37 protein-coding genes and 2 pseudogenes are annotated in these 57,671 nt (G+C 43.2%); 17 read left to right on the top strand and 22 right to left on the bottom strand.

Annotation, left to right across the window (positions count from 1 at the left end; genetic code table 11):
• Nucleotides 1-80: 80 nt before the first annotated feature.
• Nucleotides 81-380 carry a DUF6958 family protein gene (locus tag EXU57_RS08240; RefSeq protein ID WP_133267720.1) on the top strand — a complete coding sequence of 100 codons (300 nt, stop codon included), beginning with the start codon at nucleotides 81-83 and terminating at the stop codon, nucleotides 378-380.
• A gap of 373 nt (nucleotides 381-753) precedes the next feature.
• Nucleotides 754-1,233 carry a hypothetical protein gene (locus EXU57_RS08235; protein WP_133267719.1) on the top strand — a complete coding sequence of 160 codons (480 nt, stop codon included), beginning with the start codon at nucleotides 754-756 and terminating at the stop codon, nucleotides 1,231-1,233.
• Between the two features lie 128 nt (nucleotides 1,234-1,361).
• Here EXU57_RS08235 and EXU57_RS08230 read toward each other — a convergent pair whose 3' ends face one another.
• The 7 genes from EXU57_RS08230 to EXU57_RS08200 form a co-directional block, all read right to left on the bottom strand.
• The gene (locus EXU57_RS08230) at nucleotides 1,362-2,648 is read right to left on the bottom strand and encodes an McrC family protein (RefSeq protein WP_133267718.1); all 1,287 of its coding nucleotides are present in this window, start codon (nucleotides 2,646-2,648) and stop codon (nucleotides 1,362-1,364) included.
• Nucleotides 2,649-4,994 carry an AAA family ATPase gene (locus EXU57_RS25350; RefSeq protein WP_133267717.1) on the bottom strand — a complete coding sequence of 782 codons (2,346 nt, stop codon included), beginning with the start codon at nucleotides 4,992-4,994 and terminating at the stop codon, nucleotides 2,649-2,651.
• 67 nt (nucleotides 4,995-5,061) lie between these two features.
• Nucleotides 5,062-8,187, bottom strand: coding sequence for a type I restriction endonuclease subunit R (locus EXU57_RS08220; protein WP_133267716.1), 3,126 nt, complete (start codon nucleotides 8,185-8,187; stop codon nucleotides 5,062-5,064).
• Between the two features lie 224 nt (nucleotides 8,188-8,411).
• Nucleotides 8,412-10,559 (bottom strand): ATP-binding protein, encoded by a 2,148-nt coding sequence (locus tag EXU57_RS08215; RefSeq protein ID WP_133267715.1) that lies wholly within the window; start codon nucleotides 10,557-10,559, stop codon nucleotides 8,412-8,414.
• Nucleotides 10,543-11,856 (bottom strand): SIR2 family protein, encoded by a 1,314-nt coding sequence (locus EXU57_RS08210; RefSeq protein WP_133267714.1) that lies wholly within the window; start codon nucleotides 11,854-11,856, stop codon nucleotides 10,543-10,545. The genes EXU57_RS08215 and EXU57_RS08210 overlap by 17 nt, the downstream gene beginning before the upstream one ends.
• Before the next feature lie 5 nt (nucleotides 11,857-11,861).
• Nucleotides 11,862-13,040: a restriction endonuclease subunit S gene (locus EXU57_RS08205; protein ID WP_133267713.1), complete on the bottom strand. Its 1,179-nt coding sequence runs from the start codon at nucleotides 13,038-13,040 to the stop codon at nucleotides 11,862-11,864.
• 151 nt (nucleotides 13,041-13,191) lie between these two features.
• The gene (locus EXU57_RS08200) at nucleotides 13,192-14,772 is read right to left on the bottom strand and encodes a type I restriction-modification system subunit M (RefSeq protein ID WP_133267712.1); all 1,581 of its coding nucleotides are present in this window, start codon (nucleotides 14,770-14,772) and stop codon (nucleotides 13,192-13,194) included.
• Nucleotides 14,773-15,195: 423 nt separating this feature from the next.
• Here EXU57_RS08200 and EXU57_RS08195 point away from each other — a divergent pair, with 423 nt between their 5' ends.
• The 6 genes from EXU57_RS08195 (at nucleotide 15,196) to EXU57_RS08170 (ending at nucleotide 22,542) form a co-directional block, all read left to right on the top strand.
• Nucleotides 15,196-16,242, top strand: coding sequence for a hypothetical protein (locus EXU57_RS08195; RefSeq protein ID WP_133267711.1), 1,047 nt, complete (start codon nucleotides 15,196-15,198; stop codon nucleotides 16,240-16,242).
• 5 nt (nucleotides 16,243-16,247) lie between these two features.
• On the top strand, nucleotides 16,248-17,723 hold the full coding sequence (locus tag EXU57_RS08190; RefSeq protein ID WP_133267710.1) for a hypothetical protein: 1,476 nt from the start codon (nucleotides 16,248-16,250) through the stop codon (nucleotides 17,721-17,723).
• A complete protein-coding gene (locus EXU57_RS08185; RefSeq protein WP_133267709.1) occupies nucleotides 17,707-18,489 on the top strand; it encodes a hypothetical protein in 783 nt (260 codons plus the stop codon). The genes EXU57_RS08190 and EXU57_RS08185 overlap by 17 nt, the downstream gene beginning before the upstream one ends.
• Before the next feature lie 48 nt (nucleotides 18,490-18,537).
• Nucleotides 18,538-19,011: a thermonuclease family protein gene (locus EXU57_RS08180; RefSeq protein ID WP_165958076.1), complete on the top strand. Its 474-nt coding sequence runs from the start codon at nucleotides 18,538-18,540 to the stop codon at nucleotides 19,009-19,011.
• 205 nt (nucleotides 19,012-19,216) lie between these two features.
• Complete coding sequence (locus tag EXU57_RS08175; RefSeq protein ID WP_133267707.1) at nucleotides 19,217-20,071, top strand: SPL family radical SAM protein; 855 nt, start codon at nucleotides 19,217-19,219, stop codon at nucleotides 20,069-20,071.
• Entirely contained in the window at nucleotides 20,068-22,542 is a 2,475-nt protein-coding gene (locus EXU57_RS08170; RefSeq protein WP_133267706.1) for a UvrD-helicase domain-containing protein, read from the top strand. Before EXU57_RS08175 ends, EXU57_RS08170 begins: the two co-directional genes overlap by 4 nt.
• A gap of 801 nt (nucleotides 22,543-23,343) precedes the next feature.
• Here EXU57_RS08170 and EXU57_RS08165 read toward each other — a convergent pair.
• Complete coding sequence (locus tag EXU57_RS08165) at nucleotides 23,344-23,769, bottom strand: helix-turn-helix domain-containing protein (protein ID WP_133267705.1); 426 nt, start codon at nucleotides 23,767-23,769, stop codon at nucleotides 23,344-23,346.
• Between the two features lie 458 nt (nucleotides 23,770-24,227).
• Here EXU57_RS08165 and EXU57_RS08160 point away from each other — a divergent pair, with 458 nt between their 5' ends.
• Nucleotides 24,228-24,890 carry a hypothetical protein gene (locus tag EXU57_RS08160; protein ID WP_133267704.1) on the top strand — a complete coding sequence of 221 codons (663 nt, stop codon included), beginning with the start codon at nucleotides 24,228-24,230 and terminating at the stop codon, nucleotides 24,888-24,890.
• A 2,905-nt stretch (nucleotides 24,891-27,795) separates the two neighbouring features.
• Here the strand turns inward: EXU57_RS08160 and EXU57_RS08150 are convergent.
• Nucleotides 27,796-29,781 (bottom strand): SusD/RagB family nutrient-binding outer membrane lipoprotein, encoded by a 1,986-nt coding sequence (locus EXU57_RS08150; protein WP_133267703.1) that lies wholly within the window; start codon nucleotides 29,779-29,781, stop codon nucleotides 27,796-27,798.
• A gap of 17 nt (nucleotides 29,782-29,798) precedes the next feature.
• Nucleotides 29,799-32,996 (bottom strand): SusC/RagA family TonB-linked outer membrane protein, encoded by a 3,198-nt coding sequence (locus EXU57_RS08145; RefSeq protein ID WP_133267702.1) that lies wholly within the window; start codon nucleotides 32,994-32,996, stop codon nucleotides 29,799-29,801.
• A gap of 766 nt (nucleotides 32,997-33,762) precedes the next feature.
• On the opposite strand from EXU57_RS08145, the pseudogene EXU57_RS25345 reads away from it, so the two are divergent.
• From EXU57_RS25345 to EXU57_RS25805, 3 genes and pseudogenes are all read left to right on the top strand, one after another.
• A pseudogene (locus EXU57_RS25345) lies at nucleotides 33,763-34,068 on the top strand (GxxExxY protein); the annotation flags it as partial.
• A gap of 33 nt (nucleotides 34,069-34,101) precedes the next feature.
• Nucleotides 34,102-34,341, top strand: coding sequence for an N-6 DNA methylase (locus EXU57_RS25810; protein WP_133267998.1), 240 nt, complete (start codon nucleotides 34,102-34,104; stop codon nucleotides 34,339-34,341).
• On the top strand, nucleotides 34,338-34,562 hold the full coding sequence (locus tag EXU57_RS25805) for an N-6 DNA methylase (protein WP_133267997.1): 225 nt from the start codon (nucleotides 34,338-34,340) through the stop codon (nucleotides 34,560-34,562). The genes EXU57_RS25810 and EXU57_RS25805 overlap by 4 nt, the downstream gene beginning before the upstream one ends.
• 404 nt (nucleotides 34,563-34,966) lie before the next feature.
• Here the strand turns inward: EXU57_RS25805 and EXU57_RS08125 are convergent, their stop codons facing one another.
• The 3 genes from EXU57_RS08125 to EXU57_RS25030 form a co-directional block, all read right to left on the bottom strand.
• Nucleotides 34,967-35,800: a methyltransferase gene (locus EXU57_RS08125; RefSeq protein WP_133267701.1), complete on the bottom strand. Its 834-nt coding sequence runs from the start codon at nucleotides 35,798-35,800 to the stop codon at nucleotides 34,967-34,969.
• Nucleotides 35,801-35,944: 144 nt separating this feature from the next.
• Nucleotides 35,945-37,282 carry an APC family permease gene (locus tag EXU57_RS08120; protein ID WP_133267700.1) on the bottom strand — a complete coding sequence of 446 codons (1,338 nt, stop codon included), beginning with the start codon at nucleotides 37,280-37,282 and terminating at the stop codon, nucleotides 35,945-35,947.
• Nucleotides 37,283-37,573: 291 nt separating this feature from the next.
• Nucleotides 37,574-37,930, bottom strand: a complete 357-nt coding sequence (locus tag EXU57_RS25030; protein WP_165958075.1) for a hypothetical protein — start codon at nucleotides 37,928-37,930, stop codon at nucleotides 37,574-37,576.
• A gap of 198 nt (nucleotides 37,931-38,128) precedes the next feature.
• Between EXU57_RS25030 and EXU57_RS08110 the strand changes: the two genes are divergently transcribed.
• From EXU57_RS08110 to EXU57_RS25870, 3 genes and pseudogenes are all read left to right on the top strand, one after another.
• Nucleotides 38,129-38,680 (top strand): hypothetical protein, encoded by a 552-nt coding sequence (locus EXU57_RS08110; protein WP_133267699.1) that lies wholly within the window; start codon nucleotides 38,129-38,131, stop codon nucleotides 38,678-38,680.
• 1,152 nt (nucleotides 38,681-39,832) lie between these two features.
• Nucleotides 39,833-40,270, top strand: coding sequence for a methylglyoxal synthase (locus EXU57_RS08105; protein ID WP_133267698.1), 438 nt, complete (start codon nucleotides 39,833-39,835; stop codon nucleotides 40,268-40,270).
• Nucleotides 40,271-40,618: 348 nt separating this feature from the next.
• A pseudogene (locus EXU57_RS25870) lies at nucleotides 40,619-40,681 on the top strand (hypothetical protein); the annotation flags it as partial.
• A gap of 83 nt (nucleotides 40,682-40,764) precedes the next feature.
• Here the strand turns inward: EXU57_RS25870 and EXU57_RS08095 are convergent.
• Nucleotides 40,765-41,961 carry an endo-1,4-beta-xylanase gene (locus EXU57_RS08095; RefSeq protein WP_133267697.1) on the bottom strand — a complete coding sequence of 399 codons (1,197 nt, stop codon included), beginning with the start codon at nucleotides 41,959-41,961 and terminating at the stop codon, nucleotides 40,765-40,767.
• Nucleotides 41,962-42,416: 455 nt separating this feature from the next.
• Between EXU57_RS08095 and EXU57_RS08090 the strand changes: the two genes are divergently transcribed.
• Nucleotides 42,417-42,791 carry a GxxExxY protein gene (locus tag EXU57_RS08090; protein ID WP_133267696.1) on the top strand — a complete coding sequence of 125 codons (375 nt, stop codon included), beginning with the start codon at nucleotides 42,417-42,419 and terminating at the stop codon, nucleotides 42,789-42,791.
• 373 nt (nucleotides 42,792-43,164) lie between these two features.
• Here the strand turns inward: EXU57_RS08090 and EXU57_RS08085 are convergent, their stop codons facing one another.
• From EXU57_RS08085 to EXU57_RS08060, 6 genes are all read right to left on the bottom strand, one after another.
• The gene (locus EXU57_RS08085; RefSeq protein ID WP_133267695.1) at nucleotides 43,165-45,396 is read right to left on the bottom strand and encodes a xanthine dehydrogenase family protein molybdopterin-binding subunit; all 2,232 of its coding nucleotides are present in this window, start codon (nucleotides 45,394-45,396) and stop codon (nucleotides 43,165-43,167) included.
• Nucleotides 45,397-45,398: 2 nt separating this feature from the next.
• Nucleotides 45,399-45,857 carry a (2Fe-2S)-binding protein gene (locus EXU57_RS08080; protein ID WP_133267694.1) on the bottom strand — a complete coding sequence of 153 codons (459 nt, stop codon included), beginning with the start codon at nucleotides 45,855-45,857 and terminating at the stop codon, nucleotides 45,399-45,401.
• A 100-nt stretch (nucleotides 45,858-45,957) separates the two neighbouring features.
• Nucleotides 45,958-46,356 carry a hypothetical protein gene (locus EXU57_RS08075; RefSeq protein WP_133267693.1) on the bottom strand — a complete coding sequence of 133 codons (399 nt, stop codon included), beginning with the start codon at nucleotides 46,354-46,356 and terminating at the stop codon, nucleotides 45,958-45,960.
• A 1,906-nt stretch (nucleotides 46,357-48,262) separates the two neighbouring features.
• Nucleotides 48,263-51,529 carry a GEVED domain-containing protein gene (locus EXU57_RS08070; RefSeq protein WP_133267692.1) on the bottom strand — a complete coding sequence of 1,089 codons (3,267 nt, stop codon included), beginning with the start codon at nucleotides 51,527-51,529 and terminating at the stop codon, nucleotides 48,263-48,265.
• A complete protein-coding gene (locus tag EXU57_RS08065) occupies nucleotides 51,526-51,942 on the bottom strand; it encodes a hypothetical protein (RefSeq protein ID WP_133267691.1) in 417 nt (138 codons plus the stop codon). Before EXU57_RS08065 ends, EXU57_RS08070 begins: the two co-directional genes overlap by 4 nt.
• A gap of 562 nt (nucleotides 51,943-52,504) precedes the next feature.
• On the bottom strand, nucleotides 52,505-55,387 hold the full coding sequence (locus EXU57_RS08060) for a choice-of-anchor L domain-containing protein (RefSeq protein WP_133267690.1): 2,883 nt from the start codon (nucleotides 55,385-55,387) through the stop codon (nucleotides 52,505-52,507).
• Nucleotides 55,388-56,098: 711 nt separating this feature from the next.
• Here EXU57_RS08060 and EXU57_RS08050 point away from each other — a divergent pair.
• Nucleotides 56,099-56,413, top strand: coding sequence for a transposase (locus EXU57_RS08050; protein WP_133267689.1), 315 nt, complete (start codon nucleotides 56,099-56,101; stop codon nucleotides 56,411-56,413).
• A gap of 219 nt (nucleotides 56,414-56,632) precedes the next feature.
• On the opposite strand, the gene EXU57_RS08045 is transcribed toward EXU57_RS08050, so the two are convergent.
• Nucleotides 56,633-57,247 carry a response regulator gene (locus tag EXU57_RS08045; protein ID WP_165958074.1) on the bottom strand — a complete coding sequence of 205 codons (615 nt, stop codon included), beginning with the start codon at nucleotides 57,245-57,247 and terminating at the stop codon, nucleotides 56,633-56,635.
• Nucleotides 57,219-57,539, bottom strand: coding sequence for a sensor histidine kinase (locus tag EXU57_RS08040; protein WP_133267687.1), 321 nt, complete (start codon nucleotides 57,537-57,539; stop codon nucleotides 57,219-57,221). The genes EXU57_RS08045 and EXU57_RS08040 overlap by 29 nt, the downstream gene beginning before the upstream one ends.
• Nucleotides 57,540-57,671 lie beyond the last annotated feature (132 nt).

Below are 57,671 nucleotides of genomic sequence, written 5' to 3'. Positions count from 1 at the left end.
CCTTTATCCCTTTGGGTCTTCGTAGTTCAGGAAGCAGTCCAGTTCTTTACATTTACTTTTTACGTACAAAAACATCACCCATGAAAGCGGAGAAAATTCTTACCCTACATCCACAAGGCAAAAGCGGGAAAAACATTTCTCTCGAAAAATATGACGTGGTAAAGCAGGCCATGCTGCAGGTGTTACACCAACGGGAACTCACCCATACCGAACTCATGGACGAAATGACAGAGTCACTTACCGGTAAGTTTACAGACAATATTGGCTGGTATTCCGAAACCATAAAGCTCGACCTGGAGGCAAAAGCAATCATCGAAAGGACCACGCATAAGCCACAAAAGTACCGGCTAAAGCAGGGTAACGCCTCCGGCATCTTATAGAACACGGAAAAGGGATACAACGCGTAATCACGGTGTGTGTACGATTGCTGGCGGGCTTCCCTGCTGTCCTTTCTACCCGGGAGGATTTGTTGAAAAGAAAACAGCAACGAAAAATCTACATTCATAAGTAGCGCACTGGCAATTTCCCGGCTTTTCCCGTGTTTTTACCGGTGATGGTATGTGAAATTTCTTTAGGTTTGGAAGGTAAAGGATCAAGGACATTACCACCAGACGAATTCCAGTTGTAAAGCTTAATGACCACCCCCAACCAAAACCCCGAACAGCTTGCCCGCGACCGCATCGATGAGATGCAAGATGGAATTGACACATTTTCACAGCAATTACTTTAATTACAAACAAAACAAGGGAACTAATGATGAATGCCGCCTATGATTATTTCAAAAGTGAAGGCAAAAGTAGATATCAAGAGAAAATGGCTGAATATTCTTTTCTGAAAGATATTCATATGCAAGCAGCTGCAAAGGGAAAAGATCTAATTGTTTCTAGATCGGACTTTGATGCTTTTGGATTTGATGTCATAATAGGGATCGAAAGCAAAATTCTATTCATTCAACTCAAAGCCTTTAGTGGAAAGGCAGCCGTATGGGATGTACACAAATCATTGTTAAGGTCAAATAATGGTCATGTAGTAATAGGACACTTGGTAAATTTAAATGGTGGGATCAACGTAAATTACCACATGCTTAAAAATGAAAACCGGATTAGTGCATACAATAGGCCACCTAAAGTCCCAAAAGCAACCAAGTGTAAGGTGAATAAAGGAGACCTAATATCAATTAATAGTAATCTCCTTTGTTTATTTGATGAAATTCCAGCTAACCTTCTACCTTAAATAATAAACTGAAAGCTCTGGTAGTCGCAACTTGTCTGTTCAATAAACTAAATAGAATACGAGAGTTCATTACTAATTGGCCCCTACTCTTCTTCCGGAAACTTACAATTTAATTTAAATCTGCTTTCCTAGATCATGGCAGCCTTATCAAGAAAATTAAAATGAGTTTTTATAGTTGCCCCAATCTTTTCGATATCTTTCTCCATTACATCAATCTGTATAACGCTAAGAGTTATCCGTCCTGCCGCAGACTCAATGAAGTATTCGGCCAACAGAGACGCTTCATTTTCCACCCCAATGAATTTCGGGTAAAGTAGATACAGTTGCTTGCAATTGTATCGTAATGCATATGCTGTTACCTGATATAGATCGCTCTTGCTTATTGCAACTCCTCCCTTTTTATCAAATGGATATTTGAATTTGGTGTCGAGAATGATGGTGATGCCCTCGTGTGTTTGTATGGTAAAATCCGGCTTCAGAAGAAAGGCACCTTCGTTATTACAGGTAGCCAGATGTAGCTGAGGACCACCGTGAGAAACTACACATCGATTGTTGAAGAATTCACCTAAGACTTTCCCAACAAACGTTTCGAATAGCAAGTGAATAGGGACAAGGAAGCTGAACGTTTTCTCTTTGCCATCCTTTAGGCCTGGCTGTGAGTTGTGGAAAAACAGCTTTGCCATATTGAAGAGCGGTTCAAAGTCGGCATTAAGGCGGTCGAACCTAATCGCTTTATACATCAGTGTACTTAGCGGCTTTAAATCAACTTCTTCGAGATAGTTGATACCCCTTACCAGCATCCGCTTGTTATAACTATCGGTTGTTCGTGTCAGCAACATCACGATAAGAGCTTTGAATAGCCGGTTTAATGGATTATTAATCGTGTACTCATCGTATCGTACAACATGAAGATGTTTAAGGATGGGATTTTTCCTGGCCGTTTCTGAGAACAATATCCTGCCTTTGATGAACTGTTGATTATGCTCCTGCTGGATGTAGTTTCGATTAATTTTTTTACTAAATAAATCGAGGAACTCTGTAATGAAAATGCCAACAAATATTTCAAGTAAGTCCGATGCAGAGGAACTTTGAAGCTGCGGAGGAAGTTTTTTGTGGCTCAAATAACCACTCCAGGATAAAAGTCGATAAACAAAATTTAAAGAGTCATTTAGTTCGGCTCCTGACAATTCAACCCCAACACTTTTCGCGTAAATTTTTGGCAATATTTGTATGCGCGTGTGCCCTCTTTGGAAAAACCCGATATAGTCCATTATCTGCAACGTGCCGTTTGCTTGCAGCGAAAAATTCTCTTTACCAATAATGTCACTTAACGCATAGAGATTATCTAAGTGCTCATTAAATCCCGGCACTTCATTGTTGTAATCCTGAAATACAGTAATGATATCTGAGTTCAACTACTTGATTTTTAATAGGGCTGCCTGAAACTCGTTGTCGGATTCAATCATCTTTACCCGGCCTGTACTCTTGTCAATGAAAGACTCTGTTATAATTCCCGCTATACTTTCTGCATCATTATAGAAGTACTCCATCAGCAATGGGATGATTTGGTAGTACCAAACGATTTTAAATTCGGTGAGCGTTAGTACTTCCAAAAAATATGACTGTCCTATACGGTGATCCCGATCAAGTTTCACGCTGATTTTAGTGTTAATTGCGTCAAGCAGAGTTGACAAGTCGAGATCACCTGCGACCAGCTGGCTTTCATTTTTGATTATGGCCGGATTTGGTTCTATTTCTTTGAAGATGAATCTTCGACGCAAGGCGGTATCAAGAACAGCAATACTCCTATCTGACGTGTTCATAGTTCCAATCAGGTACAAGTTGGCGGGTAACGTGAACTCTTTTTGAGAATACGGTAGACGAACTTTTATTTTATCCCTCTTGTCTTTCTCCACAAGAGTAATAAGCTCACCGAAAATCTTAGATATGTTCCCCCTATTAATCTCATCAATAATTAAAAAATAAGGCTCCGCGGAGTTCTTATCCGGGCTTGCCACGGGATTCTCCGCTCCCAGCAGTTCCTTGATGTCGAGAAACTTCATGTTCGCTAGCTCATAGAGGGTAACCTGGCTCAGCTTTTTTCCGCCGTTGTACTTTACAATATTTACCGGGGTACCAAAAACCTTCAACCACTTTACCTTGCGGCGATGAGCGGATTTTCCAATCAAGTTGTTTTTCCATTCATATGGTCCGTCAACCATGCCGATCGCGCGAATAGAGGTTTGGTTTGCTAAGACAAGCACAAGATCACCCTCACTCATTTCATTTAGAAAGTTGTTAACGCTATTGGCATTATTTGTTGAGTTTTGATTTTCCTTCTTTCTTGTTGAAATCAATTCATTGTAAATCGATTCGTAATCCCATCCAGCTATGCTCCTATCATCAAGCCAACCAATCGCAATAGTATTTGTTTGAATGCAGGACTGGTAAACCGATTCGTCTTTTCCTCTTTCACCCAGTGATATTTTCCAAATCCGATTGTCATCCTTCATTTTTTCGAACTCTCTAACCTTTAGTTCGGTTTTTAACTGACTTCTTGCCGCCTGATTGGCCACATCGAGCAAAATACCAGACTGGACTTTATATTTCAGATTACTTCCTTCGCCATTTTCCGCCTTGTCATTTTCGCTATCTATCATGGGTCGAAGGCCCTCTACGAATTCCTCATACGAAAACGACTGGTGAAAAGTGACGAATGTCGCCCTTCCATTGGCTTGGATCTGTCTGAATGACCTAATAACTTTCGTTCTGTCGAACTCAAAAGCCTCAATGGTTTTCTGTGCAGAATGTGTTTTACCGGTACCTGGAGGTCCGTACAGAATAAGGTTCGGCGAAAACTTTAATAACGCTACTAGGTCGCTATATTCATCAAGTTCGTCTTTTGTTAACTCCGGATCGTCGAAAGTTCCTGAGCCATTATCGTCACCACCATCATCGTCCGGATCACCTGGACCGTCTGGAACGCCCGGTTTAGGTCGAAATGTCCTTTTTCTACCCACGAGAACATTGTCGTACAAACCAATTGGACTTTTAACGGAGAAGAACCCGTTCTTTTCAATTTCCTCAATTACCGCAGTTAGAAACTTTTCCTTTTTTGATGCACCGTCAAAGATTGCAAATTCCAGAAGTTCCTTTAAACTGTAAAACTCATCTGTTTTGTTTTTCTGTTTGTATAAGTTTAACAGGCTTTCATAAGGAACAAAGGCGGCACCTTTAAATATCTCAATCTCTTGAATTTTCAAATTTTCCCTATCTCTGATTAGCACTCGAACATCAAGTTCCCGATAAGTTAAATCACCGTAAGTATCGCCTAAGGCAATATAGATATTACGAGTGTCGGCAAAATCTATTTGTTGGGGAGCCGGGCAGTTTTCATCACAGTGGATTTCGTAAAATCCGGTTCGCTCCGATGCCGTAGATTTAGCAATCTTATTTACTGTAATTAAATCCAGGACGAAGTACTTATACCGGGCGAATATCGATGTAAGGGGTATCGGGTCCTTGAATTCTTTTATCAGTTCAAATTGAACAGAACCTTCCGGATCAATTGAGTTTGGTTCTTCTGAGAAATACCTAACTCTCCATAACTTCTGGATAGAAGAATTGTAAACCGGAAAAACGTAATCACCAACTTCTATTCCTCCGTACCACGAATTGTTTCTTTTCCCTCCAGCGTAAAAGTTCTGTTCGAACTGTTGGGGGTAAGTTTTACTTATTTTACCTATAAAAATTCTATTCATCTGGTGTTCTTTGGAGAATAATGTGTTGAATTGTTGTTTGGTGAAAGAAAAACGTTTTGGAGCCAACTCACGCCGCCTCTCCACTCCAATAATCCGCAAACATCTCTGCCTGGGTCAGTACCTTGTTTACTGAAACAGTGTACTCGCCTGTAGCGGGATTGTCTGGTGGATATTTGTATTTACGGAGTATACGTTTTATGAGTGAGCGGATTTTTGCCTGAACACTTTCTTTTAGCTGCCAGTCGATGGAGGTATTTCGCCTGACGCTCTCGACCAATTCATGTGCGATTGCGCGTAACGTCTTATCCCCTAATATTGTTTCAGCTGTAGGATTCTCAGCAAGCGCATCATAGAACGCTAGTTCATCCTGCCTTAAGTCTAGCTTTTCGCCACGCTCTGCGGCCTCCCGCATTTCCTTAGCAAGTCTTATCATCTCGTCGATTACTTGGGCAGCTTCAATAAGACCGCTTTGGTAACGCTTAACTGCTTCTTCAAGTAACTTAGAGAACTTTTTACCTTGAGAAACATTGCTTTTCGAATTGTTCTTTACTTCATCGTTGAGCAAACGCTTGAGTAATTCTAAGGCCAGGTTCTTTTGGGGCAGGTTTCTCACGCTTGCTAGAAACTTGTCATCGAGAATAGAAATATCGGGCTTTTTGATGCCGGCAGCATCATATACATCCACCACATCTTCCGAAATAATCGCGTCATTCACAATCTGCCGTAATGCAGTTTCTATCTCCTGGTTACTCCGCTTCCGTTTGCTTTCGTCGAACTTTGCTATACGTGCTTTGATGGCCTGGAAGAACGCAAGGTCATCTCTTATTAGCAGCGCATCAGGATGGGTGACCGACAGTGCGAAAGCTTGCGACAGACGTGTAACTGCATCTTTGTATTTTTGTTTTCCATTTCTGATAACATTGCCCGACTCATCCACTTCGGTGAGACCTAAGATGAAGTTCGCAGCCTCGAGAATAAACTGCATTTTTTGCCTGGGTGTCTGGTTGAAGTATGCTTTGTAGTCGAACCCGGCAAACAAGTCGGCGACCAACTCGTATATTTCCAACATCTTCGCTGCAGCTTCATCAATATCATGCGTAAGCTTTCCTTTTCCTTTACTTTCGGTATAGGTAGCCAATGCCTTCTTCAGGTCTTGTGCAATGCCGATGTAATCAACCACCAGCCCACCCTGCTTGTCACCAAATACCCGGTTGATCCTTGCAATAGCCTGCATCAGGTTATGCCCGCTCATGGGCTTGTCTACGTATAACGTGTGCAGCACAGGCGCATCGAAGCCTGTCAACCACATATCACGTACAATCACAATCTTCAGTTCATCTTCCGGATCTTTTAGCCGGTTGCCAATGTCGGTTCGTTTCTTTTTGTTTCGGATGTGTTCAGCCCATTCTGGGCCGTCACTGCTGCTGCCGGTCATGATCACCTTAATTGCGCCTTTATCATCGTCTTTGCTGTACCAGTCTGGTCTGAGATGAACGATCTCATCGTGCAGTTCCACTGCTATCCTGCGACTCATCGCCACAAACATGGCTTTTCCTTTACTTGCGTTGAGCCGCTGGTCGAAGTGCTGAACCATGTCTTTGGCTACCTGCTGCAAACGGGTAGTACTACCTACCACCGCTTCCTTGCTGGCCCATTTGGCAAATCGTTTTTGTTTGTCGGTCAGTTCTTCGTCTTCGGTTATCTCCTCCACCTTCTGATCCATGATCTTCTTCTCTTCTTCGCTCAACTTTACCTTCGCGAGGCGGCTTTCGTAGTAAATGCGCACGGTGGCTCCGTCTTTTACCGCCTGCTCTATATCATACACGTCTATGTAATCGCCAAATACGGCCTGGGTGCTGGCATCCTGCTTTTCAATTGGGGTACCAGTAAAGCCAATGAAAGATGCATTCGGCAAAGCATCGCGCATATTACGTGCAAAGCCATCAATAAAGTCGTACTGGCTGCGGTGTGCTTCATCTGCTACCACAACCACGTTTCTGCGGTCGGTGAGCATGGGAAAGTTGTCGCCCTTTTCCTCGGGCAGAAACTTCTGAATGGTGGTAAACACAATACCGCCGGAAGCAACAGCTAACAAGTCGCGAAGGCTTTTGCGATTGGTTGCCTGCTTTGGCTCCTGTCTTAATAACTGCTGGCAGTCGCAAAAGGTGCCGAAGAGCTGATCGTCGAGGTCGTTGCGGTCGGTTAGTACGACAATCGTAGGATTATTCATTGCAGGCTCCACGACCATTTTACCGGTGTAGAACACCATGCTTAAACTCTTACCCGAACCCTGGGTGTGCCAGATAACACCTGCTCTTTTATCGCCCAGGTTGCCTGAAGCTCTGACTGTTGTAGCAATCGCTTTATTAACCGCGTAATACTGGTGGTAGGCTGCAATCTTCTTTATCGTCTTTTCCTTACTCTTTTCAAAACCAATGAAGTAACGGATGATGTCTAAAAGGCTTTCTTTTCGCAACATGCCTTTCAGCATCGGTTCCATCTCCGCCTCCGTATTGGTGTCTACAATGTTTTCTCCGTCTGAGGTCTTCCACTCCATAAAGCGGCTAAAGTCGCTGCTGATGGTACCTGCTTTTGCAAACCAGCCATCGCTGGCGATCATAAAACAATTGTATTGAAAAAGTAATGGAATGGTGCTTTTATACGTTTGGAGCTGCTGGTACGCAGCGTATACGTCAGCATTTTCGTCGGTAGCGTTTTTGAGCTCTATTACTATCAGGGGCAAACCATTGATAAACAAAACAAGGTCCGCTCTTTTATTAACGTGGTTTTCGATAACTGTAAACTGGTTAACTGCCAAAAAGTTATTTTGGTGTGGATTGTTGTAATCAATCAGCCAAACCTTATCGCTCCTGGTACCGGTAGCGACACGAAATTTTACATCAATGCCATCGGTAAGCATTACATGAAACGCCTCATTGCTTGCAAGTGCGTCGATAGATGCGGCACGCTGTACTTTTTTAAATGCCTCTTCCCTGGCCTCAGCAGGTATATGTGGGTTGATGCGGTCAATCGCGGCTTGCAGACGGGAAGATAGTACCACCTCGGCGTGTGTGCGTTCAGGAGTATCCGAGTCCACCAGGTCAGGACCGAAGACGGTGTCGTATCCCAGATCATCTTTTAAAAGGTCGAGGGCGATTTGTTCTATTTCATCTTCGGTAAGAAAATTACTCATAGCAGCAAGTTTCGATAGGTGTTTTTTATTGCTAGTTTTATGTCAAGGCAGTAAGGAACTTTTTAGGGCGTGTCCCCATCCCGGCTTAATGCCGGGAAAGGGGTCGGGCTTTTCGCTGCTACTCCTCGCCTCCTTCGTCGGCTGTGGGGTATCCGCTGCAATCCCTTACGCGATTTGTTCAAGTTCATCCTCGGTAAGGAGGCTCATTGTTGTAGAAATAGGAATTAAAAGGGTAGATTATCTTCATCAGTAGAAGAACTTGTTTCACTTGATGTAGCTGTTTCTGTCTGAACATTATCTGCACTTTGCGCTTCTCCTGTCCAATCGGTAACGATTTCTGTCCAGTTTGCTGTCCTTTCTTCTTTACCAGTCCATACATCCCAAAAATCAGGATCTTGAGACTTCGGCCTTTGACTTTTAGTGAGTGAGCGAAGTTGAACTAACATAGGAAGAGGTGACGCCCACCCTAACAGTATTGCTTTTTGTGTTGGTAGTACAGGTAACTCTTTCAATAATCCCCCTATATTGTCCGGCACTAGTCGCTTCACCAAATCTTGGTCTCGATCATTAACTATCCTGTGAAGTAAAAAGGTGTTACACTGAGAGAGAACTGTATCAGATAATTCAGAGGGTCGCTGAGAGGAGATAAGTAGACTTAAGCCAAACTTCCTTCCTTCCTTTGCTATCTTTTCGAACGTTTGACTGCACACTTCCGATGTTGACAGTTCTTCAGGAGCTGAAAATGTCTTCTTGATAAAGTTATGAGCTTCCTCTAGCATAAGTACAGTTGGAAGAACCTTCTCGTTTCGTCGCCTATATCTCTGTACAGCTTCGAATATTATGCGAGAAATAACTGAAACAATCAAATGAACTACATCTGATGGAATAAGTGATAAATCAATAATCGTGATACCCGTCAGATAATCATTTAACCAATTTTCAAGGGTGACATCATCATCCCTACCTACAACTTTCTTCATCCTTTTATCAGCTAAAAGGGTCTTGATTCGAAGTATCAAAAAATCGAGATGTTGAAGCACTCCTTGTTCCTCAGACAATGTTTCAACATGTTGCGGAAGTAATTCAGGGTCAAATGGAACCGGAGAATCTTCGTCAATATCAGTCGCTTCTATATTAGGAGTAGTATCGCTAAGTAAAGTTTCGACCGTTTCAATTGTTGAATAAACTTGTGCAACAGTAAAAGGTTCATAATTAATTTGACCATTGTTGAAGGGTGCATATCTTGATTGAGCGATTGCATCTAAATTCGAAGCTGCTTGTTCTATTTGATTTCTAAGTTGTTCATCTACTCTACCGATGAATGCTAATAAACTATCTTTATATGCCCGAAGCTTTTTTCCAAAATCGTTTTTACCGGGCCATTCAGAAAAGGCCCGAGACCCTGTTCTTAAATCACTTTTTAAAGAAATCACACAACTTTTTACATATCGATTGTACTGTAGGGCTGTAGTATCTGTATCTGTCTTTGAGCCATTTCTAAGTTCCCTCAATGCTCGTCTTAAAATTGGCTTTTGTGTCTTAGCAGATGCTTGGGAAAAGGAACTCCATTCAAAGCTATTCCATAACCACCCCGGGACTTTTAAGCTTTTAAAAATTCCAGCTTCCCTTTCAGAAATTTCAATCTTAAATCGCTTAACTGTAATGTTTAAATCGCTGAAACAATCACAGTATTCACCATTAGGATCAAGTATTACAAATCGACCATTTAGGTTTCCTATTCCTGCTTTATGTTTTTCTGCCTCTTCTAATGACCATCTGATTAGGCCAGCAGCCGAACAAGATTTACCACTGCCCGTATTGCCTAGCACGGCTACGTGTCTACCGAATAGTCTATCAGGATTTATGGTCACAGTTGCATCTCCAGCGATTGGTGCTGTTCCGATTCTTACGAAAGCTCCTTTGTCACTATTTTCTACTATTGCTCTAAGTTGTTCATGCTTTGGAAGTATAACGGTATCTCCAACCGATGGAAATGAATAGACCCCTCTTTCAAGTCGATGAAAACTTTCGCTGTCAGACACTATAGTCTTGAGTGTGCCAACTGGATTAATCATCATTTTCCTAGTTGGAAACGGTAAATCTATTAAGTCGTAATCCTTAAACCCCTTTCTTTTAGGATAACTAGAGTGTTCTGTTCCAATCCAACTTATCACTCCGACTACCGCTCCGATTTCATTTGGTATTAGGACATAACCATTGATTCGAGGGAAAAGAGAAGGCACTCCATTATTCAATGCGGTATTTTGTGGTGCATCTGGCTCTAATAATACTCTAATTTCTACTGGTGATACATAGTCCACCATTCCAATAGTTAGGTTTCTAAGCTGGTCAAAATCATGAAGCTGGTTCATCACTGTTTGTTGTTTCGTTGTTCGAACTGGAATTTACTGCCCCAGGTTTATCACGTCGGCTCACGAGGTCACGCATTTTTATTGTTAACCTATCAATGGCAGATTTAGGTAAATAGAAATCAACGAGGGATTTTAGTTCTCCAAAATGTGGTCCCATTAACAAAGTGTATTGTGCTTCATTCTTGTCTGCTAAAAACCTTTGTATTTTATCCCCAGGATCACCATAAGCTATAATCACAAGATGTGTTGAAGGGATTGTGAACATATCAGCAATAATCCTATTAATGTGAGAGTCTCCGAAACCATAGCCGTAGGTAACAATGGCAGAATTCGGTCGGCAAATAGAAGAAGAAAAATCTCTAAAAAGTTCAGAATAGGGATAATATGCAGTTTCTATATCTTTTGCTGAATTGGGATAAATAACAGCTTGCTTAGTCGCCTCTCGGGGTATTTCAGGATGAGTATCAGCCGCGCCGAATGGTAAAAGCATCCGTATAATCTTTCCATAATCTTCGAATTTCCAATCAACGGATCCGTGTAGCTTTGTAATCCTTGCTACACCTTCAACATACCTGGGTTCGCCTCGAATTCCAGGCGGGTTATAATGGTAATCCAGCTCCAATTTGGTGTTTCTAAATATTGGTTGCAGTTTTCCCTTAAAACGATCCATTAAAATTATTCCAGCTTCATCACATCCAAATTCTAAAAATCTGTCATAATTGGTTGTAAAGATGTTCAATCTTTCCCGGGAGGCTGCTCTACTTGAAAAACTTAGTAGAAATGAGTTTAAGTATTTAAATGCAACTAAAGCTTTCGCCTGTTCTTCTCCGGTAGCTAACCCAAGCTTCTCCTTAAAGGAACGTTCTGTAGCAAGAATATTCTTGATGAAAGAATTTAATTTATGATCCAATTCGGCATTCAACTGTTCCCTGTCGTGGTGTTTTTGTATTTGATAACCTCGCAGCAGCTCTAAAGCAACTCGGATATCGTCCTCCAAGTTTGCTTCCCCTCTTTCCATCGCTGATGCTGACTCGTTTGCAGCCTCTGCAATTATTTGGGAATAGACTCCATCTAGTTCAAGTCTTCCCATTGCTTGTGCTTCAACACCTGCCATGTAGCATAATCCTGTTGTCATTCCAGATCCAATCAATACTGAAAAATGCTCACTTTGGAAAATTGCACTAAGCCAGGGTTCAATCTTCGGCCGCCAATCAGATGGTTGCGGTGCATCATTAAAAGATTCGCATTCAGTATTTGTTTTTACCTTATGCACTCTTTGCCAAAATTCTACGTCCATTCTATCTATTTTTGAATGTTCATTTCCCCCTTCATCAACTTAGGTAACAAAGTATCCCGAAGTTCAATCAGCACATTGATTTCCTTCTGCTTCTGGAAGCTAAATTGAAATATAGAAAGTGTAACTTTTTCAAACACTTTCAAAATGCTCTCTGAAGGAATGACAATCTTTATGCCTGACAATATTGCTTGATTTAATAAAGGTTGACCTGATCCAACTCTATAATTGTTCAAATTCAAACTTTTAGCTAAAAGAAAACAAAACATTGAGGTTTTGACCCTGTTTGGTTCTCCGATGATGGCATTATCCGTCACGTATGAATTTTCAAGATTAAAGTACACTGCCCCACAAAAGCTTCCAACTCTTCCGATTATTATACTCTTTTCTTCTGCATTAGAGGTTTCAGCAAAACCTATTATACCATTCGCGCCATAGACCGGGAACTGATAGTTGTCAGATCTTTCAGGCGACGGTTTACCATTTCTAAAATTTAATAAGTCCCCCAATTTGCCTACCTTCCACTCCTTCGGTATCCTCCCCAATTCACTATCCTGGAACTCACCTGGGGCGCCGGGAAAATTAAAGTCGACAAACCATTCTTTGAAAAGTGCTTGTGCAATGGCTTCCAATGTTTGGTTGGTTTGCCGGTTCAATTCTATTTTATTATCTAAGGAAGAAAGAATGGAGGCAATTCGCTTCTGCACTGCCAAGGAAGGAAGTGAAATCGTTAAGTCTCCAATTTCCTGCAAATTTATATTTGGTTGTGCTGACTGGCCCGTGCTGCTGTTCACGTAATGAAAAAAAGAGCTTTGCCTCATGAAATAATCAATAAACCTTGGAAATGCCTCGGCTTTTTTTAACCTAATTAGCGCCAAAGCCTGATTTGTATTTGCTGGCAGTAAATCACTCGTAACCACGGCAGTTTTGCCAAGTACCATTCCGGCCATTGAAAATAATATATCACCTTCCTCAAGCTGGGATCTCTTAAGTTTTTCATGAGTGTCAGGTGTTATATAAACGAATTTTGATTTGTCAATCGTTCCGTCAAACGTTACAGATTCAGCTTTTATAAAGTTAACTCCTTCATCAACAAACCTTTCTCCTAATGTAGTCGGAGTTGTACCTTTAGTGATTTTAGAGGAAATTTCCCCTAATTTCACCTGTCTCCATCCTGAAAAAATCATAAGCAATAATTAAACTTTTTACACTCGAAATACATAAATGCCGGCATATGCTGTTTGCTAATGCTGCCCTATTATATACCGTACAAGAGTGCGACGCAACGGCTGCTAAATAGCCATATTTCCGCCGGGCGCATAAAAAAACTGATGACATCTAAAACTCGTAGCCAATTGATTTCAGGTTCTCTCGTATTTCTGTTTCCAACGAACGGCCTTTACTCAGTTGTTCGGCCAGTTTACTTGTTAGTGCAGCTATTTTGTCACTAAACAAAATGCCATCATCTTCTTCAGCTTCTGTGCCCACATAACGCCCGGGCATGAGCACGTAATTATTGTTTCGTACTTCGTCGAGGGTAGCTGCCTTGCAAAAGCCGGGGATGTCGTGGTAGGTTTGAGATCCCTCCTTCGTCGGGCTGAGAGGTTTGTTGCGCCAGGAGTGGTAAGCTTCGGTTATCTGTTTTATATCGGCATCTGCCAGTTCTTTGTTCCGGCGGTTGGTCATAAAACCAAGCTTACGCGCATCGATGAACAAAACTTCGCTACTGCGGTTTCGGAACTTACCATTGGTTTTGTTGCGTGCCAAAAACCACAGGCAGGCAGGTATCATGGTATTATAGAACAACTGAGCAGGCAAGGCCACCATACAATCAATAAGGCCGGCCTCAATCATGGCCTTTCGTATGTCACCTTCGCCACCGGTGTTGCTGTTCATACTGCCATTGGCGAGTACAATGCCGGCGGTACCGTTGGGGCTAAGCTTGTGTATAAAATGCTGCAGCCAGGCATAGTTGGCATTGCCTACCGGTGGTACCCCGTATTTCCACCGGATATCTTCCCGTAGTTGTTCACCGCTCCAGTCGCTGATATTAAAAGGGGGATTAGCCATGATAAAGTCGGCCTTCAGGTCTTTGTGACGGTCGTGCAAAAAGGTGTCGCCAAGCTCGATTTTGGTGTCAATACCGCGAATAGCAAGGTTCATTTTGGCGAGGCGCAATGTCGTAGGATTGCTCTCCTGTCCGAATACAGAGATATCGCCGAGGCGGCCACCATGTTCTTCGATGAACTTTTCGCTTTGTACAAACATACCACCGCTGCCGCAGCAGCCATCGTATACGCGCCCCTTGTAAGGTTCCAGCATCTCTACCAGCAGCTTTACAATAGAACCAGGCGTATAGAACTGCCCGCCGCTTTTGCCTTCAGCATCGGCAAACTGTCCGAGGAAATACTCATACACCCGGCCCAGCAGATCCTTTGACTTGTGGCCAGGTTGATTGAAGCCGATGGTACCAATCAGGTCGATCAGCTCGCCAAGCCGCTGTTTGTTCAGATCAGGATCGGCATAGATCTTAGGTAAGACACCTTTGAGCGGTGCGTTTACCTTTTCAATTTCGTCCATGGCATCGTCGACCAACTTGCCGATCTCCGGCAGTTTGGCCCTCGATTGCAGGTATGCCCAACGGGCCTTTTCCGGAACATAAAAAATGTTGTTGCTGGTGTATTCGTCTTTGTCGTTGAGGGTTTGGTAACGTTCCTGGTCTTCTTCGACGTACCAATCGCTGTTGGGGTCTTCTAGTTCGAGCTTCAGCTGGTCGTAACGACCGTTGAAAGCATCGGAAATGTATTTTAGAAAAATCAGCCCCAGGACGACGTGTTTGTATTCGGCTGCGTCCATATTACTGCGCAATTTGTCAGCCGCAGCCCAGAGGGTTTTCTCCAGGTTCTTGAAATCACTCATAGTGTTTTGTAGCAATTAGATTAGAAAAAGCAATGTAGGGAAAAGTTGGAGATGGTCAAAAATGGCTGCCAAAAAAGAATTTATCAGTTGAAGAAGGGTCTAAGCAATGTTTTGAAGCATATCTACATTGGCGGTTTACCGATTATTTACGCGTTTTCAGAGATAATTGCTTCTCTTTCCCAATTGTTCGATGTGAACATCGGAAAAATTGACAAGGGAATAGTACAACTTAGTGCTTTAGACTATGCTTAGAAGAGAATTGCGGGCATGTAAAATGCCGACTTTATGGTATGATACTAAAAATTTCAACAGACAAAGGTTTTGTTATATAAATTAAGTAAAATTGCTACGGGTCAATTCCTGCCAAGCTTACCGCTAACATCAAAGTATCAGGAGATTTAATATTTTGCTAACCAAAAAGACATGACTTTACAAGAATTAAAGCAGACAAGACCACTTGCACGACTTTTTGGAGGCAAAAAGTTCATTGAACCCCTTGCCGACGCCAGCAATAAATTGCAAGAGTCTAAGTCGAAAGCGGATAACCCAAATACGATTTACCTCGACGCAAAAAATATTTGGATTACCAACGATGGGTTGCTTAGGGATGAAGGAGTACTTTTTGGATTAAGCGGTGCCTCAACAGAAGAAAAACTGCTGGCAATAAAGAACTTTTATGCTGACCTAAAAGCAAGCGCTGATGCGAAAAGATTAGCTGCCAGCAGCTCGTTAGAAAACCTTTTAGAAGAAAGAAAACAGCTCGACACAAAAAGCCGGTTTCTGGAAAACTTGACTAACTTAAAAAATGAAGCGGAAGTCCTTAGACCAGATACACAATTTCTTCGAAACCTTTTAGGTTTGATTTTTATCTCAGCAGCCGCTGTTGGCAATTTCTATCTGATCCACTACTTTATCTCACCTCGGTTTGGAATTGCAGCATCGATCGGTATTTTCCTTTTTGGGTTATTTTCTCTAATTGCTCCTTTATCATCATGGCTAGATCCGGAGGAGCAGAAAACCAACACTTTCTTTGGCAAGTTGAAGATCGCCCTTTTAGAAATAGGTTCACCTTTAGCGACAACCATCCTTGTATCATACATAGTGTTTGAGGAAACACTTAAGATTGGTTTTACAATAGCTTTTGGGCTCTTTCTTCTTTTCGTATTCTTTTTTTGCGGCAAGCTGTTATTAGGGGTGTTTCACAAGATTGTAAAAGATTTTGGGCTGATAACTACTAATTTAAAAGCGGCCAGGCAAGTACGCAAACAGAAGGCAGACATCGAGAAGGATGCTAAAGACACACAGGAAAATCTCCTTCAAACCCTACAAAATATCGAAAAGCTGCAAACTGAAGTATTGGAGCTTCAAGCTCAGTGCACAAGTTATGACCAACAGTGCGAACTGAAAATAAACCTCTTTTTGAGTGAGTACAATCTTGCAAAGAATTATTACGCTAACCCAAATATATAACTCTGGTGGAAGAACAAAAAAGCAGACCTGAACCTACTGAGGCCGATGCAGCCAATATACCATCGATCATTACAGAAGTAAAATCCACAGCAGACGAACCCGTTGAGCAAGACAAAAGCCTTCAAACATTTAAATTATACGAACATGGGATAACGAATGGTCTTATGTCAATTCCTCCTGAGATGTTCGAAAGGTTTATATCCTATTATTATGAGGAGATAAACAAGGACCACAGAATTAATGAAACAAAGGACGAAATAGCAAGCTTATCAGATACATACACTAAAGCACGAGCAAAACGGCTTGACCTTGTTTCGAAAGAATTAGAGCAAAGAGCAGAACATGGGATATTGATTCTTGAGTCGAACGATATTGAGAATAAGATTAAGTTCTGGCAGGATAAGCTCAGCCGGGCGAAAGAAACGATCAACGAATTGAAGGAAAACGTAAAAACTGATTATTCGCTTTTGGCTGCAATTATCTTTTTTGTCTTCGCAATATTATTTATCGGGGCAGATTATGGCATCGCCCTTAATATAGTTGCAACAAATTTGCAGATCGGTACCAGCACAGATGGCCAAGGCACTGTTCATATAACTTACATCGCTTACATGTTCGCCATTGCGATTGCAGGTCTTTCGGTAGTGCTCAAGCCTGCTTACGACCGACTGATCGAGAAGCCGTATCATAATAGTAAAGCAAAGAAAAGATTTGCCATTTTCATCATTACGTCATCGATACTTGTCCTGGCAATGCTCGTTGCCTTTGGCATTTTTAGAGAAGAAATGATAAGCAAGGATCTGGGCTTAAATGATGCAAGCACATCTATTGATGCTAACTCCAATTCAACGCAACCAAATGCTGAAAGCAGCTCATCATCATCACCAGCGGCGGCTTTCGCCATCATTTCATCTACATTTCTCTTTGCTATTGCCGGAGCGGTTTCACTCGGCATTTCTATTCCGGTGATTTATAAAAGTTACCGCATTACCTGGAATAACCTTCGTCAAAAACTATGGAATAACAAAATATTCAATTTGGCTCGAAGAAAAGTAGCGATTGAGTCAAAACGACTGAGGGCGGAGCAGGCGATTAAATTGGTTGAAGAGGAGCTTTCAGACCTTCAGGAAGAATTGGGGCATAAAGAGCTCATTAAAGATAAAAAGGAGCTGTTGCAGGTGTTTGTTGGAAGCAAAATGCATAAGCTAATTGAAAAGAGCAAAGCGATTTATCAGGATGGATACTATCGGGGAGCGAAGCTTTCCGGGAAAGTTACGGACGAATGGTTGAATGATAGTGTGATGTCTAGCACTCAGTATAGCAACGCCGTGTCTTCCTCGGCATTACCGGCCTCCACGAGCAATATTCATTCAAGAACGAGACCCTTTGTGGCACTACGGAGAATGATATCACAAAACTTCAGGAATAAGGCAAATAAGGACGGAAATGTAAACTTTGAATACTATGATTTTGACAAATAGATTTGGTTACACGCTTTGGTTAAGCCTACTTACCTTGAATTTGATCTTTCAAAGCTGTAAAACCATCCCCGACGAGGATCCGGAAGCCACCGGAAACATACCCCAGAGCATTTTGATATTCGTAGATAAAAGCGCGAGCGTAAGTTTTCAGCAGCCCGGTGTTCAACAGAAGTCTCAATCAATTCTTAAACATGGAATTGATCAAATTAGTAGTGCCGATGATGCACTTAAACTTTTGGTCATTCATGATAAAACCAGAGCTGCGAGTCCGGTCGCTAATTACGAAGTCCCGCAATTTAGTTGCAAACCGAACCTCCCTCCTTTGGCGATTAAAGCAGCCAGAAACGCTTACAAAAAAGAGATTGGAAAACAGAAGCTCATGTTTTTTTCAGAATGTACCGAATTCTTGAGCAAACCATTAGATAACGAAAACAAGCGAGGTACTGATATAGTTGGTGTGTTAGAGGTAATATCCAGGATGGAAAGAAAAGACGTGCAAAAAGAAATTTATCTATTCACAGACGGGAAGCAATCGTCAAAAGAATTCATTGTGAACCCAAAAAACAAGCAGGAAGCGGAAAGGTTGGCAATACAGCATGTGCAAAAGATTAACAGAGAGCTAGCTATTAAGCCTGAAGTTCTTAGGGACTCTTTCATTCACTTTGTACTGCCATATGAAGCTAATTCTACGAAGTATGATCCAAACTTAACCTACTATTGGGAAAAGCTCTTTAATGAGTATAAAATTTCAGTGAATTTCATGTAAAAAGCTTCCATATTCACTCGGCCTTTAATGCTCTGTTTAAATTGCTTTATGCGCTACATAATTCTTATTTGGTTTTTTGCCTTTCTTAGCTGCAAAGAAGCAAAGAACCATGAGCTTGCCACTACGATCACAGGTAAGGTGATCAAAGTGAAAGACGGGGATACAATAGACATTTTGTTTGAAAATAAGCCCTTGACTATACGATTTGCAGATATTGATTGTCCTGAAAAAAGCCAGCCGTTTGGAAAAGCAGCAAGACAGTTTGTTTCGGCAAAATGTTTCGGCCAGGTTGTGACGATTAAACATCTGAATAAATACGACAGGTGGCACCGACTTGTGGGAACCGTGCTTGCAACCTCAGGGGAAAACATCAACATCAGCCTGTTGCAGGCCGGTTTAGCCTGGCATTATAAAAAGTATTCGAACAATCCAGGTTATTCGGTACTGGAACAAGAAGCTAAACAACGACAATTAGGTGTTTGGTCAGAGGTGAATGCTGTGGCGCCGTGGGACTGGAGGTAACTGCATCTCTGGAAAAAGTACGATTTGACAGATGTTCTATTTAATTTGATTAGATTGTTACTGAAAATCCAAAACAAGTGTTGCATTAAACGACGATGAACCGTGCAGCAACTTTCCCGTCGTTCGATAACAAGCAGTGCCAGAATTTGATTTTTACTGCTAGAACTATCCTTACGATACATAGATTTACTCAAAGAATATTATTGTGAGCCAAATAGATTTATTTAGCAGTGAGCAGGATTCGCGGCCCAGCAAACTGGGACATGCGAATATTGCGTATAAAACTGTCGGGACCATACTTAATATTACCTCGGGGTTTATGGCGGATTATGATTACTCACTAAATCCGTATTCAGGATGTGCTTTTGGGTGTACCTATTGTTATGCAGCTTTCTTTGCCAGAGATAACGAGCAAAAGGATACCTGGGGTTACTGGGTAAACGTGAAAGAAAATGCACTCCTGCTGTTAAAAAAGTTTCGCTCGAAGCCAATCACAGGTAAAACTGTTTATATGAGCAGTGTTACCGATCCCTATCAACCTATTGAAAGAAAGATCGAACTAACAAGAGATATCGTAAAAGAACTGTTGAATTACCATCAGCCAAGACTTGTTGTTCAAACAAGAAGTCCGCTAGTTACACGGGACATAGATTTGTTCAGAAGATTCAACGCTGTCCAAATCAACATGACTATTACCACGGATAGTGAAAAGGTAAGGAAGGTTTTTGAGCCAATGTGTCCGGGTAACAGATCTCGATTGGATGCAATTAAAGAAGTTAACGGGGCGGGAATTGACTCCTGTATTACGATGACGCCTTTATTACCTATCGAGGATGCTCATGTATTTGCTAAATCATTATTGGAGACGGGAATCTCAAAATTCATTATTCAGCCATTCCATGCCGAAAGGGGAAAGTTTACTGCAGGCACAAGGAATGAAGCAAAGAAGTTGTTCAATGAGTTCAATTGGACCAAAGAACGGTATATGGAGGTTGAAAATATTATCCGACAGTATATTCCAGATATTGGAATAGGTAAAGAAGGATTTAAGCCAATATGAATAAACAGCAGCTAACGGATTTCTTCTGCAAAGAGCAGTTAACCCTTGAAGTGATCATCCTTGAAGCAGCAAAGAAATTCCTTGCTGATCACGAAAGTCTCCCCAATTTTTTTTACGATTTAAGGTGTGCACAAGAGGAAGCTTACAACCTAGTGAAAAATGAAGACTTGTGTTATGACCGATACACAACACCATTCGCCTACACGTTATGGTACCAGGCAAGAAGGATCAACATTTTCCTCTCGAACTTTATTGATAAAGTTGTCGAGGCTTGTCAGTCGAATGTTCCCATTACGATATTTGACCTTGGGGCGGGCACCGGATGTATACAGTTTTGTTTTGCAATTGCTGCCGCAGCATGCGAGAGGATGGGCTACATATTACCAATGTTCCGAATCGTAAATGTGGATCTCAGCCCATTTATGCTTAACTACTTGCAGAAGTACTTGTGGCCCGAAGTGATAAAAAAATACCCCGAGGTCAAAGGTGTGGCAGTTGAATATCATGTTTACTCCTGGTCGAATAAGGCTGAGTTGAGCATTATCAATCCTTGGGTTTGCGCCAGTTACCTGTTTGACTCTTCAGATAACGAGGATTATTTACAGACAAACTTTAGCGAACTCATTACTGCCTTTAATCCGTCAAAAGTTCTTTTACTCACATCGTCACAGTTGCACAAGGAGCAATTAATGCAAAAGCTAAGTACAAATATGAAAGGGGTAGGCTATCGTATTTTAGCAAGACCTTCCTCCTCTCTTCTCTTTCAGGGCAACTTACAATCTGTTTCTGACTTTAGGAATACGCTCGTTAACAAATATGGGTTAAAAGCAAGTTTATACCCGGTCAGTTGGCAGGATAGAAGTTTTACGACTATTGGCCTTGAAAAATTTCAAACAGGACTCAGCTTCAATCTTCAGCGATACCCTGATCATTTCAACCTCTTCAACCCTCCGCTGAAGATAAGAAGACAAGTGGCTTTGAACGAAGATCAGAGAAAAGCCTCCTTATTTGAAGTACGACCGTCAATGATTACAGGGCCTGCAGGTTGTGGTAAAAGTGTGGTCATCACTGAGAAAATCATCAATCTTCTGGAAGAAAGAAAGTGGACGGGACCTATCGCGATATTGGTTACGACCTTCAACAAATCACTATTGCGCCAACTAAGAGCATGGATCTCAGATCTCTTAAACCAAAAGGACAAGAACTATAAACAGGTTTACTACTCGGTAAGCAATAACATGGATGACGGAACGGGAAAAATTATTATTAATAACCAGCAGGACTTTTTTATTGAGTTCCTCCATTTCGAAATGCTTGCTAAGCATATCGGCAATATTAAATATCTGCCATTTGAGGAGGCTACTCACGTTCGAAAGTTGGAAGAGATTATTAAAGAAGTGAGGATTGAAATGAGCATTCCTGAGAGCAAGATGAAAAATATTCTTACGCCTGAGTTTCTTTTAGAAGAGTACCACAGAGTAATTTATGGATTGCAATGCAGAATCAATTTAGGTGAAGGTGCTTACCTGGCAGTAAGTCGGGAAGGCCGTGGCAAAGGTTTAAGAGGTTCTACTCAAAGGCCTGCAGTTTGGCAAGCTTTAAAGAAGTACGCCGTATGGATGGCCAGAGATCCAAAAGCGGGGCAATCCTATTCGGCTAGAAGGCAGTTGCTATACAATTTCCTTGAAAAGGGTGAAATCGTTAAAAAACATGATTACCTGTTTGTAGATGAATTTCAAGACTGCACACGTACTGACTTCGAAATAATGAACATGCTACTGTCAGAAGCCAAGAACATAGTCTTAGCTGGTGATTTGGCCCAATCAGTTCATATTGGTAAATCTGGTTTTATCCCTAAAGATGCAGAACGGGGCAACTGGAAGAGACACCAACTCAGAGGATCTTATCGTTTACCGTTCCGAATTTGCGAAGCTATCTATCCATTATCCAGTCAAATAAATAAAGCCTCTATACACAAAGAAGCAACCGCGGAAATTACACCGTATAAGGGTGCTCCACCCGGAGCGCGGCCTCTTTTTGTTTACGCAGGCGACAATATTCAACTGGCTAAAAAGCTCAGCCAGATTCGGGCTCAATACAGCGTATTTGATTTGAACAGGATAACCATCATGGAAAAGGACGATAACCTGTGCAAAGAAATCAGAGGTCTGGGTATCATAGGCGAAACAACAACCATTTTACGATTAAAAGGCCTCGAGAAGGAGTTCATCGTATGGTCGTTGCAAGCCGATATAGAATACGAAGACGAAGTAATGGAATTTGCCTATACCATCATGACAAGGACAAACTGCCTGCTTGTTATTGCGAGCACTCCCGAAGCCAAAGACGTTCACTTTCCGGTACTTAAATACCTTAGGCGAGATCGCCTCATTATGTGGGACATTGAGTCGGAGCGTAATTTCGGAATGCTGCTTGATAAACAAGTAGTTGCGGAAGGAATAGACGATTGAGGAGTTTTTAGTCTTTCAAACGTAAGTTTACCAGGAACCTTGTTTGTCCTGATATTTGGTTAAAGAGTATTTATCACAACTAAAGAATGCGCAGTGAACCTTTTATTGGGGAATTTTGCTACGCCAGAGTTTAGCGGTCCTGATTCTCGAAACTAGGAACGGGATTAAGGATGTTTGTGGCCATGAATTCTATACTTTGCTATAGAATTCGGAAGTGAAGACCCGAGCTTTCGAGCCGAAAGAACGTAGGGACGAATAGGATGGCATAGTGTATATACGAAGTGTGCTTATTGTTATGTCAGTACTATTATGCAGATTGCACTTCAACAAAAGTAGTCAACCATAAAAGACATCCGCAATGGAAGAACGGATCCGAAGGAACCCAGATCTCTTGATGAACATGGGCTTCGAAAAGGAAGAAGAGGCAACCTCAAATAGTGAGCGCTGGGTATGGTATAGAAAGGACGTTTCTATTGGGAACACTGATATGTTTTTTCAGATAGTAGTTACGTTCAGCTTGACGATCGATGATGACCCTGACGCAAGTTTTACAGAAAATCACAGTTACGCCTACGAGCGCACCGAGTGTTTGCTTATAGATGATAATGGGGAAACAATAATGACAAGCAGTTTTAATTTTAAGACAAAGAACGACATTAAAAGATTGGAGTCTCTGTTTGGTTGATGCCGTCGATCGTCCCATTTACTTTTCATTTAACCACAATGTTGGCAGGTAAAATCAAGTTCCTCCAGCCGGTCCTAAAAATATTCTTTCTTGTATTCTGTTGATTACACTACTGCTCATTTTCTGTCAGCAAGTATCCGCTCCAACATCTCCCTCTTCTCCTTTTCAGATTGCAACAATCGTTCGTAAAGCTTTTTGTTTTCTTCCAGGGCTTCCATCCATTTTTCAATTGGATTGATATTGAATGTACAATGCGAATTGAATACTGATGCGTAATCGTTGAATGTGCTCGAGATAACATTAACAACCTTTTCTTCATCGAAATTCTTTATCGCTTCCGGGCTTACGTGCAAGGCCTTCCCTACTTCCTGCAGTATTTCGTCTTCAATCACTTCTTTGTCTTCGAGGCGGGAGACTTTGTGCTGCGACCAATCTTCTCCTAACGTGTATGCAAGCGCTTCCTGCTTGATGCCGAGCATTTCGCGCAACCTTTTGATGTTGCGGCCATGGTGAACTTTGCCGGGGGTTGGAGTGGTTGTCATGCAACAAATATAGATAGTTTGAGGGTGTTTTTATACTGCCTTTTACCCGTGTTCTGACGTGGTAAAATATGGTCTCCGTTTGCATTTTTTAGTTCTCGTAGAAATATAATATGCAGGGTGGCGGCGGTTATTTCGTTGCAAATAATTGCACATGCATCTACCCTTCTTTCATTCCAGCATTCCGCCATAAGGTAATGGCACACGGATAACACGGGTAGAACGGATAGTTGGAACACGGATAACGCGGATGGAATGGATCACAGAGGATTTTTTAGTGAGCTCATTCTCAAAGTTTGGACCTCGCCATGGTATACCAAAAACATTGTGATAAATGGTAGCGCGCCTGCCCCTACTTCACAGACAATATCCACAACCATCCCTCCAACCCGTGTCATCCGTGTTCCATAGTTACCTATTGTTCTGCTTAATCATAACATTCACTACAAACAAATAACAACATGTACAAACCACAATCCCTTTCCCGCATATTATCATTTGGCTGGTTGCCTTTTATTATTGCCTTTATAGTTGCCATTGCCTGCAACCGGCAAAAGGATGTACCCATAGTTAAACCTGCTTTACCGTATGGCATGTTAGCCGGTGTGGCTAACCTAAACCTGATGCAATCCGGGGCGAAAAACAGCCCCATGTATGCCAGGCTTGCATCGTCGCTTGATCATAGCCAGGTGCAGGTATTTCGTTCGCGCACTGAAGACGTACAGGTGTATGTCGTTAAACTAAAAGACCGGGATCAATACTACGGTGTAAAGCTCCACGGTGGCATCGCCACCACCGAAGTGCTGTTCAGCAGAAAGATGAAAGACAACCAGAATGGTTCGATTGGGCTATGGAAAGATAATGAAGCGATCATCATCGATTATGAAGATGGCAAACGCACCATCCGGGCAATGACCGGACCTGAGTACAAGATATATTTTGCTAAGGAATACCACGGCGGCTCGGGGTTTTGCCAACGGGAAGCCGGAGAAACCTTCGCCCAGTGCTACAATGCGGAAAGCGACGAATTCTGCGACTCCTTTGTTTCCTGTATCGCGATTGCTACTAATCCACACATTCCTGTTTTGATTTCTATTGCGTGTAGTTGTCGCGCAGCGGACTGAAGAATTATGTTGAGTGGCTGGAGAAGTTAAGAGTTATGAGCGACAACAGTTATGAGTTATGAATTGAGAGTTATGCGTAAGTGTTGTCGCATCATCGCGTTTGTCAATTGTTTAAAATAAAACTCGTCAAATTTTAAGTCAGTAAACTCCGGGCTCGGGTTCCGGAGTTTACATTTTAAAAAGAAAGTATTCATTATGCAAAGTAACATAGGGATGAAATTATTATTTATATCCATTGCCTTAACCATTGTCGGCTCACTATTGAAATTAGTGCATTGGCAGACGGCATCAAACGTTCTTGTTGGTATAGGGTCAGCTTTGTTTATTGCGGCGATTGGACGGATGGTGTATGAGGTGGTGCGAAGGCCAAGAAACTGACCTTGCATCGCAAAGTGTTTTTCGTGTCCTCTTGATCAACACGAACATCCGCAAGGAACGACTGCTTCAGCACAGTAGTATTATGAACTAAGTAAACCCTGTCGCGATGCAGCGGACAAACTGAGAAAAACGTGTAGCAGAGACATCGTTGATAGTTTCAGCTTTCAACAAATCTGGTCGTGTCACTTTCTTTGCCTTGATGCAAAGAAAGTAACCAAAGAAAAATCAAGGCTGTATAAAAATGCGCTAAAAATTGTTCCATGTCTCTACAGCGAAAAAGCTAAAGCCAAGCTCCTTGTTATCCTTCGATGAAGACTTGTGAATATCAGAGAATAGTTATTGATCATTTTCGCTGCTTAACGAAACATTGAACAATTTTCTTAACGCCATTTTTATAAGGCCTTTTGAGCGAAGATCGAAGCGTAATCTCCGACGTAAGGTGTCAAGATTATTTTACTTAAGGAATAAGGGAGCCGCAATGCCCCTCCACTACATAACTGCAAAAGTCAACCAGAGCAGCCATGCAGCGATAAACCGACGCACACTTGAAAGAGATAAGCAAAAAGCAAGAGAAGGCATATTGGTCCAACAAACGTTATACTTGTCGTGAACCCATCAAGGAACCGCTGCCCTTCACCACAGTAGTGCAAAAGCTAAATCAGGGATCTTGCCACAACGCCCGTCCGACTGGCGCAGCCGGGCGGAGGCTGTTATCGTTGTGGCTGCCCTTTTTGTTCCTGTTGCCTGCCCCGCTATAAGGGTCGAGGTTGGCTGGCGGGGGGCAAGCAAAAAAGGATGAAGAATTGCCTGGCGGGCACAGCCGTAATCCTGTATCGAATATGAAAATGCTCAGATAAGTTAAGGTGCACGAACCTTCATAAGGATGTCTTGCCACGGAATCCTGAACTGAATTCAGGATGACTTACGAATTGCTTAAGATGTGTACACTTGCAAATTGGGATGTTGTGCCAAGGGATCCTGAACCGAGTTCAGGATGACGTCCGATACAATAGCCATTGATGTTTTGCTTTTCTTTTTGCCTTGATGCAAAAAGAAACAAAAAGATCAAGGCTGTAGGGAAGCCTGGCTAAAAATGGATCTGCCCCGGCTAAAATGAATAAGCTACAACGGAAGAATACTTCCGAGCACTGTGCGACTTACAGGCGGTGAATAAATCCCGGCTGATGTATCAACTATTCATTTTTACGCCTGCACTGATCCATTTTCTTAACGCCGCTTCCCTAAGGCCGGTCCACCGCATCACGCTTCCGACATGAAGCAAAAACATCGTAGCGAGTACTGGATGTCATGCCAGGCATCCTGACCTAATTTCGATTGATGCAGGAGATAGTTAACGTGCATGAATTGTATGTTAGTCGGGAACTCATCAAGGAACAACTGCTCTTAACCACAGTAGTACAAAAGCTAAATCAGGGAACTCGCCACAACGCCCGTCCGACTAGCACAGCCGGGCGGAGGCTGTTATCGTTGTGGCGGCCCTTTTTGATTCCTGTTGCCTGCCCCGCTACAAGGCTTGCGTGTTAGCTGGCGGGGGGCAAGCAAAAAGGAACGAAGAAATTCCATCAAGGAACAACTGCTCTTAACCACAGTAGTACAAAAGCTAAATCGAAGAACCCCTGCCGGGAACACCCGCCCGGATGACTCCAGTCGGACGGGGGCTGTTGTTGTTCCTCCCCAACGTTGTTGGGGATCTTTCTTGCCTTCCAATTGCATGCCCCGCAATGAGGCTTACGGGTCAGCTGGCGGGGGTCAAGCCCCCGTCCGAACCCGGGTACATCCGGGCGGGCGTCGGACTGGCGCAGCTGGGCAAGCAAAAAGTAAGAGAGAATTGCTTTTGGCGAACAGCCGTAATCCCACACAGGATCGGAAAGGGTCGCAAGGGTTCACATGCACGAACCTTTAGTTGAATGTTTTGCCAGGGGATACTTAATCGAGTTCAATATGACGTAAGACGAAATTTCCATGCACGATGTCATTACAGTCGTGAACCCATCAAGGCTCAACTGCCCTTCACCACAGTAGTACTAAAGCCAAATCAGGGAACCCCGCCGGCGATAGGCCGTTTTTATCGCCGGCTGTCTTTTTTGCCTTCCTTTTTGGACAAGCAAAAAGGAAGAGAAAATATCATTAGTGCAGAATTGTAATCCCGAGTTCAAATAAAAAAAGTTGCAATAACTCATATTCACGAACCTGGATGGGAATGTTATGCCAGGGGATCCTGAACTGAATTCAGGATGACGCACGACATTGTTGTCGCTCGCAAACCATTGTTAGGATGTTTTGCGCTGCTATGGCCTGAACTGCGGGGAATAGATATTATGCTGTACAAGTGTGCGACGCAACGATGTCGATAGCAGTAATTCCGCCCGGCCCAAAAAAGAAAATATCTTATGCAGCACGATGTGCAGTATAAAAGTCGCATTTGCCTTTCTAACGGGTAAATAAAAGGCTGCTTAAACAATTTCGAGCAGCCTTTGCAATAACGCCGGTCTAATACGGCGCACTATTATTTGAGGTATCCATAGTATTCCTCATCTGTTGCGCAGTCCCACCAGACAGGCATACTCCAGATACCAGGTTCACCAGCGTGGGGATTCATGGCAAGCGCATTTGCTCCATTGTAATTTTGTTCAAGCGTTGTCGGTAGTGCCCAACGGCGTTGCCAGTACCTGACATCCGTTTTGGAACCACCAATATACAGGGACGTACCAGCAAACAGGGGTCCCCGATCATACCCGGGATAAACGACTCCAAAGCCGCCAACATTACCAGCACTAAAATTGAACCGGCGCATATCGTTCCAGTTTTCGATACTGCAACCCATGGCCACCCATTTTTGCAACATGATGTCTGACATGGTTAAACCTCCCTGGGCAACAGCATTACTTTGAAGATAGGCATTAATGTCGGCCTGGTCCATGGGTGCCATATCGGGATTTGTAGCCGCATAACCGCTACCTTTCCACTGGTTGAGCTTGGCCTGCATCATATCCATGTGCGCCTGGATAGCCCCCTTGTATGCGATAAGCGCAGTTGCGTTGTCGCCTTTTCTCAGCGACACTTCAGCCTTGATAAACAGCATCTCATGATAGGTTAATATTTCCTGGTCGGAGACAGGACGAACCTGGAAGGAGCCGGTAGAACCAACGACGCCAGCAGCATAGGCTGCAGCTGAAGGGTACCAGTTAACGTCTGTGGCAGGTTGTGCTGCTATGCCTGATGTAGCCAAAGCACTGCTACGCAGGTTTACATAAACAGTGTCTCCGGCATAGAGATAGTTGGTACTATTTATAAAGATGGAACCAGCCCTATAGGTTACCGTTACGTTGTTGCCGCTGGTCGTGTACGTACGACCTGAAGCAACCTGGGCCGCAATGAAGTTTGCACGTTCTGTTGCATCAGCGATAGCATAAGTTACATTGGTATTGGCAGCAGCATAAGCTGGGGTTACAATAGAAGTGGCGCCACCTTTGACCAGGCGGACTGACGGACCATAAGTATCAACCCCTATTGAACGGTTCCAGGTGTATGATATAACCTTACCGCTGGCATCAAGTCGCACATTCGCCATAGAAGCAGGCACAATTTTGCTCATACGGGGATCAACCACTCCGGAGCCACGCATGTTGGTGAGCAAGTTGTAATAGTACTGGGAAATGCGTTGGTTACTGCCATAAGCCGCATAGTCGAAGTTGCCATTGGTTACAACAGGGTCACCGAGTAAATAGTCGGTCACCGTACTGTTGTTGAAGCCCGGTCCTACGGTGTTCTCGGCATTAGATTGCGGGGCTCTAGACAAACAATACAAAATAGAATCAGCATTATACAGGTCCGTTTTTTTGGATAGTTTCAGCATGTAGCGGGCTTTCAATCCCCAGCATAGTTTTATCCACTTGTTTACGTCACCCCCATTCCACAAATCCCCGGTTCCGAGCGACGGAGCTGAAGCCTCCTGGGTTCTGCCAAATAAGCTGATGGCTTCATTCAATTTGGCCATGCAGCCGTAATAGATTGTTTTGCCATCATCATAACTAGGGCTGGGGTTCCCGGCTAATGCCTGTGTGTAAGGCATTTCTCCATATATATCCAGCATTTGCATAAAGCCCAATGCATGAAACACGTCGGCCGCAGCCATATAGTGGTATGCACCATTTTTCTGCGCAGTATTATACATATCGTTCAGGTTAGACGCTACCTCCACAAACCACGTCTGGTACGGGGTAGTATTACCTGTGTGTGCGATCCATGTTGTGCTCAATGCGTTGCCGGTGGCACTGTTGCTATAATATACGCCGGCTGCGGCAGCAGTTCGAAAATTAGCCACGCCGGATGTGTACTGGTAAAAATGCTCGATCCAGGGCAACCTGTTTTGAACCGCTATCGTTGCATTGTTTGGATTATCCGGATCGGTATTGACATCGAGAAATTTTTTGCATGAGGCCAAACTTAGCAGGAGTACCGAGCCCAGTATAATGTATTGTAACTTTTTCATAATGTAATTTTCACTAATTAAAAGGTGAGGTTTAATCCGAACGTTAAACTTGCTACAGCAGGCACTCCCAGGTAGTCAATGCCTGTAGAGCCAGAGCCGCCTGTTCCACCTGCTGCACTTACTTCAGGATCCATCCCCTTGTAATTTGTCCATGTAAACAAGTTGGTGCCCATTGCTGTTGCTGATATTCCTTTAAACACTTTTTGATTTCCTAAAATACTACTGAAATCATACGTTAACGTTACAGAACGCAGTTTCAGCCAGTTCACCGAGGTAATGAAATTAGAAGAATTAGCAGCATAGTTTTGCCAGTACTGTTGAATGAGATAAGTACCGGTTTGCGTTGTTGTTCCGATGGGGTACGACTGATTTGCATTGTAGGTTTGCGTAAATTCGGCTCCTGTCTGGCTGTTGACCCCGGTAACGGTTACTGATTGGCGGTCGTTGAGCAGCGTTTTTTTGCTTAACCCGTTTGTGACCAAAGCATATTCAGTACCGTTAAAGATGTCTCCTCCTTTTCGAATGTCGAGAAGGAATGACAACGTAGCCCTTTTATAACGAAAAGTATTATTAAAACCGGCGATGAAATCAGGTTCGCGGTTACCGACAATCACAGGGTTAGGATTAACCTTATATAACCCGGTTGTTGGATCTACCTGGTAGCGCCCGTCAGGAATTTCGTTCCCTTTTGCATCTTTTTCACGTAAGAACACGCCGTTAGGGGCCGTGATCAGGCCAAGAAAATAACCACCATTAGGAATCGATGCTGCCCTTATTAATCCGAATTGGGCATCGGTAGGATAGAAATAGCTTACTCCAGGTAGAAAGGCGCCTAATCTGCCCTTGTTATAGGAGAAATTCAACGTTGCATCCCATCCAAAATCCTTTCCGACGACCGGTTTACCGCTAAGCGCGATTTCCATACCCTTGTTGATTACCGAGCCCGAGTTGATAGACGTCAGGATATATCCGCTTGCGTTAGATAAACGGGGCTGCGCAATCTGGTTTGCTGTTTCAGTATGGTAGTAAGTATAATCCAAACCAATACGACCCTTCAGAAACCTGAACTCTCCTCCAACTTCCCAGGATCTCTGGATCTCCGGTTTTAAAGCAGCATTACCGCTCGTATACTGGTTACCGATTGCCGTCATGTTCCCTATGGTATACGGACTATTAACATAGGTAAGCGTGGCGTAAGCATTTGCATCTTTACCAACCTGGGCCCAGCTAGCCCGTACTTTTCCAAAGGAAAGGATACTGTTCCTTGGCAGCAATTGAGAAAAAATAAAAGAACCACTGATAGAAGGATAGAAATAGGATCTGTTCTCGATTGGCAATGTAGATGACCAGTCGTTTCGCCCTGTTGCAGTAAGGTAAATGAGGTCTTTGTAAGATACACCCACTTCTCCATAGGCTCCTACCAGGCGCTTCCTCGTTGTGCCATCCTTAAAGAATTGGTTTGTTGACGCCATATTACTCAGGCTGATTGTACCCGGAGTAGTAAAGTTGTACCCCCAATGATTTTGACTGATGATCTCCGTATTTTCAGAAGTTGTTCCTATCATGACCCGCGTATCGAAATCGCCAAAGCTCTTATGAAAGTTACTCATCACCGTGGTGTTGATGAAGGTGTAGCTAAGCAAATCTTTACTTAAACGCCCGTTCTGGTATAAGGGGCTGACTGCAGACCCCGGGGCAATATAAGTATAGTCGTTGGTGGAGTACTGGTCATAACCCAGGCGTGAAGTAATGTCCCACCAACTGGTGATTTTAAAATTGCCATTTATAGCTCCCGTGAAACGGCTGGTTTTCGACGTTAATTTATCTTCATTGATGATCCAGTAAGGATTGTCTATATCGTTTTCCAGGGGAATGGAGCCGGCAAATCTGCGGTATTGTGTCCCATTCGGATTTTTATAATTCTGGATATTCAACGTTTGCGGCCAACTATAAACAGCCCCCATTGCTCCGTTGCCACCACCACTGTATAAGCCGGCTGTGGTTAACGTTCTTTCCGTATTGGCAATCGAATAGGCGGCGTTTGCATTCAGTGTCAGCCGCCCGTATTTCTGTTCGGCATTAAATCGAAAGGTGGTTTTGTCGAAACCTGTGTTTGGAACGATACCGGTTTGCTTAAAGTTAGATCCGGATAAATAAAAAGAGCCGTTTTTTGAACCACCGGAAACGTTTACGTTATTATCATACACAATGCCGTGCTGAAAGAAATTGCCAATATTGTCGTACAGCGTATCTGCTGGTGTAAGTTTTTGTCCCCAGGAATTGAATTGAGGTACATTCAAAGCATTTTGAGTAGGAGTGATATTATTGAAAACCCCATTACTTGCATAGAGACCGGGTCCGAAACTGGTTTGAACCTCGGGCAACTTGTTCGCCCAGGAATTGCTTATCTTACTATTAACACTAACAGTTACTTGACCTTCTACACCTCGCTTGGTAGTAATAATGACAACACCGTCTGCTGCTCTTGATCCATACAGTGCGGCTGCCGCAGCACCTTTCAAAACCGACAAACTTTCTATATCTTCCGGGTTGATGTCCATAACCCGGTTGGAGTAGGTTGTATTACTGCGGGTTAGTCCATCGGTACCGGAGTTCCCGGTAACTGAAGTTGAGTTATCATATATTATCCCATCAACGACAAATAAGGGCTGGTTCTGCCTGCCATCGGAGGTAGAATTACCGCCACGAATAGTTATAGATGCTCCGGCCCCTGGTGCACCGCTAAATTGCGTAACGTTTACACCGGGAACTTTACCGGCTAAAGAGTTAACGACATTGGTATTTTTATTTTTCATCAATTCCTGGGCACTCAATTCAGAAACTGAATAGCCCAGCGCCTTTCGCTCCCTCTTGATACCTAAGGCAGTTACTACCACTTCACCCAAAGCGTTGCCTGAGCTCCTTAAGGTAGCGGAAACAACAGAACTGTTGTTTACTGTCAATTCTTGTGGTTCGTAGCCAGTATAGGTGAGCACTAAAATTTCGCCTGTAGCAGCCTGGATGCTGAAATGACCGCTAGCATCGGTTTGTGTAACCCGGTTAGTGTTTTTAACAGTAATCGTGACTCCTTCCAAAGGATTTTGGTTCTCCGCACTTACTGTGCCGCTGATGCTTCTCTGCTGGGCCATCACTCCGCATGGCAGCAAAACTATCAGCAGCAATAAGGTGGTCAGTAGCTGTAGCAATTTTTTCATAATAGGTAGTTTAGATATTTGAAAGTGTTATTGAAAATTACGCTTTAAGAATTATTTTACCAGTACAGATATTTAGACGGTTGAACTAGCCTGGATACCGTAATTCCACCTCACAAGAGTTGGCAGCTTCCGGAGAAAGTTGATCCGGCGATGAAGGGTAGTTGAGCCAACAGGGCAAAGCATTCGATCCAGATTACAGGATTTGGGAATTAACAGGATAGGAACGCGACTTGAAATTGGTAGAAGTAAGAGTAGTTTTTTATATTACAATGTATAATCCTGTAAATCCTTCCATCCTGCTACTTAATAGCATTTTTTGGTGACCTGCCGAAGGAATGCTATTGGCCATCGTTGTGTCACTCCCTTGTACCGCATTACTATATTACCCAATTTCTGAAAAAAAACTTAAGTAAACGACATTGAATTATAATGAAAGGACACGGCAATAGAAAGAAATGCTGCAATTGTTGTTGTTGGTAAGTCAAAAAAACCACGGAAAGAATGTCTGAATCAGGATCCGCAGGATTTGTGAATTGACAGTATAAAAGGTGGGTTGAAAACTGGCCTCAGTCGAAAGGGATTTTTATATTACCGGTTCTTGAATTGCAAATTCTTCCATCCTGTAAACTCTGGTCCCGATGAATGATGATTTGACTTATAAGGTGATTGGTTGTGCGATGAAGGTGCACAATACTTTAGATAATGGTTTTACTCACGGGATTTTTAGTTTTTTATTTGAGTTCGTGAATGCTTCGCATTTCAGGAGGTAATCTATCAGCGATGTCTTGTTATTGAGTTGAAAAGGGCTCCCGTGGCATTTATGCGGGAAGTTGAACAGAGAATTTTCTATCATGGAATTGATGTGGGTACAAGAAGAGCGGATTTTGTTGTGGAAGAAAAAATAATGGTGGAATTAAAAGCCTTGATTAATTTGGAAGATGTGCATCTTGCACAAGCGAAGAACTACGTCGTAGCTTATAATTTTCCTGTTGGATTACTTATCAATTTTGGAGCTATAAGTTTGCAGTATAAGAAAGTATTCAATCCAAAATATCGTCTGAATCAGGATTAAAGGATTTTAGGATGAACAGGATTTCCTAAAGGGCTGTTATTCAAAAATCCTGAAAATTTTTCATCCTGCAAATCCAGATTCAGACAACTTTACAAGCAACTGAACTTCGTTCAGCACAATCGCTCAATACTAGAGTTAAGCGGCATGGCAGCAGTAGTTGTTCCGGACAATGTATTCTTTGAAGGCGGTGCAGGTGAGACAATGTCTGAAGCAGGATTAAAGGATTTTAGGATGAACAGGATTTCCTATAGTGCTGTTATGCAAGAAACCTGAAAAACTTTCCATCCTGCAAATCCAGATTCAGACAACTTTACAAGCAACTGAACTTCGTTCAGCACAATCGCTCAATACTAGAGTTAAGCGGCATGGCAGCAGTAGTTGTTCCGGACAATGTATTCTTTGAAGGCGGTGCAGGTGAGACAATGTCTGAAGCAGGATTAAAGGATTTTAGGATGAACAGGATTTCCTATAGTGCTGTTATGCAAAAATCCTGAAAAACTTTCCATCCTGCAAATCTTGTTCAGACAACTCTTTGTCCTGCTGGGGGTCTCCTTTTAAGAGCCTTGTGCGATAGCAAGGGACCCCGGTATGGAGCGCAGAGGCTCATCCATTGTACAAATCCATGATATGAAGACTTCGCTTTGACCATGTCCTTATTGCATGAATACAAAGCTGGAAGAAAAGCCCAATAACTGCGTTGCCGATGAACGGAATGCGACGCCCCCCCGTCCGAATGGCTTCATCCGGGCGGACGTCCGAATGGCTTCAGCCGGGCGGACGTCCGACTGGGCCTCCGGGCGGGCAACGATGATTAATCGGGTTACTTCAGCTTGTACCAAACATTGTCTGTGCAACACCCACATTCACATGAAGAAACTGCAAGCCCGGAGCCCTTTCACTATGATGTGCGACGTGGTTTAAGAATTGTTCCAATCACAATTTGGTTCTCTCGCCCGGGAGCATCTTCGAAAACGATTAAGCCTTTCGCGCGCAATTCATGAAGATGGGTGTTAATGACTGGCAAGGTGGTGTAGTTTCCAAAATGGACCTTCACGGCATGCACGTGGAGAATTTCGAACCTCTCCTCCATTATGGGAATGACCAGGGATGGATTACACAGCGAACCCCAGAATAAAGCGAGCATAGTATCCCTGGGATATTCACATTGAAGTATATCCTGAACATATCTCGTTCCATCCTCGCCCCCGTCAACAGGTATGAGGTGGTAATCTTCGACCCCTTGAGGAGTGGGAATGTAGGGAGGATTTGAAACGATTAAGTTACCGGGGCTTTTGAAAATCTCTGAATCCAGAAGGGTCTGCATTGACCCAAGCTTAAAGCTATAATGATCAGCTAACCCAACCGCTTCAGCATTCTGTTTGCTTATTGCTAAAGCTTTGGGATCGATATCAACTGCGATGACCCGGGGCCGCTGATCTTTTAAATTATTTAGTGCTATTAAAGTGGGAATACTACTACCGGCACCCAGGTCTATAATAGTCTGCAACTGTGGAAAAAGTTCAATAGCCCGGGAAATCAGACGAGAGTACAGGAGGGTATCGTACATGTCATCAAAATGGGTCATATTAAATGGATGTTCTTCCATTCCATCCAATAGCCCCGTTTCGGGTAATGGAACGTTTGAAAAGTCTGGAATAGACGTAACATACTTTTTTAAAAATTCCGATAAGGCTTTCCCCGAAGGTGTTGAGTTATCTAAAAGCGCATTCATTTGTTTCTCCCGCTTGAGTTAAGAATAAAATTATTTTAGTTTCCAGATCAAATATGCATGCTGCTCTTTACCACTTTCCTTTTGATGTCACCAGGAATTGAAAGACCGCTAGCATAAAATCACTTATCAATTACTTACCTGGGTTTACTTCAAAACCGAAAAGGGTGCATCCGCTTTTGCGGAATTGTGTTTGGGTTTTAAGAGCGTCCGCACGTAATACACAGCACTTAATACGACCAAAAAAACAGACATGCCTACGACTTCTTTGCCGGTCAGGTTGGTCAAAAACCAGATGATAATCAGCACCGACAATACAGGCACAATAAGACCGCCCCATATTTTGAATGTTGCTCTTCCGGGGTCATTGTTTGCTCTTAATTTAATTACCGCGAGCGCTACGCCTAAATAAATGAGTAATACTGAAGCAGTAGAAAGTACGGCCAGTTGCCTGAACCCACCGGCTATAGAGAGCACACAGCCCAATAGGGTAAATGCAATGATCGAAATGTAGGGGGTCGCAAAACGAGGATGGGTCTTAGCTAGTGGTTTTATTGGTATAACCCCATCTATTGCTGAACGGAATATCACCCTGGGCATGTTCAAAATATCGCTGCTCAGGTAACCGAACATTGATATCGCTGCACCTAAAATCATTATCGTTACGCCAAAAGGACCCATGATGTTTTTAGCTGTTTCAGCTAACGGCGCTTTTTTAAAGCCCGAAAGTGCATCCCCCATAACGCCCTGCGCCACCATCTGCACACCCAGGTAAATCAGCAGAATTACAACGATACTTAGCAGTATACTTTTCGGAATTGTTTTCTCAGGGGTCTTTACCTCACCACTCACACTCAAACTATTTTCCGCTCCCTGGAATGCGAAGAACAGTATCAGCGATATCTTTCCAAAGTCGGCCAGTGGAGGTGTAGTGCTCCAGGTGAGATTGTCGGTGTTTACTTTGCCAATTCCCCAAAATATCAACAGCAATAGGGGCGCGAGTTTAAGTACTGTTGTTAACTTCACAAGCGTAATACCCTCCTTTACACCCCTGACGTTGATGATGGTTAAACCCGTAAACAAAACAAGAAAAAAGCTAGCCCTGAAAATCCAGTTTGCAAATATGGGGAACAGGTAAGAGAGTGTATCTGCAACCGCGTTAGCCACGGCGGCCGTTGCCATCAGCGCAGCGCCAAAAATAAAAAGGTTAGTGGTGATAAAGCCAAAATACTTTCCAAATGCGGCTTCTATATACGCATAAGCACCCCCCGTAATCGTTATTTTACTACCGGCTTCTGCAAAACATAACATTACCATTGCTATTAAAAAACCACAAAACAGGTAGGCAAGGATGCCGGATGCTCCAAGCCCTTCACTAACCAAAGCCGGCAACACAAATATGCCTGCGCCAATAACGGTATTAATGATGTTGGAGGTTAAGCCGAGCGTTCCGATTTCGCGTTTTAGACCCTCGTCTGTATGCATTTTATTGAGTTAAAGCAGCGGGAGAATTGGTGAACTACCAACCTTATCTCGTGCTTTTACAGTTCAGAAGACTAAAACTATGCCTGCACAAACCCAGCGACAATGAAGTTGTCACGCTGAACTTGTTTTAGAGACATTCAACAGGACTATGGGATAGTGAAGGACAGCGGAGCTTCGATCCTTTAGCTATTGTGAGTACGGATAAACCACGCAAAAGTGGAAAAAGAATGCTACACCTTACGCAGCATGAATATGTGCAATGTTTTTTTGGGCCAGCCAGTATTGCTACTATTAATTATCGTTGCCCACCCCGGATGGCCTGGTCGGACGGGCGTCGCACTCCCGTCCGAACGGCTTCAACCGGGCGGGCTTGTACGGCTTTTTCTTTATGGAGTAATGCGCAATATTACCCCCCTTGTACACTAAAGCCACAGTAGTACTCACGCTTAGCCAGGAAACAAAGGAAGGAACGCCCGCCGGTGCCGGTACGGACGGGGCCATCATCGTTCCTTTCTCGAAATAGCATTCATTAGCACCCGTAAAAACAATATTGTAGCTAATAACTTTTCGCCGCCTGTCTGCATTCGCAACGGAAGTTAGGTTGAGCTTACGACTTTCCTGTTGGCTTATTGATAAACTTCGGCGCAACTAGTTTGGAGTATAAGAAAGTCTGCAATCCAAAAACCCGTCTGAAGCACGATGAAATAATTCTTGGCTTTACAACATCAGGCACCGTAGAGGACCATTCTGAACATCCTGTTATCCTGAAATCCTGATCCAGACTACGAAACTCAACTTTAAAGTAGTAATTTACTACACTATAAATCATCACCAAAAGCAACTCGTATGATAGAAAATTTGAACAGCCTCGTAAAGCAAAATGCAGATGATGTCATTATCAACAATGCAGCCATACCAAATGAGCGCAACGACGAAGCGGTGCAGGAAGCCAGTACAGCCATAGAGAATTCATTAAAGACATCGTTGGCTGGTGGAGACGTAAAGGAAGTTGCGGGCCTTTTTAATGGTACCAGCGAAACCGTTGCAACAAGTCCGGTTACACAAAAAGCCACTGGTAATTTCATTGATAGACTTCAAAGCCGTTTTGGTTTAAATGTGCAGCAGTCTGCTAACATAGCCAACAACCTAATTCCTACAGTGTTGAAGCGGCTGGTTCAAAAAACAGCGGATCCAAACGATCAGAGTTTTGATCTTCAAAAAATCTTTAATGAGGTAAGTGAGGGAAAAACAAATGGACTTAACGTAAAAGAAATGCTCAATAAGTTTAAAGGAAAGATGGACAAGGATGGCGATGGCGATGTGGATCTGCAAGATTTCAAAGCCTTCTTTACCGGTGGCGGAGGTGTAGTTGACAAAATAAAAGGTCTGTTTAAGTAGTATGACGGCATTGTGCGACTTACAGTTTGTGAAGCAATCCCGGCTGTTGTAACAACTATTCCTCTTTACGCCTGCACTGATCCATTTTCTTAACGCCACTTCCCTAATGCCGGCCCAAAACATCGCTTCCGAGATGAAGCAAAGCATTGAAGCGAATTACTGAGAAATCTGCGCGCTCGTCTCCCATCGGAACACCTGAAAGGACTACTGAACTGTTCAGCCAATGGGTACGCTAATGTCAACTTTATCGAAATCACATCAGGGAACCGCTTTCGTTCACCACAGTACCGCAAAAGCCAAATCAGCGAACCCCGCCGAGAACATCCGCCCGGATGACTCCATTCGGACGGGCCCGTCCGACTGCGCAGCGGGCGGAGGCTGTTTTTGTTCTTCCCCAACGTTGTTGGGGACCTTTTTTGGTACTTGTTGCCTGCCCCGCCTCAAGGGTGCGGGTTAGCTGGCAGGGGCAAGCAAAAAGGAAGAGAAAATATCATTGGTGCACTCAATGTGACTTCGGGCCCAGTTGATGATACCCGCACTCGAGTTAGGTTTTGCAGAGCATACGCGCAGTTAAGTTCTGTGCTTTCCAGCGTTTATTTCCTGAACGCTATCCGGTTTATGCAAGAAATTTGATCCAGAGTATGGTTCCTGTTGCAAGCAAAAACCTATCAAGGAACCGCTGCCCTTCACCACAGTAGAACTAATGCTAAATCAGGGAACCCCGCCGAGAACAGGCTGTTTTTGTTCTCGGCTGTCTTTTTTGCCTTCCTTTTTGGACAAGCAAAAAGGAAGAAAGATCATTATCCGAGCACATAGTGCGATGCAGCGTCGAACACCTTTTCAAAGCACCTGGCCAATATCCTCGGTAGGGAGTGCTAACCATTTGCAGCATTATGCGCAAATCGAATAAGCATGTCCGAACTTCTATATAGATGTAATGTCAGGAAGCCCTAAACTGAATTCAGGACTACGTTGTTCTTCATGATTACTGCTGCAACCCGGGCAACACACCTTTCAAAAAAAGATACCCTTGAAATGTAAAAATCTTGTTTGTTCATTTTTTTGTCCAATTCTCCTGGGTAAGCCCAGTTTCACTCCCACAAAGGCATGGCCATTTATTTGTAATCACCATTACAACTTATATTTTAGAAGATGTCTGAAACAAGAAATTTACCTGTACAAAAAAGTATTGCACTAGTAGCGCACGATAAAAAAAAGGATGAGCTCCTGGAGTGGGCACTTGAAAATAAGGAAATTCTTAAAGCGCATAACCTGATCGCCACCGGTACTACCGGAAAATTAATAAAAGAAAAACTGGGACTGCCGGTAACGAAATTTTTAAGCGGACCTTTGGGTGGTGATCAACAGATTGGTTCAATGGTTGCGGAAAGTAAGCTTGACTTCCTGGTTTTCTTTTGGGACCCGTTAGAAGCGCAACCGCATGACAGTGATGTAAAAGCATTGCAAAGACTTGCTGTAGCCTGGAATATATTATTAGCCCCAAACAAAACTACTGCCGACTTCATTTTGCACTCTACATTTATGAGTAAACCCCATCAAATAGCTATTCCCGATTATTCCAAATATTAGTTGTAACAGGCTTGATAAATATCAGTTTCCTAAAATGGATGATTACCTATTGGGAAATTGGTCCTTGGGGAAAAGAATCAGAAGCTGTGCACCGAATCGAAATTGATTGATGAAGCTATAAAGGTAGTTCTGGTTGATGTAACAGATTCACGCAGGTTTTTTTGATAAAAAGGTGAACAGGAAAGGAAGACCTCACCTACAACCGCCAGGCTTTTCCGGGCAACCACAAGCATGAAGCAACTGAACTTTGTTAAGCACATCGCGCGATGCTAAAGTGGAGCGGCAGGGCAACATGTTGTTCCAGACCATGTATTATTTGAAACCGCGGCAGATGAGACCGTTCGAAAGAAGCTGATGGAAACAACAGGTGTTCATACCATCCTTCGTTCACCCACCGGCATGTTCAATTGACAGCCCTCATGCCTGTTTCATCAGTTCAAATTTTTCGGTCCCTTTTTCAAACAGGTATTGCCCGTTTGAGTCGTACAAGCACCTTAGTTTTTTACCCTATTTGGCACAGCCAATACCGCGTTTAAAGCAGGCTTAGGTTTATATTGCCTGTCCCATAGTAGTGGATAATTTGTACGGTTAGGAATCGGTGAGCCATTCTTCCAACTTGCTCCATCGTGTATACCCCAAAGTGTTACCCTTGTGATTTTTTCCCTCCTTTTATAAAAAATGGAAAATAGTTCTGCATATCGGCTAGCCAGCTGCCGTTGCACGCTGTCGGGAAAGCGATCTTTATAGGGATCTAAAAAAATTTCGAACTCTTCCGACTGCAACTGTTTGTCTGCATTTGCAGCCCAGCCAGCGATCTGACCTTCCTTGCTTAAAGGAAGTACATCTACATCCAGCTCTGTTATCATTACCTTCACCCCGCAGGCAGCGTAAGCGTCTATGGCATCTTCAATGTATTTGTTCTTAGGATAATTTAAGCCCCAGTGGCCCTGCAAACCTACACCATCAATGCGTATATTTTCCCGTTGCAGCATTTTTACCATCCGAACAATCGCATCCCGTTTGCTGGGCCGCCATGCATTAAACTCGTTATAGTATAACTCGGTGTTGGGAGCATACTTTGCAGCAAACATAAATGCATATTTTACCAGGGTATCCCCACTGCCAAAGGCATTCACCCAATTTGAAGTACGATAACTGCCGTCGTTTTCAAAAACTTCATTGACCACATCCCAGCCATGTATACGGCCGGCATACCTGCCTGCCACAGCTTCGATATGGCTTCTTAATCGTTCAATCTGCTCTTCTTTTGTATTAGGCTTTCCGGAGGCATTCGTAAAAAACCAGGCGGGAACCTGGTTATGCCAGACCAGGGTATGGCCGACAATAAACATTTTATTTCTTTCACCAAAGGCAACATAATCATCCGCAGGACCGAAATTGAAAACCCCGGGTTGTGGATTGACCGAGGACGCCTTCAGCACATTCTCGGCGGTAATAGCATTAAAATGTTGGAGAACAATATCGTTTGATGCCTTGTCTCTTCCCGAGGTAATCGAGGGATTAACTGCCGCGCCTATTAAAAAGGCATCTTTATAAACGTCTTTTAATTTCTTATTACCCGTTCCTGTTTGTGCAGAAATACTTAACGGAATAAAGCTTATGAAACCAATTGAGTAATATGCCCATTTCTTCAATAAATAAGTCTGTATACTATTTTTTTGCTGTTTCATTATGCTGATTAAAGTATAAAATTGATACTAAAAATAATGTACAACCTTGGCATGTCAAACCCTTTACTGCCTCAAGTATTGGTTCAGACTCATAATGCAGCTTATACCGTCAATTTCGCTGCTTAACGCATCTCTGCAGTAAAGTTCTTAATGCCCGTCCGAGCCGGCATCCGGACGGGCCTTTTCTATAAGGCCATGCCTCTCCGAAATAGCCTTTCGAATTTTCAAAGACATAGTTGAGGTGGAGAAATTTCGTGTTGGTCGTTAATTCATCGAGGCTCAACTGCTCTTCACCACCGTAGTACAAAAAGCTAATCAGGAAGGAATGTCTGAATGAGGATTTACAGGATTTGTAGATGAACAGGATAGAAAAGATTGCTGCAATAAGCAACAATTTGTCTATTTTATGTCCTTAATACTGTAAATTTTTCCAATCCCATACTTGCCTCAATTAGATGCATGATGAGTTAACATACAAGGTAATTGGATGTGCGATGAAGGTGCACAATACCTTGGGTAACGGATTTCAGGAAGTGATTTATCAACGGTGCCTTGCTATTGAATTGGAGAAAGCTAAAGTGGCATTTAAGCGCGAGGTTGAACAAACTATTTATTATGATCAAAAGAATGTAGGCACAAGAAGAGCAGACTTTGTTGTTGAACAAAAAATAATCGTTGAGTTGAAAGCGCTGATTAATCTTGAAGACGTGCATCTTGCACAAGCAAAGAACTACGTTGTAGCTTACGACTTTCCTGTTGGCTTGCTGATCAACTTTGGTGCGGTTAGTTTGCAGTATAAAAAGGTGTTTAATCCTAAATACCGTGTTTGAAGCAGGATTTGCAGGGTCTTAGAATTTACAGGATAGAGGTTTTATGATCCAAACTTTTTCATTATGCGAGACTGGTTGGGTAGAATTGATGTAAGTATTTAAAAGTTCCAGAACGACGTTTGAAAATTCTGAAAACTTTTTCATCTCCCAATGCGCATCAACAATCCTGTAAATCTTTCAATCCTTAAATCCTGCTTCTGACGTTTTTTGCCGCTTGAAAAGATACAGTACAAGGGAGTGACACAACCGGAGTTCCATAGCAATCCCTCTGCCGGTCTCATAAAAAACCTTTTTGGAAAACTACATCGATTACCTACCGAACACAAAAAGTGCAGGCTCTTCACCTGCACTTCAATATAAACTCGTATCAACCTTATTGAACTTTTGACTTCTTCAGGCTGCTTGGGGGCAACTTGGTCTTTTTTGGTGGAACCACTTTTTTGGGTGCGGCTCTTAACGGAGCAGCTTTGGCAGTAAAGACCGGGTCGTCGAGGAAGGGCTGGCTTTTTACCCGCTTGCCAGTGGCTTTGTAAATCGCGTTGGCGATTGCGCCGCCGGTTGGCGGAAGCGCGGGCTCACCCAGTCCGGTGGGGTCGATGCCGTTGTCGACGAAATAGGTTTCGACTTCAGGTATCTCCCGCATGCGGATGAGCCGGTAAGTATCGAAATTCTTTTCCTGTGGTTCGCCCTCTTTAAACGTGAGCTTGCTAAACATCGCATGGCCCATACCATCTACAATACCGCCCATAACCTGTTGACGGGCGCCACTTAAATTTACGACCTCCCCGCAATCGCAGGCAGCCCATACTTTTGTAACCGAAGGCTTGTTGTTTTTCATCACCACTTCTGCAACCTGGGCGACATAGCTCCGGTGGGAAAAGTAAACACTGAAGCCCTGGGAAACCCCGGGCTTCTTTACCCCCCATTTGGATTTTTCGACGGCAAGGTTTGTTACAGCGATCATGCGATCGGGACTATAACCAACAGTGCCTACCGGGGTCGTTTTTACTTTCTGCAACAGGTCGAGCCTGAACTGAATAGGATCCTTACCCGAAGCTTCGGCGACTTCGTCGAGGAAGGACTGCTCGGCAAAAGCCAGGAAATTCGTGATGGGTGCACGCCATGCACCGGTTGTAATCGGGCTACGGTGTTCAACGCTTTCGATAAGGAGATTTTCAACCGCAGCAGCAGGGAAATTGTTTTCGCGTGTAGGGTTGCCGGAGTTGATGCCCACTCCCCTGCACTTATAGCCAATCATGTTTCCACTGGCATCCAAAGCTGCCTCAAAGCGGTAACGTACAGCCGGGCGATAGCTACCGCCGGTCATATCATCCTCGCGGGTCCAGCTTACTTTCACCGGCGCTTTCAGGATGCTGGATAATTCAACCGCTTCGTTGGAGTAATCGGTTTTCAGGCGCCGCCCAAAACCTCCGCCTAAACGGGTGATCTGCACGGTGATCTTATCTTCAGGAATACCCAGCAGTTTGGCGGCGTCGGAACGTGCCGCACCAGGCACCTGGGTTGGACCAATCAATTCGGCACCGTCCTCTCGAACATGCGCAAAGAAGTTCTGGGGCTCCATTGGTGAATGCGATAAGAAGGGACATTGGTATTCGCTCCGGATTACTTTAGCGGCGTTTTTAAACGCCGTTTCCACGTCGCCATCTTTACGGCGTACGGTGGGTGTGCCGGTATCGAGTAAGGATTTGAATAAGGTGTTGTGGTCGTCGGTGCTTTCGATGTTGCCGTCTTTCTCATATTCCACTTTTAACACCCGGCGGGCCTTTATAATTTCCCATGTGGACTTACCCACTACCGCAACATTGTTTTTGAACGTAACAACGTTGATGATCCCGGGCATTGCTTTGGCTGCTTCGGCATCTACCGATTTGATCTTCATACCAAAGGCGGGCGGACGTTGTATCATAGCCTGCAACATGCCTTCACGGTAGAAGTCTAAACCAAAGAGGGGTGCTCCGGTTACGATATCGTGGTTGGCGACATTTTTAATTTCTTTACCGATCAGCTTAAAGTCCTTCCGGTCTTTCCACTTGACTTCTTTAGGAACCGGCAGTTTGGAAGCCTCTTCGGCAAGCTCGCCGTAACCTGCTTTTTTACTGGTCTTTGCATGAATAACAAAACCATCTGATGTGGTCAGTTCTTCAACTGGAACCGTCCACCTTGCGGCTGCGGCCCCCATTAACATGGCCCTGGCGGTAGCGCCGGCATTCCGTAACAGTTTCCAGGAGTGCGGAACAGCCCCGCTTCCCCCGGTTACTTGCCGCTCGAAAGCTTTGGTATCCAATGGCGCCTGCAACACCTTAACTTTTGTCCAGTCCGCGTCTAACTCCTCTGCTACAATCATCGGGAACGACGTCATGATGTTCTGGCCGAGTTCGGGGTTTGGCGAAAGAATAGTAATCAGTCCATCGGGCGCAATCGACAGATAGCTATTGAATCCCAGGGTTGCCGCCGCTTCAGGTGCTGCTGCTACAATGGGCGCCTTTGCTTCGGCACTAAACCAGCTGAACCCAAGCAACAAGCCTCCCCCGGTTAAAGAGGTGAGCTTTAAGAAGTCACGTCTGCTCTTATTTACAGTTGACATAATTAGATTTTTGTGCTTGCTAATTTTACCGCCTCACGTATGCGATGGTAGGCACCGCAGCGGCAGATATTACCATGCATGGTATCAACGATCTGGTTCATTGTCGGTTTTGGATTTTCTGCGAGTAGTGCAGCGGCGGTCATGATCTGGCCGGACTGGCAATAGCCGCATTGTGGTACGTCCACTTCGTTCCAGGCTACCTGCAAGGGATGGTCGCCTTTTTCGGACAGACCCTCGATCGTGGTAATTTTTCCGGTGCCGATGGCTGAAACCGGGAACATGCAGGAGCGTACGGCAGCGCCATCAAGGTGGACCGTGCACGCGCCGCATTGGGCGATGCCGCAGCCGTATTTCGTGCCTACCAGGTGCAGGCTATCCCTAAGCACCCATAACAGGGGGGTATCCTCCGCAACATCCACTTCCTGGTTTTTTCCATTTACCTGAATATTGTATTTGGGCATATCATTAAGATTACGTGTAAGCAATAAAAATAAGACAGTTTTCCGGCTCTGTCACCTGTTCCGTCAATTCTTCTATCGATCTTTTAAGACGGTCGACCGATTAGTGGCCTAAGTCGATTTTCGCCACCCGGTTCATTGGTATGGTATGGGGCTCATCTAGGGTATAGCTCGTAGAGTCGCGCATATACATCTGCAACAGTTTCGCTGTCGTATTTCCCGGGTTCCGCAAACTTGTGGCATGCAGCGAGTCAACTTTCGTAAGGTGCACCGTGAACTGTTGTTTCGATTTTTCCACCTGGACCGACTTCACGTGGTAAGTGTCGACACCTGAGTACATGATCAGGTAGCGCTTATCGCCATCTGCACGTTTTAGTATCCGGGGATAGGCCGAAGCATTTGACACGGACTTAGCGGTAGCGGTACTACTTGAGCAACCGGTTTGGGATGCCAAAAAGAACAAGGAGAAAATGAGGGTGGTCCAAAGAGTATAGATTTTCATAGCAAAGGGCGGAAGTTAGTTATGAGTTTAGAATTATGGGTTATGAGTTTGGTCCCGTTATAAGAGTTGCTTGTGCGAAAGCAATTGAGTTTAGAAGTTTTTGCGGACCCGGCAGAAGGACTTCTGATTTTACATCGTTGCGTCGCACTCTTGTACTGAATAGCATTTTTCGGCAAATTAAATTACACATGGCTTAACTAAATGACAGTGAGGGTTAGTTGATTGAAGCTGTGAGTTGAAGTTGATGTGTTCATTCCGTTAAGTTAGCTGTTTAAAGTTGAATGCAGCGTTTCGCTAAGAATTAAGTGTTCTGCAGGGGGACGAACCCAAGCGGATGCACGGACTTGTGCTGTTCATCAAATTACCACCTCGTAGAAGTGTACACATATTTCAGAATTGATTCTGTTTTGCTTTTCTTTTTGCTCCCGATTTCAGTGGGACACGCTTGATGCCCGCCCGGCTGGTTTATCAAAGTGACTCATGACTAATTGCCGGACGGACGGGCAAAAAGATGCAGAGAATATCTTAGTGGAAGAATGTAGTCCGGAGCGGTATTCATGCTGGAAGCAAGATTACCTCATGGAACCGCTGCACTTGACCACAGTAGTACAAAAGCCCGATCGAAGAACCCCGCCGGGAACATTCGCCCGGATGAGCCCGTCCGACTGCGCAGCGGGCGGAGGCTGTTTTTGTTCTTCCCCAACGATGATGGAGATCTTTTTGCGTTCCCCCAGCAAAGGGTAGAGGGTCTGGAGGGGGACAAGCCCGTCCGACTGGCGCAGCCGGGCGGGCAAAAAGGAAGAGAGAATATCTTTAGTGCACTAGATATGACTGGAACTCCAGTTCATGTTAGGATCAGGCAAATTGGGCATTGGAGTGCAAAACGCGCGGTCAAGTACTGGAGCTCCAGCGTGCACTCCCAAACCCTCTCCGGTTCTAAAACCTGCTTCATCCCGGTTCAGGGTGCCCTCCGGAACACCCGAACAACGACGGGACCAGCCTGCGATGTCAGGTGGGTGTTGCAGTTCAGTAGCAATCAAGTACTGAGCGTTCGAGCGTGTAACTCCCGATCACTTCCCGGTTGTAAGAACCTACCTTATCCCGGTTCGGGGTGCACTTCGGAACACCCCGGACAACCGACGTAGTTTAATAAGTAACCATCCGGTCACTTTCAACCGATAAACAAACCAGTACATTAAGCAAGGCAAAATTCGACGGGCTACCTTTTATGTCGCTACCGGTTTCCCCCCTTGCTTTGCTTGAGTTGCGGGAGAGTTAGAAGCGACCATTACCTTTTCCAATCGCCTGATGGCGCTCACGGAGATTTCCGTTTCTATGCCGGCCAAGTGTTTAGTACAGAATCTTGTAATAATTTAACTGCATAAACAGCCAGGAAGAGTGTCACTGTTTTGGCCTTCATCAATGGCTGTTTTAGCTACTAACAACCCAGTGCTGCCGGTGTAGGAATTTCATCCCCTGAGTACTGTGCGCTAAGCTTTTAACCTTTTTGCAGTAGATGGATTATCCATTTTTTACTTGTTGCGATGTTAATAAATGTAAGTTAGAATAAGAAAGTAAAGAATGACCTCATTGTTCTCATAAGCTTGGAAGAGGTTAATGATGAATAGAAAAGATCAGCACCTGATCTTGAATATTAAATTAAAGCTATGAAAGCTAAGCCGAGCCTTCTTACTGCCGTATTCCCTTCTAATAAGAGCCTTGTACTTTCTTAAAAGAAATTCGGATCCTGCACTATGTGTTGTATTTGCCGCTAGTGCTACTTCAGATTCAAATATAAATTTCCACAGGCTGCCGTGCATTTAAGATTTCAGACTAAATATAATACCTTTAATTAAAAGGCAGTCACTCCGGCCTGCCTTTTAATTAGATATGCATGTATGAAAATCTAATCTGCGCCTTTGATCAGCTTCAGTATCACTCGTTCACTGCCTTGAACGATTTCTACATAGTAAATACCAGGACGATATTTGTCACCTATTGTTAAAGAGCTATTAGATGCTACCTTCGACCTCATTTCTATTAATCTTCCTACTGCATCGATTACTTTCACGTCCATGGATTCCACTTTATCGCTTTGAAGAATAAGAGTAAAGCAGGCTATAGTGGGATTCGGCAGAGCTTTTATTCTAAGTACTGGCCCAACTGCATCATCGGTTTTGGGAGCCATATTTATGATAGCGGGTGAGGTATTGTTCACGGTTGGAGCAGAAGCGCTTGTGCTACTTATTGCAATGGTATAATCTTCTGCTTCTCCCCAACTCATGGAAGTGCAAGGTTCAGCGCTGGTAATTGTGCTATTGTACTTACATCTTACGCGCAATCGTGTTGCACCTAGGGTTGCCGTAGCAGGAATAGTGATAGTAGTTGTAAAAAGACTTTTTGCAACAATAGGTGATGCATACACAAATTCACCAGCATCGTCAAAATCCTTGTCACCATTATAGTCTATCCATACACCAAAACCTTGTGAACGTTTTTTCCCTGACTGCATACTCATGCTATAGCTTTGGCCTCTGTTAACGGAAGTAGTAAATGTGCCCGCAGGTGCATAATTGGTGTATCCCTTTGCAGTACCATTGCTGCAACCTGAGTTATTAGCGAGAGTGTTAAAGCTGAAAGTATTGATGAAATCATCAGCAGAGCAACCGCTGGTATATGCAGGCACACAGTAATTGACCATAATTAAAACAGCAGCCGAGGTAGTGCTAAGACCTGCATTGTCCGAAGCCTTGGCCGTAATAGAATAGTTTCCAGCAGCCACTCCACTCCAGCTATATTCATAAGGAGCCGTCAAGTCTTCACCCAGCTTAGTGGTGCCCTGGAAGAACTCGACTTTAGCTATGGAACCATCTTGATCAGCAGCGGCGGCAGTAATGCTGATGGTAGTCGGAGCAGTGAACGTAGTTCCATTAGGCGGTGAGGTGATAGAAACGGTTGGAGCGCTATTGTTGCTGACCATAACTGAGACCGGAGCTGAAGTAGTGGCGCTGCCAAGATTATCCGTAGCCTTTGCTGTAAGAGTATAGCTTCCGGCAGCCGCTCCAATCCAGCTGTACTCATAAGGAGCCGTGAGGTCTTCACCCAGCTTAGTCGTGCCTTGGAAGAACTCCACTTTTGCTATTGAACCACCTTGATCAACAGCCGTGACAGTAATGCTGATGGTAGTCGGAGCAGTGAACGTAGCTCCACTAGCGGGTGAGGTGATGCTCACGGTTGGTGGTTGATTAGCACCTATTGTAATGGTGTAATCTTCTGCTTCTCCCCAACTCATCAAAGTGCAGGGTTCAGCGCTGGTAATTGTGCTATTGTATTTACATCTAACACGCAATCGTGTTGCACCGAGGGTTGCTGTAGGAGGAATGGTGATAGTAGTTGTAAAAATACTCTTTGCAACGGAAGGTGATGCATACACAAATTCACCAGCATCGTCAAAATCCTTGTCACCATTATAGTCTATCCATACACCAAAACCTTGTGGATAACTTGAGCCGGATTGCATACTAATACTATAGCTTTCGCCTCTGTTAACAGAAGTAGTAAATGTGCCGGCAGGTGCATAATTCGTGTATCCCTTTGCAGTACCATTGTTGCAGCCTGAGTTATCGTTAACAAGAGCATTAAAGGTGAAACTATTGATGAAATCATCAGCAGAGCAACCCGTGGTATACACAGGCACACAGTAAGGTATAGTAGATATAGAATAAGCACCAAGAGAAGCAAAATCAGAATCTGCTCCTAAATCTCCTTTAACTCCATTAACAGCCAAGTAATAAGTCCCAGCTGCGAGTTTTGCGTTTAAAGACGCTGCTTGATTAGACTGATCAGATATTGCGACTATGGCATTAGACTCATTACGAAGAGTAAGCCCAATATCCAGATTAGGATAATCTGAATTCGGATTAACGGCAAGAGCTATTGTGCCGCCATTAGTGGTAAAGTAGAAAATATCTATATCAGTTTGAGTTGAAATAATACCTTTATTGATATCGGCCGACACATTGCCATTAGCATCTACAACTAGCGGGGTTGCTGTGGCAATTTCATCTCCATGGTCATCGGGGCGGTAGCCGAAACCATTCATGTTTGTGATTTTAAACAAATCATCCTCTAAGTTATTTGCGTATTGGTATTCGCCTTTGCTCCATTGCACAACGGGCTTGTAATAACCTATGCCCATGATCGGCGCCCAGGAGCCTTGGCCTTGAAAATATTCTTCATAGGGAGAGGTTCGTCCATCGTGTACCAAATGTAACGTATGTCCCACCTCATGTGAACCGCCATCACCTGCACCTTTAATATCAGTGTCAAAGACCCAACAAGGATGCTCACCGTTTGAGGTGCTCCCCCAAGCAAAGGAGCCAATGTAAGCTACACCACCGGCATTAGGATACCAATAGTTGGTTGGGGTAAAAATGACTCTCATCCGACGATCTATTGGAGCACTGTTAAAAACGGCTTCGCTGGTCGTAACATTTAGAGCAAAGGGCTTGTAGTCTTCACTTATTAACTTCCATATCTCAACCATATTACTTCCAGAAATGTTAGCTGGATCAGCTACAATGGGATTTCCGCTGTTGAAGGTTGAATTCCACTGGGTACCTGTTACTGTCTGACCATCAAAGTCGAGGTAAACCACAGCAGAAGCACCTGGCAAACTCTCCAGGACAGGAATAGTTGTAGCTGTAGTATTCGTTTGGCTTGTAAAGCTTGAAATTGTGTTCTGCTCTTGAAAGCCTACACATAACACTTTATCAATATCTTCTTCAGTCAAGTATACCAAACTGTCAGGACTCGAAGAATATCGATAAAACTTTTTCCGTTCCCTCATAAAAATTGAACCCGAAGCTTGCTGCCCCACTATCTTTAGGTAAAAGCTACTGTATGGACTATTGTATACCTCACCAAAAAAAAGATTGCCATTCCCTTCCTGTTTACTTGAGTTTAGCTTAAGTTTCAAGAGTATTCCTGGTAATGAATGACTTAACTGTGCCTCTATATCCGCCGTATTGTTTGCTGCGGCTTGGGCCTTCTTTTTATAAGTTGCAGCAACATCATCTATCTTTCCAATGTAGATAGGGCCCTGAGCGTAGGAAGGTGCAATAAGCCCTCCAAACAATACCATATGTAACAACAGATGATAAGCTTTTTTCATTTAAATGAGTTTTTTGATTGTTTTTTCATTAGTGTTACCACAACTTCCTGCATTGTTGCAGATGTATCTGGATTATTAACAATAAAAAAATCAGTAGATTTTAATTTTAAGATGCTTCCAGTTAATTCATAGAAACATAACCAGACCATATCCTCTTTAATAAAGCTTATTGTGTTTTTTGTAGATTTAAAATGGAAAACATCACAAGGGATCCATGCGGTATCAAGATAAACTTCAAATCTATCTTGGATGAATTTAAAGGTTGTTCCCTTCTCGATAGGTTTACATTTAGGTTTTATGGTAAGCGGTAAAACTAACTGAGCAGCTACCCTCCACTCACCTGATAATGATGGTACATTAATATTTCTTAATGTTAAGTTTTTATAATTAGAGCACCCTATTAAGAGCAGCAAAAAAAGAAATATCCATGATCTAAATAGTCTAAAGCAATGTTTCATATTTGTATCAAAGTATTATAACTATTTACGATTGACTAATTAAATTACTATACTGAGGTTGTCTGAATTGTAAGTCAGGTAGTCAACTTTTTGCAATAGTTGTATTTCGGGCGAATTAAAAGGTGCAGCCAATCTATAATCCTCATTCAGGCTGTCATAGGTGTTCCATGAATTTGTATAGATCTTTGAATTAAGCTTATAACACTTCACAGCTTCATCAATTAACTCAAATAGTTTAAACCTGAGTTTTTATCGACGGTTTCCATAGCTTGGGATCATTCCCGTTATAGCTCTGCAGATTAGTGCAGCGCATTGGAAAAACTTACATTAATTATTTTCTATAAATCATTTATTCTGAAACCCGCGATTGAACCATTTAACCTTTAGCTTAAAAGAGGGGACAAAAGTTGTTTGTTAGCTTGCACATATATGTAATTGTATAATGAATAAAAAGACATGAAAGTAGAAAAGGTGGCACTACTGAGTGCCACCCTTAGACTTAAATAATTAGTGAAGCTTATTTAGATGCTTTCAGCAGGTTCATTGTTACTTTATTTACTCCTTGCTGTAGCTCAACAAGGTATGTTCCTGGTCCGAAACCCTCACCAATTGTTAAAGTGCCATTAGGAGCTATGTTCCGTTTCATTTCCACAACTCTGCCCATAATATCCAGCACTCTTATATTCAGTGGCTTACTATCTCCACTCTGCATCACCAACCTGAAGGAGGTGCTGCTTGGATTTGGCATGACCGCTACTTTCAGCTTACCAGTATATTCTGCTTGTAGTTGAGCCGGCTCTCTTACACTTTGCGAAATACTTGAGTTTTTGTTGTCGTTGGCATGAATTACGATGGATCCACATGTTAAGGCTGTTGTTGCCGGATCGGTATCTGCACCATCTTGATTGTCATATACAATATTACTACTAGCTAAGTCCCAAATTTTAATGCGAATCTTATCTATACCGCCGCCACCATTAACCTGACCATCATTTGCCGTTAGCAAGAAGCCATAACCTGGAACGCCATTGATTTTTCCTTTGCCTTTATATTGTGCTTTTGGACCGGAGATGACTAACCAGTCATAACTAGTGCTATTAAAATTCATACCTTCAACATGGTACTGGAACTCTGTATGACCTGAGGGTACTGATGCGCCCTTCTGGTACTTTGATACAAAGCCGAAGGTTGCTTTGCCTGTCGATGTTGGTTTGTCTTTATAGGCTCCTGCTGGTGAAATGAAGCATCCACCACCTGTTACAAAGCCTCCATTAGGATCATAGACTACCACGTATTGTTCGTATGGTTTACTTACTGTTCCACCGCAATCTGTCAAGTATACTGTCACCGTATAAACGCCAGGTGTATTGTACGTATTGGTAGCACTAAATTGTTTGGGTGGGTTCGTTGCAATATAGTCAGTACCAATCTCCCATTTGACTACGGCACTAGTTACATTGTTGTCGGTATAATCAACGTTTATAGTAATAGGTGTACCAACAGCAACAGGAGAAGTAGGCCCAGTAATGGAATTAAAGACAGGTGCAGTATTTATAACTGTAACATCAAAGCTGCAACTCACACTATGTCCAGCCAGATCTTGTGCTTTCCATGTTACAGTAGTTGTTCCTTGATTAAATGTAACACCATTCAGGGTATTACCCGCTCCGCTTGTAGCTCCGGCAAGTGAATAGGTCATTGGTTTATAGGAGCAATTGTCTTTTGCTTTTGCATCCAAGTCATTGTTCAAAGAAGTCCATGTGCATACGCCGCCGTCGTTATCCCTATTAATATTTCCTTTAAATGGACATGTGATTACCGGGTCCTCAATATCCTTCACTATTACCAACTGTATAGCACTTGCTGTTTTACCCGTTTTATCCGTTGCTGTCCATGTTACCGTTGTAGTACCTACCGGGAAAGAAGTGGATGGGTAGTCATTGGTTACTGATTGCAATCCGCAGTCATCAGCAGCTTTAGGTGTGCCTAAACTTGCTATGGTTGCGCTACAAACGCCTGCATCGTTGCCTACAGTAATGTCTGCCGGTGCTGTAATAGTCGGTGGAGCATTATCTACACTACCTTTTACTTCCACATTTTCTAAACTTTTGACGCAACCTAGATCATCCGTTACTTTTACTGTGTAAAAACCTGCTGATAACCCCTTGATATCATCTGTTGTTTCTCCATTTGACCACTCAACTTTATAGGGTGCTGTTCCGCCGCTGATCGTTAAATCAATAGCACCATCATTACCTGCGCAGCTTGCAGGCATTGGTATGGCACTTATGTCTAACGTACAGCTTTGTATGCTACCTCCTTCAATGAAAACACCCGAGTCATATACGGGATCCCCAGCATCCTGTATGGCGAATTTTAGAGAGTAAGTAGCACCAGGAGTAACCGTTACAGTAGCTGTTAATACAACAGTCAAACCATCATACTCCAGATTTTGATAAATTACAGGGTTCGGAGGTTGTACTATAAGTGGCAAAGTTCTATTATCGTTATTTATGAAATATTGCGGATTGGATGCGGGTGTACTAGGCGCTCTTCCCTTATTTACATTATTTATGGCAACCGGAATAGTGCTTGAAGGCAACACAGCTAAATTCTTCTTACCAACAATACCAGGGCCGCTGATAAAAAAGCCAAAAACATCATTAAAAGATGAATTGACATAATCGTTATACTCTTCTGATGAAAATACATATCTAAACGTTAGCGTATTGGTATTGGGTACTATATCGAACGATACCCAACTTGCATCATGGCCCGATGTTGTGATGAGAGCATTCAAATCAGCATCGCCGGGCCGGCCATTATTCCTGCCAGCGTTTGTTGTAGTGTTTGGCCCTTTTGCATTTGATAGACCCCCTGTAGTTAGTACCAATCCTCTATCTATTCCCAATACGGTGGAACCACATGAAAAGGAACCATATATGTCTGAGCTAGCAGGTAGGGTAGTCTGTATATTGGATATGGTGACTCCCACACCAGCTAAGGATTGAATAATCTGGCTTAAAGAATTGGTAGATGCGTTGGCAGGAGTTAAGGAAAGTGGACACGGTGAAAGGTTGGAACTAATAGCCGAGCTGCTGGTAGCACCTTTATCAACGCTATTTGCCTGCCTGGCAACGAGTTCTTCCTGGGTTTGAGCAAATACATATTTTGATTGCAGGAGTGATAAAAAGGTACATAAAATAAAAGTAACATAGCGCGAGAAGTGTACTTTCCTTTTTCCTGTATAATTGCCACCCGTGTTTGTCCATGAAATACTTCCAGAGCGGAAGTGAGAAGCAAATAAAAGAAGTCTAGAAATGAATACTCTGGGAAATAAGCCAATTGCTTCATTTGAACTACCTTCAAACGAAGAGTTTAGCGAGTGCTGATGATTCATGATTTAGGATTTAAATGGTTAAATATCAAACGGTTGAAAGAAATATTTAAGTTGACCTTCTACGCTTGAAGTTTGTCTACGTCGATAAGGACGTACATTGGGAGTTAAATAAAAATGAACCCTTAACAGCTCTTCCTTTATGCGGGCATTCCCGTTAGAGGAGCACTTAGCCGAACTCAGACAAGCAATTGAAGCATTTTTCATACAAATTGTTTTGAAGAGTTAAGGGTGTTGGTTGAAGGCCAACGATAATTTGCGCAAGAGGGATTTTAGGGGTTGAAAGAGAAAGGATATTGCTACATATGACTTCAAATATTTAACTATCCATCTTACCTATCAATACCCATTTCGGGGTATTACTAAATTATTTTGATCTTATTCAATGCTTCAATTTTGTTGTGGACTTTCAGTTTCGCGTAAATATTTTTTAAATCCTTTTTCACGGCTTCGTAGCTGATTTCAAACGCGGTGCTATGTCTCTATTTAGTCGACCCTCGGAAGTCCGTAAACTAATAATGACGGGCATTTTCAGAGTTCTATTCCTTAAAAGTTACACGGAGAATTGAAAAACCCTCAAAAGGGCCTGCATTTTACTGTATGCTTTCTACGCAAAAGCGAACTCCGCAACTCGGTTGTTTCACGGCCTGGTTGACCAGGTAGATCAGAAACAGCCATTATACTTCCTGGCAAATAAGATAAACTGGAGATTGTTTGACACCAGTCTCAGGAGGCATTACAGCGATAAAATGGGGCAAACCTTCCAAGCCAATCCGCTTGTTGGTTTCTTTGTTGACCTTGAAGTACCTGCAGAATCTAAGCGATGGAAACCTTGTTGAACAATGGGCTGAAAACATCTATTTTCAATACTTCAGTGGAGAGCAGCATTTTCAGCCAAATATCTCTTGGGTGCCAACAGAGCTTATAGCGTTTAGGCAACGCATCGGCGAACCAGGAGTGGAGTTGACATACTACATCATAGGTGCTTATTGGGATTTTATTTGCTCAAATCTAAACCCGACTTCTTGAGAGTCGGCTAATCACATTGGCCTTTGCTACCACTTTTTAGTACCTCTTGTTCACGTTCAGTCAGCAAATGAGTAGGCTTTTCTAATCCCCTGGTTTCCAGAACAGTAGTTTTAAAGTTGGATAATATACAAATATGATCGAAGGAAATAAAACAAACAATCCCCCATTCGGGGGATTTGTGATTTCAACAATGAAGGTGAATTGCGATCAATCAGCCACTTATCGGGCACGAAACTTATTGATCGCTTCAACTTTATTTTGTACATGCAGTTTTTCGTAGATATGTTTGAGATGCTTTTTAACCGTCTCGTAGCTGACATTAAGCTCATTGCCAATTTCTTTATACTGCAATCCTGTTGATAATAGCTTCAACACTTCGGTTTCTCTATCAGTTAGTACATCTCTTTGCCGTTCTTGTTTGTTTTGAAATGATTTAATAACACGTTTTGCTATATAAGGGCTCATCGGCGCACCTCCGTGAAAGACATCATTCAAAGCATTAACGATCTGATCGCTGCTACTCTCTTTTAAGATATAACCAGAGGCGCCGTTTTTAAGGGCGTCGAAAACACTTTCGTCATCATCGTTTATGCTGCACACTAAGAAGCTCGTACTGACACTTTTTTCCGTTAAGCGTTTGATTAATTCAATCCCGCTAATTCCCGGAAGTTGAATATCAACAATTGCAATATCAGCCGGATTATTCAGCATATTCATAGCATCTTCAGCATTATCGTATACATCAGCAACAACAAACCCTTCTGCATTTTCTATCAGTGACAGTAGAGCGTTTTGATACTCCCGGCTATCTTCTACTATTGCTACTGTTTTCATGTTTTTCATGTAAAGGAATTATTAATCTAATGACTGTTCCTTCCCGGCAAGCAGCGTCGAAGGATCCACCGATCTTTTTCATCCTCATTTTCATATTGCCGATCCCATCTCCGGATCTCTCACCTGTATAACACAACCCTTTTCCATCATCCTGAATACTAATAAGTAATTCAAGTTTCGCTATAGCAAAAGAGACAATGACAGTAGTACAGTCTGCATGTTTTATTGTGTTATGGAGAGCTTCTTTTACTGCAAGGTAAATTTGCCTTCTTTTTTCACCGTTGATGGTCATATCAGGAATTACGTGTAAATTCCGCTGATATTGACCCCCCTATTCCGGTGATGTTGACCCCCTTTGTAAAAGTGGATGATCAGTAAGCAAAGAGCGGTTATGAACTGGAGTTAAGTAATTCTCGAATGTATA

The sequence above is a fragment of the Segetibacter sp. 3557_3 genome, assembly GCF_004354985.1.
In the GTDB taxonomy this organism is placed as follows: domain Bacteria; phylum Bacteroidota; class Bacteroidia; order Chitinophagales; family Chitinophagaceae; genus Segetibacter.
This window is presented reverse-complemented; position numbering and strand designations above follow the sequence as displayed.

Coding starts and splice junctions, on each gene's coding strand:
- EXU57_RS08240 (WP_133267720.1), top strand. CDS start 81: ATGAAAGCGGAGAAAATTCTTACCCTACATCCACAAGGCAAAAGCGGG.
- EXU57_RS08235 (WP_133267719.1), top strand. CDS start 754: ATGATGAATGCCGCCTATGATTATTTCAAAAGTGAAGGCAAAAGTAGA.
- EXU57_RS25350 (WP_133267717.1), bottom strand. CDS start 4,994: ATGAATAGAATTTTTATAGGTAAAATAAGTAAAACTTACCCCCAACAG.
- EXU57_RS08220 (WP_133267716.1), bottom strand. CDS start 8,187: ATGAGTAATTTTCTTACCGAAGATGAAATAGAACAAATCGCCCTCGAC.
- EXU57_RS08215 (WP_133267715.1), bottom strand. CDS start 10,559: ATGAACCAGCTTCATGATTTTGACCAGCTTAGAAACCTAACTATTGGA.
- EXU57_RS08210 (WP_133267714.1), bottom strand. CDS start 11,856: ATGGACGTAGAATTTTGGCAAAGAGTGCATAAGGTAAAAACAAATACT.
- EXU57_RS08205 (WP_133267713.1), bottom strand. CDS start 13,040: ATGATTTTTTCAGGATGGAGACAGGTGAAATTAGGGGAAATTTCCTCT.
- EXU57_RS08200 (WP_133267712.1), bottom strand. CDS start 14,772: ATGAGTGATTTCAAGAACCTGGAGAAAACCCTCTGGGCTGCGGCTGAC.
- EXU57_RS08195 (WP_133267711.1), top strand. CDS start 15,196: ATGACTTTACAAGAATTAAAGCAGACAAGACCACTTGCACGACTTTTT.
- EXU57_RS08185 (WP_133267709.1), top strand. CDS start 17,707: ATGATTTTGACAAATAGATTTGGTTACACGCTTTGGTTAAGCCTACTT.
- EXU57_RS08180 (WP_165958076.1), top strand. CDS start 18,538: ATGCGCTACATAATTCTTATTTGGTTTTTTGCCTTTCTTAGCTGCAAA.
- EXU57_RS08170 (WP_133267706.1), top strand. CDS start 20,068: ATGAATAAACAGCAGCTAACGGATTTCTTCTGCAAAGAGCAGTTAACC.
- EXU57_RS08165 (WP_133267705.1), bottom strand. CDS start 23,769: ATGACAACCACTCCAACCCCCGGCAAAGTTCACCATGGCCGCAACATC.
- EXU57_RS08160 (WP_133267704.1), top strand. CDS start 24,228: ATGTACAAACCACAATCCCTTTCCCGCATATTATCATTTGGCTGGTTG.
- EXU57_RS08150 (WP_133267703.1), bottom strand. CDS start 29,781: ATGAAAAAGTTACAATACATTATACTGGGCTCGGTACTCCTGCTAAGT.
- EXU57_RS08145 (WP_133267702.1), bottom strand. CDS start 32,996: ATGAAAAAATTGCTACAGCTACTGACCACCTTATTGCTGCTGATAGTT.
- EXU57_RS08125 (WP_133267701.1), bottom strand. CDS start 35,800: ATGAATGCGCTTTTAGATAACTCAACACCTTCGGGGAAAGCCTTATCG.
- EXU57_RS08120 (WP_133267700.1), bottom strand. CDS start 37,282: ATGCATACAGACGAGGGTCTAAAACGCGAAATCGGAACGCTCGGCTTA.
- EXU57_RS08110 (WP_133267699.1), top strand. CDS start 38,129: ATGATAGAAAATTTGAACAGCCTCGTAAAGCAAAATGCAGATGATGTC.
- EXU57_RS08105 (WP_133267698.1), top strand. CDS start 39,833: ATGTCTGAAACAAGAAATTTACCTGTACAAAAAAGTATTGCACTAGTA.
- EXU57_RS08095 (WP_133267697.1), bottom strand. CDS start 41,961: ATGAAACAGCAAAAAAATAGTATACAGACTTATTTATTGAAGAAATGG.
- EXU57_RS08090 (WP_133267696.1), top strand. CDS start 42,417: ATGCATGATGAGTTAACATACAAGGTAATTGGATGTGCGATGAAGGTG.
- EXU57_RS08085 (WP_133267695.1), bottom strand. CDS start 45,396: ATGTCAACTGTAAATAAGAGCAGACGTGACTTCTTAAAGCTCACCTCT.
- EXU57_RS08080 (WP_133267694.1), bottom strand. CDS start 45,857: ATGCCCAAATACAATATTCAGGTAAATGGAAAAAACCAGGAAGTGGAT.
- EXU57_RS08075 (WP_133267693.1), bottom strand. CDS start 46,356: ATGAAAATCTATACTCTTTGGACCACCCTCATTTTCTCCTTGTTCTTT.
- EXU57_RS08070 (WP_133267692.1), bottom strand. CDS start 51,529: ATGAAAAAAGCTTATCATCTGTTGTTACATATGGTATTGTTTGGAGGG.
- EXU57_RS08060 (WP_133267690.1), bottom strand. CDS start 55,387: ATGAATCATCAGCACTCGCTAAACTCTTCGTTTGAAGGTAGTTCAAAT.
- EXU57_RS08045 (WP_165958074.1), bottom strand. CDS start 57,247: ATGAAAACAGTAGCAATAGTAGAAGATAGCCGGGAGTATCAAAACGCT.
- EXU57_RS08040 (WP_133267687.1), bottom strand. CDS start 57,539: ATGACCATCAACGGTGAAAAAAGAAGGCAAATTTACCTTGCAGTAAAA.